The sequence below is a fragment of the Psychrobacter sp. I-STPA6b genome, assembly GCF_020662265.1.
Lineage (GTDB): Bacteria > Pseudomonadota > Gammaproteobacteria > Pseudomonadales > Moraxellaceae > Psychrobacter.
The window spans coordinates 57672-101637 of the sequence record NZ_VEWM01000095.1; the positions used below are offsets into that span (position 1 = coordinate 57672).

Annotated in this window: 33 protein-coding genes and 1 pseudogene; 7 read left to right on the forward strand and 27 right to left on the reverse strand. The window is 39.5% G+C overall.

Annotated elements, in window-relative coordinates; genetic code table 11:
• Positions 1 to 158 precede the first annotated feature (158 nt).
• Positions 159 to 1337, reverse strand: coding sequence for a cysteine protease StiP domain-containing protein (locus FHK88_RS12030; RefSeq protein ID WP_227430967.1), 1179 nt, complete (start codon positions 1335 to 1337; stop codon positions 159 to 161).
• 67 nt (positions 1338 to 1404) lie between these two features.
• Positions 1405 to 2241: an HAD hydrolase family protein gene (locus FHK88_RS12035; protein ID WP_227430968.1), complete on the reverse strand. Its 837-nt coding sequence runs from the start codon at positions 2239 to 2241 to the stop codon at positions 1405 to 1407.
• A 134-nt stretch (positions 2242 to 2375) separates the two neighbouring features.
• On the opposite strand from FHK88_RS12035, the gene FHK88_RS12040 reads away from it, so the two are divergent.
• Positions 2376 to 3596, forward strand: a complete 1221-nt coding sequence (locus FHK88_RS12040) for a leucine-rich repeat domain-containing protein (protein WP_227430969.1) — start codon at positions 2376 to 2378, stop codon at positions 3594 to 3596.
• Between the two features lie 180 nt (positions 3597 to 3776).
• A complete protein-coding gene (locus tag FHK88_RS12045; protein WP_227430970.1) occupies positions 3777 to 4730 on the forward strand; it encodes a leucine-rich repeat domain-containing protein in 954 nt (317 codons plus the stop codon).
• A gap of 11 nt (positions 4731 to 4741) precedes the next feature.
• Here FHK88_RS12045 and FHK88_RS12050 read toward each other — a convergent pair whose 3' ends face one another.
• The 3 genes from FHK88_RS12050 to FHK88_RS12060 form a co-directional block, all read right to left on the reverse strand.
• Positions 4742 to 6076 carry a phosphoribosyltransferase domain-containing protein gene (locus FHK88_RS12050; protein WP_227430971.1) on the reverse strand — a complete coding sequence of 445 codons (1335 nt, stop codon included), beginning with the start codon at positions 6074 to 6076 and terminating at the stop codon, positions 4742 to 4744.
• Between the two features lie 78 nt (positions 6077 to 6154).
• Positions 6155 to 7399: a trypsin-like peptidase domain-containing protein gene (locus FHK88_RS12055; RefSeq protein WP_227430972.1), complete on the reverse strand. Its 1245-nt coding sequence runs from the start codon at positions 7397 to 7399 to the stop codon at positions 6155 to 6157.
• 184 nt (positions 7400 to 7583) lie between these two features.
• Positions 7584 to 8726: an ATP-grasp domain-containing protein gene (locus tag FHK88_RS12060; protein ID WP_227430973.1), complete on the reverse strand. Its 1143-nt coding sequence runs from the start codon at positions 8724 to 8726 to the stop codon at positions 7584 to 7586.
• 159 nt (positions 8727 to 8885) lie between these two features.
• On the opposite strand from FHK88_RS12060, the gene FHK88_RS12065 reads away from it, so the two are divergent.
• Positions 8886 to 9902: a mechanosensitive ion channel family protein gene (locus FHK88_RS12065; RefSeq protein ID WP_227430974.1), complete on the forward strand. Its 1017-nt coding sequence runs from the start codon at positions 8886 to 8888 to the stop codon at positions 9900 to 9902.
• Between the two features lie 109 nt (positions 9903 to 10011).
• Here FHK88_RS12065 and FHK88_RS12070 read toward each other — a convergent pair whose 3' ends face one another.
• The 5 genes from FHK88_RS12070 to FHK88_RS12090 form a co-directional block, all read right to left on the reverse strand.
• On the reverse strand, positions 10012 to 10623 hold the full coding sequence (locus FHK88_RS12070) for a TerD family protein (protein ID WP_227430975.1): 612 nt from the start codon (positions 10621 to 10623) through the stop codon (positions 10012 to 10014).
• A 59-nt stretch (positions 10624 to 10682) separates the two neighbouring features.
• Positions 10683 to 11435 (reverse strand): TIGR00266 family protein, encoded by a 753-nt coding sequence (locus FHK88_RS12075; RefSeq protein ID WP_227430976.1) that lies wholly within the window; start codon positions 11433 to 11435, stop codon positions 10683 to 10685.
• A gap of 33 nt (positions 11436 to 11468) precedes the next feature.
• Complete coding sequence (locus FHK88_RS12080; protein ID WP_227430977.1) at positions 11469 to 12044, reverse strand: TerD family protein; 576 nt, start codon at positions 12042 to 12044, stop codon at positions 11469 to 11471.
• A 285-nt stretch (positions 12045 to 12329) separates the two neighbouring features.
• Positions 12330 to 13397: a DUF475 domain-containing protein gene (locus tag FHK88_RS12085; RefSeq protein WP_227430978.1), complete on the reverse strand. Its 1068-nt coding sequence runs from the start codon at positions 13395 to 13397 to the stop codon at positions 12330 to 12332.
• Between the two features lie 209 nt (positions 13398 to 13606).
• Positions 13607 to 14182: a TerD family protein gene (locus FHK88_RS12090; protein ID WP_227430979.1), complete on the reverse strand. Its 576-nt coding sequence runs from the start codon at positions 14180 to 14182 to the stop codon at positions 13607 to 13609.
• Positions 14183 to 14553: 371 nt separating this feature from the next.
• On the opposite strand from FHK88_RS12090, the gene FHK88_RS12095 reads away from it, so the two are divergent.
• Together FHK88_RS12095 and FHK88_RS12100 are read left to right on the forward strand one after the other, a co-directional pair.
• Positions 14554 to 15720: a carboxynorspermidine decarboxylase gene (locus FHK88_RS12095; protein WP_227430980.1), complete on the forward strand. Its 1167-nt coding sequence runs from the start codon at positions 14554 to 14556 to the stop codon at positions 15718 to 15720.
• 204 nt (positions 15721 to 15924) lie between these two features.
• Positions 15925 to 17220, forward strand: a complete 1296-nt coding sequence (locus tag FHK88_RS12100; protein ID WP_227430981.1) for a saccharopine dehydrogenase family protein — start codon at positions 15925 to 15927, stop codon at positions 17218 to 17220.
• 200 nt (positions 17221 to 17420) lie between these two features.
• Here the strand turns inward: FHK88_RS12100 and FHK88_RS12105 are convergent, their stop codons facing one another.
• The 5 genes and pseudogenes from FHK88_RS12105 to FHK88_RS12125 all read right to left on the reverse strand — a co-directional run bounded on the left by FHK88_RS12105 (position 17421) and on the right by FHK88_RS12125 (position 24549).
• Positions 17421 to 17795 (reverse strand): HopJ type III effector protein, encoded by a 375-nt coding sequence (locus FHK88_RS12105; RefSeq protein ID WP_227430982.1) that lies wholly within the window; start codon positions 17793 to 17795, stop codon positions 17421 to 17423.
• A 138-nt stretch (positions 17796 to 17933) separates the two neighbouring features.
• Positions 17934 to 18101: pseudogene (gene csrA / locus FHK88_RS12110) on the reverse strand (carbon storage regulator CsrA); the annotation flags it as partial.
• Positions 18102 to 18574: 473 nt separating this feature from the next.
• Complete coding sequence (locus tag FHK88_RS12115) at positions 18575 to 19861, reverse strand: aspartate kinase (RefSeq protein WP_227430983.1); 1287 nt, start codon at positions 19859 to 19861, stop codon at positions 18575 to 18577.
• Positions 19862 to 19998: 137 nt separating this feature from the next.
• Positions 19999 to 22677: an alanine--tRNA ligase gene (alaS, locus tag FHK88_RS12120; RefSeq protein ID WP_227430984.1), complete on the reverse strand. Its 2679-nt coding sequence runs from the start codon at positions 22675 to 22677 to the stop codon at positions 19999 to 20001.
• Between the two features lie 279 nt (positions 22678 to 22956).
• Positions 22957 to 24549: a DUF389 domain-containing protein gene (locus tag FHK88_RS12125; RefSeq protein ID WP_227430985.1), complete on the reverse strand. Its 1593-nt coding sequence runs from the start codon at positions 24547 to 24549 to the stop codon at positions 22957 to 22959.
• Positions 24550 to 24961: 412 nt separating this feature from the next.
• Between FHK88_RS12125 and FHK88_RS12130 the strand changes: the two genes are divergently transcribed.
• Positions 24962 to 25192, forward strand: coding sequence for a hypothetical protein (locus tag FHK88_RS12130; RefSeq protein ID WP_227430986.1), 231 nt, complete (start codon positions 24962 to 24964; stop codon positions 25190 to 25192).
• A gap of 692 nt (positions 25193 to 25884) precedes the next feature.
• On the opposite strand, the gene FHK88_RS12135 is transcribed toward FHK88_RS12130, so the two are convergent.
• From FHK88_RS12135 to FHK88_RS12175, 9 genes are all read right to left on the reverse strand, one after another.
• On the reverse strand, positions 25885 to 27027 hold the full coding sequence (locus FHK88_RS12135; protein WP_227430987.1) for an energy transducer TonB: 1143 nt from the start codon (positions 27025 to 27027) through the stop codon (positions 25885 to 25887).
• Between the two features lie 24 nt (positions 27028 to 27051).
• A complete protein-coding gene (locus FHK88_RS12140) occupies positions 27052 to 29376 on the reverse strand; it encodes a TonB-dependent receptor domain-containing protein (protein WP_227430988.1) in 2325 nt (774 codons plus the stop codon).
• Positions 29377 to 29440: 64 nt separating this feature from the next.
• On the reverse strand, positions 29441 to 31945 hold the full coding sequence (locus tag FHK88_RS12145) for a prolyl oligopeptidase family serine peptidase (RefSeq protein ID WP_227430989.1): 2505 nt from the start codon (positions 31943 to 31945) through the stop codon (positions 29441 to 29443).
• Between the two features lie 125 nt (positions 31946 to 32070).
• Positions 32071 to 33021, reverse strand: a complete 951-nt coding sequence (locus tag FHK88_RS12150; RefSeq protein ID WP_227430990.1) for a ChaN family lipoprotein — start codon at positions 33019 to 33021, stop codon at positions 32071 to 32073.
• A gap of 115 nt (positions 33022 to 33136) precedes the next feature.
• On the reverse strand, positions 33137 to 33679 hold the full coding sequence (locus FHK88_RS12155; protein ID WP_227430991.1) for a DUF1566 domain-containing protein: 543 nt from the start codon (positions 33677 to 33679) through the stop codon (positions 33137 to 33139).
• Positions 33680 to 33688: 9 nt separating this feature from the next.
• Entirely contained in the window at positions 33689 to 34753 is a 1065-nt protein-coding gene (locus FHK88_RS12160) for a DUF1566 domain-containing protein (protein WP_227430992.1), read from the reverse strand.
• A gap of 250 nt (positions 34754 to 35003) precedes the next feature.
• Positions 35004 to 36749, reverse strand: a complete 1746-nt coding sequence (creC, locus tag FHK88_RS12165; protein ID WP_227430993.1) for a two-component system sensor histidine kinase CreC — start codon at positions 36747 to 36749, stop codon at positions 35004 to 35006.
• Positions 36746 to 37528 carry a response regulator transcription factor gene (locus FHK88_RS12170; RefSeq protein WP_227430994.1) on the reverse strand — a complete coding sequence of 261 codons (783 nt, stop codon included), beginning with the start codon at positions 37526 to 37528 and terminating at the stop codon, positions 36746 to 36748. The genes creC and FHK88_RS12170 overlap by 4 nt, the downstream gene beginning before the upstream one ends.
• A 95-nt stretch (positions 37529 to 37623) precedes the next feature.
• A complete protein-coding gene (locus FHK88_RS12175) occupies positions 37624 to 38388 on the reverse strand; it encodes a sulfite exporter TauE/SafE family protein (RefSeq protein WP_227430995.1) in 765 nt (254 codons plus the stop codon).
• A 291-nt stretch (positions 38389 to 38679) separates the two neighbouring features.
• On the opposite strand from FHK88_RS12175, the gene FHK88_RS12180 reads away from it, so the two are divergent.
• Positions 38680 to 39351, forward strand: coding sequence for an alpha/beta hydrolase (locus FHK88_RS12180; protein WP_227430996.1), 672 nt, complete (start codon positions 38680 to 38682; stop codon positions 39349 to 39351).
• A gap of 181 nt (positions 39352 to 39532) precedes the next feature.
• Here the strand turns inward: FHK88_RS12180 and purH are convergent, their stop codons facing one another.
• From purH to FHK88_RS12195, 3 genes are all read right to left on the reverse strand, one after another.
• Positions 39533 to 41134, reverse strand: coding sequence for a bifunctional phosphoribosylaminoimidazolecarboxamide formyltransferase/IMP cyclohydrolase (gene purH / locus FHK88_RS12185; protein WP_227430997.1), 1602 nt, complete (start codon positions 41132 to 41134; stop codon positions 39533 to 39535).
• Between the two features lie 220 nt (positions 41135 to 41354).
• Complete coding sequence (gene fis / locus FHK88_RS12190) at positions 41355 to 41630, reverse strand: DNA-binding transcriptional regulator Fis (RefSeq protein ID WP_227430998.1); 276 nt, start codon at positions 41628 to 41630, stop codon at positions 41355 to 41357.
• Positions 41631 to 41904: 274 nt separating this feature from the next.
• On the reverse strand, positions 41905 to 43966 hold a 2062-nt coding region (locus tag FHK88_RS12195), incomplete at its 5' end, for a DUF3426 domain-containing protein (protein ID WP_227430999.1).

The window sequence follows — 43966 nt, forward strand, 5'->3', positions numbered from 1 at the left end:
TGAGTGTTGGGCTGACTATGAGTGTAAGTACGATGATGAATCATAGGTGGCGTCTTATGTCCTGTAAAAAAGCTCAATAGAATTGAGTGATTATTTTAAGATGTTTTAAGGTTGGATTCTGTATAAAACTTGAAGTGCTATCTTAACGTTTTTGTTCTTTAGCATTTTTTGATGATGGTAATTGCCTGATAGGGCAAAATCTCATTGCCAATCGTATCTATCTGGATGTTTTTTTGCTGACATAGGTGGCGCAGTAAGGCTGTATCAGGGTGCTTTGCTTCTGCCAGTAGCACTCGCTCTGGGTCACGGCGCAATATTGCCCGAGTTGCTTCAGCGATGGTGGGCTTGATTCGATTACGATTGCTAATTTGATACTGTTTGGCAAGGTGTTCTATCAATGCTTGCGTGGTATAGCGTGGCGCATCATAAGTGGGTAGTATTTTAGCAGAATTTTGTAGTTTTTTTCTTTGCTTATCAATTGTTTGCACAAAATCCAAACTACAATCATGAGACAGTAGCTCATGATATAGCACGCTACGATGCAAACCATATGTCAAATCTTCGGCTGGCTCGGTAAATAATGTACGAGAAATCAGACCAGAGACAGTACAGCCCAGCACCCCAGAAGGAATGAGCCAATCTTTATCACTGGCAGATAGCCAAGCCACCCCTGCTGGGTCTGCTAAAGTAACTAGCGGAATGACACCCTGATGATGACCGTCTTGATGGAAAATATTATTATAATAAGGATGACTCGTCTGTTGATATACTCTCAAACTGCGTACCAATTCGCCATAAATAGCCCCTTTTCCTGTCCAACCATCAACAAAAATGATAGGACTTTTAGGGTGGCGAGATAAAATTTGTTGCATCGCCACAGGGTCTAGCCCACGGTCACGAATGATACTAATACCATAATGCACACTGGGCAAACTGTCATAAGACTGTGTGTCCTGCAATGCCCGTTGTAATAGCACGCCAATCGGTAATCCTGCTCGTACCAAACTTACCAATATCAATGGGTTTGTGCTACTGACTTGCTCTGCAAAAATATGATGCAAAGTATGAGCTAGGTTGGCAATATCACTTGCCATACGCTCACTACCTTGTTGTAGTGCTTGATAATAAAGCCGTTTATGAGTGTCACTGGGTGCTTGCTCTAAGGTCAGCATATCTGAGTAGTGCTTTTTACCTGACTGTATTAATGCCTCTTTTTGAGGTACTGGCACATTGTTTATACTGTCTTTATCGACAATATCGAGCAAAAAAGTCACATCATCTGGCAAATAACTGCCTGATTGTGTTGATAGATGAGCAGGGGATTGAGTTGGTTTCATGGCTTTGATATCACATCATGTGGAAATGTAGGATACAGGTGATGGCTTTAATGATGCTCAGACCTATTTATAGTCCTATTTTAGCATCTATCTGCTTATGAAGTTGCCCATGATTGGGTGTACCGTACCAATCTAAAAGTTGTAAAAAAGGCAAATCTGCCAAGCTATCACCAAAGCCAAAACTGGGACGCTCAGTCTCTAAGCAGTGTTGTAATAAAAACGCTACCGCATGACGTTTGTGAACCACATGAGGCAATATTGCCAAATTGTTGGCATTGACATGAATATAAAAATTATCACTTAACTGAGGAAATAAAGACGGCAACCGCTCGGCAAATTTTGCTAAGGCTTGATGGTCTTTTTGTGTATGTTTGATTGCTAGATAGATTATCACGTCTTTATCTGGTGCAGAAGTAAATAACTGGCGATGGATGGCAAGTTTTAAGTTAAGAGATTCTATCTGATTAAGTTGTTCGACTTGTTGTATTAACTGTGCCAACATATCTTGTAAGGGGGTCAATTGTGTCAGCATGTGTTTTTGCCACTGAGGATGTAATTTTCCATCAGGCTCAACAATCACCGCACCATGTGTCAGCACTTGCCAACTATTAAAAGGCAATTTCACTCGCTTGATTTCATCGCTATCTCGTGCTGTCACTGCAATCAGCTCAGTACTGGTGTATAGCCAATGGAAAAAATGTGCTTGGCGTTTGCTCATAAAACTCAGTGGCTGACCTTGTTTATTTACTGTGGCACAGACTAGAGTTTCTGGCTCAGCCGTGGGTAGTTGCCATGCGTCTATTTTACGCTGTGTTTGAAATAGGGTGTCGTCTAAATCCATTAAGGCATAAGGTTTTACTGGTGTGTGAAGCGTATCAATGGATGGAAAAAAATAGGTGTTCATAGGAAGTTTCTGACTGGTTGATTAAAAAATAATGATTATAAAGTTTGAGAAGGCTTTTATTCCTGCTATGATAAACCAGATAGTCGTTAAGGATTACGAAATTTAATCACCATATATGGATATAGGAAGCAATGATGAGTACACAGCAAGCAAATAAAGCCACTGCACAAGGGATTGACACTATTTTTGCATGGGCAGACGAATTTGCTATCCCAGAGGATGAAATCCCACGAGACAAACAAAAGTTATTGGCGCTGACTGAGTTAGATATTGATCGCGGATCATCACATCAAAAAACGCAATTGCCAAAAGTAACATATTTGCCTGAGGATATTGGTCAGCTTATTAATTTAACCAAACTAAATATTAGTCAGAATAAACTCACGCAACTCCCAAGTACGATTGGACAGTTAACTAATCTGACTACTTTACATATCAGTTTTAATCAATTGACTGAATTACCAGAAAGCATTGGCGAGCTTTCTAACTTAACTGAGCTTCATATTGATTTTAATCAACTCCAAAAATTGCCTGAAGCAATAGGACAATTGGATGGTTTAACAGTATTTGATGCTTTCTCAAATAAATTGTCACAGATGCCAGAGAGTATTGGACGCTTAACTAATTTAGAAGAGCTGAATCTTTCGAACAATCAATTGACAGAGCTTCACGATAGTATTGGACAACTGAATCAGTTAACCACATTGAAACTTTCACAAAATCAAATAGCCCAATTACCAGATAACTTTTCACAATTAAGCCACTTAGTGCTGTTAGATATGAGTGACAATCAGTTGACCACCATTCCAAAGAGCATAGGTAGTTTGCAAGCCTTGAGTAGTCTTTTACTGAATCATAATCAGATTACTGAAATACCAGCGCATATTGGCGCACTTGTTAATTTAACTCTGCTAAAACTTAATAATAATCGCATTCATCAAGTAGCAGAAGATATTGGTCATCTTAAGCAGTTAAAAAAATTGGATATTAGTAAAAATCAGCTGACAAGTTTACCTGAAGGTTTGTGGACACTTAGTAATCTAGGTCATCTTTATATTTATGGTAATCAAGTTACGGCATTGTCAGAGAAGATGGCACAGCTTAGCAGTTTAGAGGAGTTTGATGTTAGTGGTAACAAACTGACCAATCTACCGAGTGATATTGGCGAGCTTACTAATTTAAAAGACCTATATGTCAGTTATAATCAACTCTCACAATTACCTGCAAGCCTATGTCACCTTAAAAATTTAGAAGCTCTTAATTTAGAAGGTAATCCATTAAAAGATTTATCTGAAGAAGTACAAGAGTTTATGAGCCATATACCTTTTGTTTGGGGTTGGCGTAAAGTGGGATAAGTTATTAGTTTTTACACTTATTCTCTACTGACTAGCATCATATTATTAGACCTCTGCCATAGGGTAGTAACATGACTTACTATTTGGCAGGGGTTTTTATATTTTCATGTTATTTATTTAGTTATAATATTTATTATAATTAAATATTTTTTATATAAATGATAAGTTTTGGAGTCAGTAATGAATACAACGTCAACACAATACAACAATGAAGATGAGCAATGGATAGATGCCATCTTTGCATGGGCGGATGAATTTGAAATTCCAGAGAGTGCAGTGCCAAGAGATAAAGAAAAGTTACTGGCGATGACGAAGTTGGATATTAACCGCTCTGATGGTAAACATCATCTACCTAAAATTACTTATCTACCCAATGAAATTGGGCAACTGACGAATTTAACAACGCTTTGGATTACTTATAATCAACTGACCAAACTACCTGAAAGTATTGGGCAACTGAATCATTTAACTGAACTGATACTTTGGGGTAATAAATTGACTAAACTACCTAAAAGCATTGGGGAGCTCACCAATTTAACAAATCTGAATATTGGTTGGAATAAACTGACCAAATTACCTAAAAGTATTGGGAAACTGACTAATTTAACAAAGCTTGATATTCAGTATAATCAACTGACTAAACTACCTGAAAGTATTGGGAATCTAAAAAAATTAATAAGTTTTTGTATTAGTGGTAATCAACTTAAGGAACTACCTGAGAGTATAGGGCAACTTACTAATTTGAGTTATCTATGTATTGGTGATGGTTCACTTATGGAAATATCTGATTGGATTGGACAATTACATCATCTAACAGAACTTGATATTTATGATACTAAACTTGAGAAGTTGCCTGATCATATTGGTAAATTAACTAATCTTATAAAACTTAGAGTTTCTGGAAACCCACTTATCGAGATACCTGAATGGGTTGGTCAATTGACTAATTTGGAATGGCTTTGGATTGATGATAACCAACTAACCGAACTGCCTGAAAGTATTTGTTATCTAAAAAAATTAGAATATATTAGGTTAGATGTTAATCCACTAACTCATTTATCAGAGCCTGTTAAAGACTTTTTACGGACTGTACGTTATGTTACAGGTTGGCAGGATAATGATGAGTTAGCCTAATTAACCTACGCTTACCCAGCACTCACCACCAACACATTATCAAGCTCTTGCCATAGCGTATCGACACTATCGGCAGGGGTTTCGATACATAAGATAATCAAATCCCATTCATCAGCATTAATATTATAAACAAAGTTGGTCATGCCTAAGCCATAGTTATCAGCAAAACGTAGCATGTGCTTAATCGCCCCACCCAATGCGATTGGAGAACGGGTTAAGGCACTAAATTTCACTATGTTTTGCGTGTTTTTTGTCTGCTTTGTTACATGACTTTCTAGCCATTCTGCTAATAAAAACGGCAACCATACAAATTCATTACTACCCAATACCAATATTCGCTTGGGTAGGGGGTTTTGTTGCCAATCATTAGCTTGCCAGTTTTCAATCCCAAAATGGCGAGCATAGGCTTGCTGAAACTGAGCCAAATAATTAGCAAATCCTTGTGTGCTATCCAGCGTGGGAAAGCGTCCCCAATTACCCGTATCCAAGATAGGTTGGCTACCTGCCTCAGTGGTATCTAGACTTGGCATAATAATCGGTTCAGGGTTGGGGCTGTCCGTCCATTGCCACGAGCCTGCCAATAAATGATGACGATGAAAGGCTATTGTTTGTTCCATTCGTTCTATTTGTTGTAATGGTATATCCGTAGATTGAGTTAATTTTTGGCTGATACTGTCATTTATATTTGTTTGTTTCAGTGACCAGTCAACCAATGTGGTCAGATGCACTTGTTCAAGCTGATGTAGTCCTGCCTGCTGTAAGGCATTGACCACATTGATACAGGTATTACCTGTTGACGCCTCATCATCAACCATAATCAGAGTTTTACTTGCCAATAGCTGAACTTGAATATCAGGGTCGTTGCTTTGATAGATAAGGTGTTGGCTGGCATGGCTATGGTCTTCACTAAAAGTGGTGAGTAAGGTGGCGTTTGTTTGACTATCAGTATGGCTATGAGTATTAGTCTCTTGAGCATGACGGGTGGAGTTAAGTAGTAAGGCGTTCGGGTAGCGATGTTGTAGCACTTGATGTACGCCTGCCGATAGCCCAACCGCGGTTTCTGCCATACCCACCACTACAATTGGTTCAGGTAGGTTATCAGGGATAAGATTGGCAAGGTCACTAAATACTTGACGCATAATACTAGGGGCAACTGGGATATGTCGTCCCAATACTTTGGAGACAAACAAAAACGCCCGTTTGGGGTTGATACGTTGAGCAAAGTCAAGTAGGTCATCTAGTTCATATAGGTGACTGGTTTCTTTGGTTTGTTGATAGGTTAGGGAAAGCATGCCACGAGGTAGGGTGATGGTTTTGGTGGAGGTATGAATGGTGGTATTTGCCATATTTACTAAATTTCCTTTGGTTTTTTTGGCTCTAATGCACTGTTTATAATGGCTGGGCTATGGGTTAAATTATGAATATCACGCCTGACACCCCACCAACCATAACGCCCCACGACTTTGACGGCTAAGCTGAGGGGTGGTTAGCGGTGTTGGTGATACAGCAATTTGTGCGTTGTTATGGGTTTGGTTAAGGTGTGGGTTCGTTAGGCTAATGCCTGCACTGGTTAGTAGTGCGGATAATAGCTGAAACTTCACTGCATAATTGACATTTTGAGCGTGTTCATGGGCAAAGCTGGAGGTTGCCATGGCGATAACTTCCCCTGTGGGCAGTAGCAAGGGGCTACCGCTAGAGCCGGGCTGAATAGGGGCGGTAAACTGCATATAACGAATGTCATCACCAAAGCCTGTGAGTGCAGAAATACAGCCTTGTGTCACTTGTAGCTGACTGCTAAGCCCTGATAGTGGAAAGCCTAATGTGGTGATGGTTTCACCCAAAAAGTCAGTACAGCCAGTCGCTAAAGGCAGATAGCAAGGCAGAGGCTCACTAACTTTAATAATGGCACTATCACTGCCAATGTCGCTTAACACCACTTGCACTTCTCGGTCAGGCTGTCCTTGTTGGCGAATCCCAATCATCTGAGCCGATTCGATGACATGATGGCACGTTAATAGGTGGTAAGGGTCAATGGCAAAGGCTGTACCTGTCCAAGTCTCACCTGCTTGTACTTGGCGTGGTGGACGTTGTCGGGATTCGGAGCTGATTTGTTGGTTTTGGGCTTGGATTTGCTCATGAGTTTGTGGTGGGCGGGTATCAATGGCGATTTGTACCCGTTGCGATAGGCTATCTAGTCCTTGCGTTGAGGTTTCGCCCAACGCTCGGCATTTATATTGTCCATTACGCCGATAAATCTCTAGCACAATCACCGCTTTAACATGGCGTTCTTGGGTGGTAAATTCATAGTGTATCTGCTCGTTATCAATACTCAGTTGTACACCATCAAGCTCAACAGCAGGTAAGTTAAGAGTAGGGCTATGGTAAGTATAGGCAATCAGTTGCAAAAAATGCACACCTTGCTTGTCAAATAGGCTGTCTAAGTCCAGTCGCCACTGTTTAGGGTTATTGGTATTGTCAAGGCTTGCCCAATCTTTGGTTTCGTGTAGGTAGGCTGGGCTACAGATGGCATGACGTTTGTCATCAAGTGGTAGCCAAAGCATGCCAAGTTGTTGGTTAAATGCTTGATTGGGGTTGATTGCTTTAAAGTTGACCGTACATTTTGCTTGTGAAATGACGGTATTTGCCCCTAAAACTAAGGTTGTGGTCATGGTGGATTGCCTGTGTGCATTTATAATGAGAGTTTGTTTAAAAATATCTTTAATACCGTAACTTAGCTATCATAGCTTAAGGGCTATTGCATATTCATCTTCATAGGAAAAATTTAGCTAATTTTTACATAAAAGTAAAAAACAGCTATATCCCTTGTAGATATTAGCCCAACGGGGTGAATGTTCAACAGAGCTTAATACTGCTCATTAATGGACGCACTTTACAGGGTGTTATTTGCTGAGCAATGTCTTGTAAATTGGGTTTATCTGTCCAGCCAAGCCAATAAGCAAAAGCTACCTGAGTTAAATCAACCCCACTATGAGCTGTATAGCCAATGCCCCCTGAAGGTCGGCTATTAATCTCTAGTACGCGTTGTTGTCCTGTATCATCAGCTTTGGTCTGTACACTAACGATGCCATCACAACCGAATGCCTTAATAAGTGGTATTACTACTGTCATCACACTTTTTTCATAGCCAACATACTGCACACTGCCGACTTTATGACGCGTGATTGCTCCTAGCACTTCTCCATGCTCACAAACCACATCAATTGAATATTCTTGTCCTGACAAATATGGCATAAGTAGCATCGAAATGGGGCGTTGGTACACCATTTCACTATGGGCATAAGCCTCTAAAAATTGTTGTGTGTGGATTTTTCGATTATCTGTAAAATATAAATGCTCAAAGCTGTCATAAGCTAATGATTTATCACCTGTATCTAACCGCCAAAACCCCTGCGCAAAAATACCACTGATGGGCTTAACACACAAACGTTGATGTCCATATTCTGCTAATAACTGCTTTAACTCATCATAAGAATCAAATCGCCAACCTGTGGCAACAGGAATATCATGATGTTGGCAGTGTTGCATAAAAGCAAACTTATCATCAATTTTCTCAAGCATAGCCACATCAGATGCACCTGTGAGCAAACGAATCCCTGCTTGTTGAAACAAAGGACGATGCAACTCATAATCATAGCCATTGCGCCCAGTTAATAATACCTTTACTTGTTGCTCTTTGGCATGTTCTAATACAAATTGCCAACGAGATAGTAAGCAATGAGTGTTTGTTGCCTGCCTTTGAGATGTGGAAAGCTCAGCTTGTCGGTTTGGTTTCCCCTGATTTCTTAGGTGTTTATCATCTGGCTCAACATAATGTTTATCTGCACACATAACAATTTCTGGTCTATCGGAACGATGTGATGCAATGATGGTTAAATGTTTATTGCAGTAATGATTTTTTAAATGTTGTAAACTAAGAAGCATATCTCTTTGGCTAGATTGTGCCTCAGCAAGCCATACTGCATCTGTGTTGTACATAACAATACTCACTATAATAAAACTAAATTCGGCTTTTGCATGACCTTAAAGCCACTATTTTATATTAAAGTTGTATTTTATATTAAGGTAACGCTATTTAGAATAAAAAAACTTTCTGATGATAGATAAGTTTTAATAGAAACAATAGAGAAGCATATTATGGGAAAAGAAATTAGCTATCTAAAAAGTATTTTAGCACATTGGGAAAAATCAGTTATAGACTATATACCTAATATATTTCTAAGTATTATAGTCATGCTATTGTTTTTTATCATAGCAAAAATTGCTAAAAAATATATTTTTAAAATATATTCAACAGCCACTGCAAAAACCAATAATAATTATATTGAAATTGCTTATATATTTTCCATTGTTATATATGGTTTTTTTATCATCTCAGGGGTATTTATTGCCCTGCAAATATTGGGATTAGAAAAGGTATTAACCAAACTGCTGGCAGGGGCAGGGGTGCTTGGTATCATTGCAGGTTTTGCTTTTAAAGATGTGGCATCTAATTTGTTTGCAGGATTACTACTAAAAGTACAGCAACCTTTTGGTAAAGATGACTGGGTAGAGATTGATAATACTTATGGGAAAGTCATTGAGTTGGGCTGGATTACTACTACAATAAAGACAGTGCCGGGTCAGCAAGTGTTTGTACCCAATCAGCTTATTTATAATAATACGTTTACCAGTTATACCGCTTTTCATAAACGGCGGGTTATCTTTGAAAGTGGTGTCTCGTATGGTGATGATTTAGAGCTGGTTAAGCGAGCGGCATTAGAAGAGGCAAGATTGGTAGAAAGTGTATTGCCTGATGAACCCATTGATTTTTATTTTACTGAAATTGGTTCAAGTACTTATAATTTTCAATTACGTTTTTGGATTCATTTTGAAAATAATGTCGATTATAAACAAGCCAGCAGTGATATTATCATGCGTATCAAAAAACGCTTTGAAAAAGAAGATATTTGTATTGCTTATACAGTGACGACATTGGACTTTGGAGTTAAAGGTGGGGTTAATGTTTTTGATAAGCCTTTGCAAATAGAGTTGGATAGTGACAACAGTATTGATGTAACTGCAAAAGATGTGGTGACACCTATGCAAATAAATGAAAAGATGGTTGATAGTGTAGATATACCACAAAAGCCTGTGACAGTTAAGAAAGAATAGATAATAAAATATCAGAAAAATGCCCCAGTCAAAGGTTGATTGGGGCATTTTTTTAAACTAAAAAGTTGATTTTAACTTAAAGTTAAACTATTAATAGAACGAATGTTCTTTAAGCATGAGGTATAATGGCAGGCATTAAGTCTTGGAAAGTACGACCTGAGGCAATCTCACCAATAGCATGCATTTTCCATTCACCATTATGGCGATAAACTTTTGCCATAATCATAGCGGTATGGCTACCTTGTGAAGATAGGTTATAGCGAGCTACTTCACTGTTATTGTTGGCATTAACAATCCGGCAAAATGCATTTTCAACGCTTTCAAAGGTTTGTCCAGTAAAGCTATTTACGGTAAATACTAACGATTGTACGCTAGCAGGTACTCGTGATAAGTCTACATTGATGACTTCATCATCACCATCACCTGCTCCTGTACGGTTATCCCCTGTATGAGTGATACTGCCATCTTTAGATTGTAGTTGCCCAAACCAAATGGCATCGATAGGCTGTTTGTTACTATCAAACATGATGCAAGAAGCATCTAAGTCGATGCTATCTTCACCACCTGAACCACCACCAAATAGACCACTTAAAAAACCACCTTTTTTACTTGAGGCAGACTGGGCAACATCCCAACCTAGCCCCATTTTGATTTTTGTAAGTGTTCCACCAGCCTCTTTATTTAAAGAGATTTTTTGTCCTTTTTGTAGATTAACAGCCATAAAAGATTCCTTAGTTAAGATTTGAGGTGATTGTATAAATGTTAATATTAAGATGAGATTTACATAATTTGGTCTAGGAAACCACCATTACCACCACGTCCCCCTGAGTTGCTACCAAGGATACTTTGTATCCAGCCTTGATAGCTGTCACGGTTGCGTGAACAAATAATGACTTTACCTGAGCCTGAGAAATTTAACACCATCCCTTCACCACTGGTGACGGAGTTGATGATATTGCTCATAAAGCCATTTTTTTTGCTGGTTGACACAGATAGCTTATAGTCTAAACGAGAGTCCCAACAGACCACATGACCATTATCAATGATGACGTCTTTTCTGGGTGTGACTTCTATTTCAAACAGTGAGCCAAATCCTGATACCACTAATTGCCCTGAGCCAGAGGTTTGCATGACTACAAAGCCACCCGTATCACCAAATACAGCACCACCTAAGTTGCGTTGAATATTGGCACGAACATCTACATTGTGGGTAGCCGCAACAAATGCACCATCATTTAGAGTGTAGTGCTTTTCTCCTATATCAATGATTTGCATGTCACCATCTAGGGTAGGGGCGAGCAAACAGTCACCTTCACCATGTACAGCTTCAATTTCTTGTTGAAATAAGGACTCATCATTGGCAAAGCGACGCATTAAGGCTTGCATGATACCACCTTGTAGTTTACCTTTTAGCTCAAGGTTAGACTCCATCATGACCATTGCATTGGCTTCACAATAGATTCTGTCACCTTTTTTAAGGTTACAATGCAAGAATGGCTCGATGGTTCCGATTAAGCTAAACGTCGCTGCCATGATAGAGCTCCTTAATGATAGTTGATGAGTAGATTATACATTGACACCATAAGAGGCAGCTAAAGGTCCAAGACCACCATTAAACCCTTGCCCAACAGCACGGAACTTCCAGTCACCATTATGACGGTATAACTCACCAAAAATCATTGCTGTCTCAGTGCTACTATCTTCTGATAAGTCATAACGAGCAATTTCTGAGTTACCATTGTCATTCACAACTCGAATAAATGCGTCACTGACTTGCCCAAAGTTTTGGTTACGCGCTTGCCCTTCATAAATAATGGCACAAATTGCAATTTTGCTGACATCAGCAGGTACTTGCCCTAGATTGACTTTGATTTGCTCATCATCGCCTTCACCTTCACCAGTACGATTATCCCCTGTATGCTCAACTGAGCCATCAGTAGATTTTAGATTGTTAAAAAAGATAAAATCTTGGTCATTACGTACTTTGCCTGCTTCATTGAGCAAAAAGGCAATGGCATCTAAGTCAAAGTCTTGTCCGTCAGTGGCACGAGGATCCCATCCTAGACCGACTGTGATATTGGTTAAGCCTGGTGCTTCTTTTGATAAGTTTACGTTTCCGCCTTTGGTTAAGCTAATTGCCATGATTCATATCCTTGTGGTTGTTGTAGAGCTGTTGTAAAAGCTGTTTTACAACACGGTTTTTTAAAATAGTTACCTTATATGCGTCAATAACATATTACCTTATGATATGGGTATTTATGCTTAGTAATCAAGGTGTCTGTAATAGAATGAAGCCTGTTAAAACCAAAACTCAACAACTGGTTAACATGGGTCAAATGATAATAAAAATAGCTAACAAAAAACGCCTAATAACTGTATTAGGCGTTTTTTATCTTACTGTTAATATTGAAGTTTAGTGAGGCTGGGCTATTCTGTTTGTTCTAATTTACGGTGTTTTAGTGAAGCTAGCACTGCCCATACAATAAAGGCAACACCAATTAAGCCTGTAATCAGCTCATGGATATGGAACTTCATAGATAGCAACATAATGATAGCCAATGCACCGATGGCATAGTGTGCGCCATGCTCTAGATAAATAAACTCATCAAGTGTGCCTTTTTCAACTAAGAAAATGGTCATCGAGCGTACAAACATAGCACCGATTGCTAGACCCAACATAATGATAATCACATCATTAGTAATGGCGAAAGCACCAATCACACCATCAAAACTAAATGATGCGTCTAATACTTCTAAGTATAAGAATCCAGCTATACCACCTTTCATAACAGCTTTACCAACATCAGCAGAAGCAACACTCTCTTCTTCAATACCTTCTTCTGCTTCGTCTATATCACCTTCAAGTAGTCCAGATACGACCTGCACACCCAGATATACTAGGATTCCCCAAACACCTGCCATTAATACGACTGATTCTTTTTCAGCATCGACCCAAGTTAAGGATATCATTAATACAACTAGAGCAACGAAAACGCTCATGGCATCTACTTGCCCAAATTTTACTAAGCGGCTTTCTAACCATTCGAACCAATGTACATCATTGTCATCAAATAAGAAGTTTAAGAATACCAATAGTAAGAACATACCACCAAAGGCAGATATTTCAGCATGGTGTGCTAGTAGCTTTTGTGAGTATTCATCAGGATTATATAAAGCAAGGTTTACGACTTCCATCATGCCCATGTTGGCAGTGACAGCAACGATAACAATTGGGAATATCAGGCGCATACCAAAGACAGCAACCAAAATACCAACTGTTAAGAAAATCATTTTCCAAAACTTATCCCAATGCTTTAATACAGAAGCATTAACAACAGCATTATCAAAAGATAAAGAGATTTCCATGACGGCTAAGATAGCAGTAATAGATAAGGCTGTAATCAGCCCACTCATACCACCATGCGAAAACCCCCACCATGCAGCGACTGCAAGTGCGATGGTGGTAAAAACAATGTCAAAATAAAAGTGTTTCATGAGCTATCCTGTGTTTTTGCAACGAAGGCAAAGACTGACTGATATAAAAAACAAATATACAAAAAAAGTGGCTAGTAAACCACTTTTTTTGTATGAAAAAGGATATATTGATAGGTGTTATAAAATATCAATACAATAGCAGTAATGATTAAAAAGCCAGTGTTGACAGACATTTATGCTATATTTGGCTGTCAGAGGTGTCATGCTAGTTAAATATTTACACCGTATTGATGGCACATGGCCTGTAGTCCACCAGAGTAGCCTTGTCCAACTGCACGGAACTTCCACTCACCATTGTGACGATAGACTTCACCAAAAACCATGGCTGTTTCAATAGAGTAGTCTTCAGCTAAGTCAAAGCGCACAACTTCTGTACCAGTTTCTTCATTGACGACACGGATAAAGGCATTGGCAACTTGTCCAAAGTTTTGGTTTCTTTGCTGGGCATCATGAATGGTGACAGTTACAACAATTTTATCAATATCAGCAGGTACTTGGGTTAAGTTGACTTTGATAACCTCATCATCGCCATCACCTTCACCAGTGCGATTATCGCCAGTATGTTCAACAGCCCCATTATCAGACTTGAGCTGATTGTAGAAAATAAAATCATGGTCGCCACGTACTTTACCAGTATTATTCAATAAAAATACACTGGCGTCTAAATCAAATTCAGCACCAGAAGTTGCACGTTCGTCCCATCCTAAACCAACCAGCAGTTTATTTAAGTTTGGGTCTGTTTTTGTTAGTGATAGATTGCCACCTTTGCTTAGCGATAACGCCATATAAATACTCCTGTATGTTTAAATTTCCACAGCTTGCAGTTATTGTGATTTAGCACATCAATTGATGTGTTAGTGATTCTAGACCCTATACTAAGGTGTTCAGGGTTTGATTTCAAACTATAGAGTGTAATGATTGTGCAATGCTTTTGTGACATTTTTTTAGGCATTATAACGCATTGGTAAATGACGATGAACATGCGTGGATAGAAAAAAATGATCTAATAGTATGGTTTTAAGGTTGCATCTGTATTGCTAGCCTTTATAATTCAACAGTTTTAATTTGGATATCAAAAAAGACATCAATTTAAGTTATTGAAATGGATGTTAAGGTATTAATTAGAACATCAACCACACAGACAAAAGAGCTTGCTATGACTGACCATAATGCCACCGCTTTTCAAAGTGATATTCCTACTCCTTATTATCAAATTGATTTAGTTGCACTCAAGCAGAATCTAATGACAGTACAGAGACTGTGTGAGTTATCTGGCGCTAAAGCATTGCTGGCACTCAAGTGCTTTGCAACATGGGGTGTATTTGACTTTATGCGTCCTTATTTGCATGGAACGACTTCATCATCATTAAACGAAGTTCGTCTTGGTAAAGAGACATTTGGCAAGGAGACGCATGCTTATAGTGTCGCATACTCTGCCGATGAGATTGACGCGGTGTTAAGTTATGCCGATAAAATTATATTTAACTCATTTAATCAGTTATCTGCATTCAAGGATAAAGCCTACCAAGCCAATATTCCTGTAGGTTTACGATTAAATCCACAAACCAGTAACTCTTCATTTTTAATTGCTGACCCAGCACGTCCATTTAGCCGTCTTGGCGAACATGATGTGGCTAAGGTTCAGGCGGTGCTGGGAGATATCTCTGGTGTGATGATTCATAATAACTGTGAAAATGATAGCTTTGAGGCGTTTAGTGCCAGTCTGGATGATATTGAGGCTAAGTTTGGTGAAGTTTTTCATCAGCTATCATGGGTCAGTCTTGGTGGTGGTATTCACTTTATTGCCCCTGATTATCCTTTAGAAAAGCTTGCGCATCGCTTAAAACAGTTTAGTGATACTTATGGTGTGCAAGTGTATTTAGAGCCCGGTGAAGCATGTATTCATGGTGCTGCCAGATTGGTGACAACCGTATTAGATACATTGCATAATGGCAAACCATTGGCAGTGGTGGATGCGTCTATCGAGGCACATATGCTGGATTTATTGATTTATCGAGAGACTGCTCCTGTGGTTAGTATTAATCATCAGTCTTGCCAGCTATCGCAAAAGCAAACATCAGATAGCACCATTATTTATGGTAAGTCTTGTTTGGCAGGGGATATTTTTGGTGAATATGAGCTACCAGCACCTTTGCAGATAGGGGATACCGTGGCATTTGGTAATGCAGCCGGCTATACCATGGTTAAGAAAAATTGGTTTAATGGTGTTGCTATGCCTGCCATTGTGATTTGTGATGAAGCGGGCAAGCAACATTTGCAAAAAAGCTTTAGTTATGAGGACTTTAAAGCAAGTTTATCATAGGCTTATTTGGTTTGTTTTTAGTATCATTTATACGCTTGTAATGAATGACACTTGCCCTCATATAGATAGCAACTATACTTTAATACAGTAAGTTTCGGAGTGCGTGGGTTTTCCTTTGGTCTTCCTTTTTAATTCACGCACATCATTCACCAGTGCCACAAGCTTTGAGCTTGTCTATTTGGCACGCTAAGGAGGATTCATATTTTGAATAAAGGCTCATCAGAAACAGTTCAATCACCTCAATCTACTGGCACAAAACGCAATGTTTTAATTATTGGTGCTGGTGGTGTCGCCCAAGTCGTCGCGCATAAGTGTGCAATGAATAATGATGTCTTAGGTGAGATTCATATCGCATCACGGACACTGTCTAAGTGTGAAGCCATCGCTGCCAGTGTGGTAGAAAAAGACAGTTTTAAGCAACCTGCGACTTTGCATACGCATCAAGTTGACGGTATGGATAGTGAGGCTGTTGCTGCATTGATACGTGAGACGGGCGTTCAGATTGTCATTAATGTTGGTTCAGCATTTGTTAATATGACCGTGTTGGAAGCATGTATTGAGACGGGCGCAGCCTATATTGATACCGCAATCCATGAAGACCCTCGCAAAATCTGTGAAACGCCACCATGGTATGGTAACTATGAGTGGAAGCGTAAACAGCGCTGTGCAGATAATCAAGTGACGGCCATTTTGGGGGCAGGATTTGACCCTGGTGTGGTGAATGCATATGCCAGAATTGGCTATGACATGATGGATAAAGGTAGTGTGACGGATATTGATATCATTGATATTAATGCAGGCAGTCATGGTAAATACTTTGCGACCAACTTTGACCCTGAGATTAACTTCCGTGAATTCACAGGTACGGTATACTCATGGCAAAATAGTCAATGGCAATCAAACAAAATGTTTGAAGTCAAACGTACTGATGATTTGCCAGTCGTTGGTGAGCAAAATAGCTATCTAAGTGGGCATGATGAGATTCATTCATTATCAGCTAACTTAGATGTACCAAACATTCGTTTTTGGATGGGCTTTGGTGAGCATTATATGAATGTGTTTACTGTACTACAGAGCCTTGGGCTATTATCAGAGCAACCAGTCACTACCGCAGAAGGACAAGAAGTTGTACCATTAAAAGTGGTAAAAGCTGTGTTACCAGACCCTAGCTCATTAGCACCAAACTATACTGGTAAGACTTGTATCGGTGATAAAGTGAAGGGTAAGCAAAATGGGGAAGAGGCAGAAGTCTTTATCTATAATGTCTCAGACCATAAAGAAGCCTATAACGAAGTCGGTAGTCAAGGTATCTCTTATACCGCTGGCGTGCCACCTGTTGCTGCCGCCATGTTAGTTGCTACCGGTGAGTGGGATGTAGCACATATGGCAAATGTCGAAGAGCTAGACCCAAAACCTTTTATCAATCTGTTAAACAAAATTGGTCTGCCAACTCGCATTCAAGATGCACAGGGTGACAGAGCGTTGCAGTTTGATATTTAATGCCTAGTATCAGCTCACTACAATAGCCTATCATTGTTAAACTACTATAGCTTGCTACTATACTGTTGTACGGGATTATACTGGCAACTTGTTTTTACTGATAGGCGAATTTGTTGAAATGCTATAACAAGCTTGTAGTATGAGATAGAGACAAAAAAGCCAGATATATCATATATCTGGCTTTTTTATGTTTATGTGGATTAAATATTTTTGACATCAACGTCTGGGCGTAGAGTTAATGGGTTTTTTTCCATTAAAAATGCTTGCCAGCCCCAATGCAAAAAGTTACGGATATTTTGGTGATTTGTACCATTGGGTGTAGCACGGACATTATCATAATGCTCACCAAATAGCTTTAAAGTATCTAACTGGCTGAGGTTATGAAGTTTGGCAAATCCAAAGATTTTTGCACTGCCTTCATTTTCTCCTACAGCATTATGCAGTGTACCATTGGTAAATGATACAGGTGAGTAACGATAAAAGTCATCAATAAACTCAATGACATCATTAAAGCCAATGGCTTTTTTCTGTAAGCCATTGAGTAAAGCAGAAACATCTGATTGTCTAAGACTCATATTATCCTCAAATTCAGGGTGATATCACAACTAAAGTGATGGATAGATAAACCTTGATAGTTAACGATTGAAATAATCTTCATCATCAAAAGATGGTGCAAACCCACCTTGTTCAAGATGTTGCATTTGCGATTGAACGGCGCGTTCATGTTGAATGCGCTGATAAATCTCTTCGCGATGCACTGCGATATCTTTGGGTGCATTGACACCAATACGTACTTGATTTCCTTTGACCCCTAATACAGTGACACTGACTTCGTCACCAATCATTAAGGTTTCACCAACACGGCGAGTTAAAATTAACATGCGTCACACTCCTTATGTCGCAAAATAGGTTGTTGTGCCCTTTGCGATAATTGATAAAAATAAAAGTTTTCCATAATGTTGCCCTAAAAACGAGTCATTTGCCCTAATGACTCTTTGTTAATGGACATTATATTATAAGTATTAACCCCAGTACTGTCACGGATTTTAACAAAACTTATCTGCTGTGTAAGGCAGTACAAGATATATAAATATCTTTATTAAGAGTTTTGTTAGTATTTTTTTATCATAATAAGGTCTCAGTAAGCAAATGTTTACTGATGATATTGGGTATAAATAATTTTTTATAGAGGTTTTTATCGAGTAGGTTTGGAGTATTGTATATACAATGAGATAGTAAATAGACAGAAGGCAAGTATTAAACAGTAATACTTACCTTCTTTTTGAATAGAGATTAGGGACTAATCCGTAGATTGCATATTAGAAATGGATAGTACGATATAGCCCGTAGCTGTTTACAATCCAGCAACGCGACTTTCACCATCTTCTCTATCTAGTCCAAAGGCAGTGTGTAGTGACTTCACTGCTTTTTCCAGATGTTGCTCTTTGATAAGGACAGAAATTTTGATTTCACTGGTAGAAATCATTTGGATATTGATATTATTTTCTGCCAAGACTTGGAACATTGTGCTAGCAACGCCAGCATGAGAGCGCATACCAACCCCAACTAAAGAGACTTTGACAACATCACGGTCTCCATGCACTTCTTTAGCACTGATTTCATCTTTAACATCATTATTTAAGATGCTAAGTGCTTTGTCAAAGTCGATACGGTTGACAGTAAAGCTAAAGTCAGTTGTGCCATTGGTTGATAAGTTTTGCAAAATCATATCAATTTCAATGTTTGCATCACTAATAGGGGTGAGAATGGCAGAGGCAATACCAGGATGGTCTGGGACACCCCGTACTACGATTTTTGCTTCATCACGGTTAAATGCGATGCCTGAAATTACGGGCTGTTCCATGTCGTCTCCTTCATCTACAGTAATTAGTGTTCCAACGTTTTGTCTAAATTCATCATCAAAGCTACCATCTTGGCCTTCGTCAAAGCTAGAGAGGACACGTAAAGGTACTTGATATTTACCAGCAAACTCAACTGAGCGAATTTGTAATACTTTTGAGCCAAGGCTTGCCATTTCGAGCATTTCTTCAAAGGTAATTTTGCTGAGTTTGCGAGCTTTGGCTGTAACGCGAGGGTCTGTGGTATATACACCATCAACGTCAGTATATATTTGACACTCATCAGCACCCAGTGCGGCTGCCATAGCCACACCTGTGGTATCAGAGCCACCACGCCCTAAGGTGGTAATATCCCCGTGACTGTTGATGCCTTGAAAGCCTGCGACAACAACAACATTACCTGCATCGAGTTGTTCACGTACTTGTTCAACATCGATTTTTTCAATACGGGCTTTGCTATGGGTATCATCGGTGTGAATGATGACCTGTCTACCTGTAAAAGAGCGTGCACCAATGCCTAGCTCTTTGATAGCCATTGCCAGTAATGAGATAGAGACCTGCTCACCAGTTGATACCATTTGGTCATATTCACGTAGATCTGGCTGTTTACTGATTTGTTGTGCCAAATCAATAAGACGATTGGTTTCACCGCTCATGGCTGAGACTACGACCACGACTTGATGACCATGATCATGCCAGCGCTTAACACGCTTGGCAACATTTTTGATGCGGTCGATGCTACCCATCGAAGTGCCGCCATATTTTTGTACAATGAGAGCCATAGTCTTAATCCTTATTGTATTTCGTTGGTTATTGACTCAAAACTATTTAAAATAGTACAGTTGTGATGAGTCGTCAACTGAGTTTGCTATTCATCATAGGTGATGTTTTTCTTTTCCATTATTTTCTTACTAATCTATTATGAGTTAGTAAGCTGAGCTTCAAGCCAGTTTGGCAAAGTTTGCAACACATTAGGCAACTTATCAGAAGCAGGTGCGCCACCTTGAGCATATTCTGGCTTACCACCACCTTTTCCACCAAGCTCTTGTGCTAAATAGCGAATGATATCACCTGCTTTAACTTGTTTGCTTAGTGATTTACTGACAGAGGCGGCAAGTGCTAATTGCTCAGATTTCTCCCCGACCAAAACAATGATGGTATCAGGCAGTTTTGACTTTAAATCATCAATCAGTGGTCGGATACCTTTGCCATCGATACCACTGACACTGGCAATAACTGCTTGATGCCCAGCGATTGTTTGCACTTCATTAACAAGGCTTGATGCTTGTGAGCTGGCAAGTTTTTGGTTGAGTCGTTCTAGCTCTTTTTCTAGCTCACGTTGTTTATCACTCAGACTTTGGACCCGTTCAGCAATCTCAGGACGCTTGGCCTTTAGTTGTCCTGCAAGCTGAGATAGTTGCTCATCTCCCTGCTGGACATACTTGAGTGCACCCATGCCAGTCAGTGCTTCGATACGACGGATACCGGCAGCAATGCCAGATTCTGTAGTAATTTTGAAGAAGCCAATATCACCAGTACGGTGAACATGTAAGCCACCACATAGCTCAATAGAAAATGGGATATCAACGCCATCTTTATATTGGTGTGTCCCCATGCTAAGGACACGCACAGTGTCACCATATTTTTCGCCAAATAGTGCCATTGCGCCTTTTTTCATGGCTTCGTCAATGTTCATATGCTCAATACGAGCAGGCTCATTGGCTTGAATTTGTTCATTGACGATACGCTCAATACGGTTGAGTTGCTCACGACTGACAGGACTGTCATGTGAAAAGTCAAAACGTAGCACATCACTGGTGACCAATGAGCCTTTTTGCTGCACGCCTTCACCTAACACTTGTCGTAAAGCTGCGTGTAATAGGTGAGTGGCAGAGTGGTTTCTGGCACTGGCAGCACGGATGGATGAAAAAACTTGTGCTTCCGCAATTTGCTGTTGCTCAATTTGTCCAACATTGACGATACCATGATGAATGATGGTCTGCCCAGATTTTTTGGTGTCTTGCACACTAAACACACCAGTTTGAGTGCGTATCTCACCAATTTCACCTGCTTGACCACCGCCTTCAGCATAAAATGGTGTACGGTCTAATACTAATACACCTTCTTCGCCTTCATTAAGCTGTGAGACGGAGTTGCCCTCATGATAGACACCAATAACGGTGGTCTCATCATCCTGCATTTGTTCATAGCCAAGAAACTCTGTAGGGCTTTCTGTACTGATGACACTGGAGTAATCAACGTCAAATTTGCCTGCATCACGCGCGCGTTGACGTTGTGCTTCCATATGCACTTCAAAGCCTTCTTCATCAATACGAATACCGTGTTCACGGGCAATGTCTGCTGTTAAGTCAGCAGGGAATCCGTAAGTGTCATAAAGTTTGAAGGCGGCTTCACCAGATAAGACATCCCCTTCGTTTAGAGCATCTAGCTCAGTTGATAATAAGCGTAAGCCTTGAGCCAGTGTTTTGGCAAATTGTGTTTCTTCTTTTTCGATGGTTTCTTCGATTTTGCTTTGTAGCTCAACCAGTTGTGGGTAAGCATCGCCCATTTCTTTGACCAAAGGGGTAACCATCTGGTGGAAAAAGGAGGTTTCTGCACCCAGCTTATTACCATGGCGGACAGCACGGCGGATAATACGGCGTAGTACATAGCCACGACCTTCGTTGCTTGGAGTGACACCATCAGCAATCAAAAAGCTTACCGCGCGAATGTGGTCAGCGATGACTTTTAATGATGCTTGTCCTTGATTTTCAATACCTAAAATCTTGGCAGCAGCCTCAATTAAATAAACAAAGGTATCTATTTCATAGTTGCTATGCACACCTTGGATAATAGCACTGATGCGCTCTAGCCCCATTCCTGTATCCACACTGGGGGCTGGTAATGGCTCCATTGTGCCATCTTTTTGGCGGTTAAACTGCATAAAGACGCAGTTCCACACTTCGATATAGCGGTCACCATCTTCTTCTGGCGTTCCGGGTAGGCCACCTTCAACTTCTTCACCATGGTCAAAAAATACTTCAGAGCATGGGCCACAAGGTCCTGTATCACCCATTGCCCAGAAGTTATCTGAGGCATATGGGGCGCCTTTGTTATCTCCAATACGAATGATGCGCTCAGCAGGTAAGCCAATGTCTTTATGCCAGTGGTCATAGGCTTCATCATCTGTCTCATAGACTGTCACATATAGGCGGTTTGGGTCTAGTCCAAGCCAGTCTTTTGAAGTCAAAAACTCCCACGCATAAGCGATGGCATCTTTTTTAAAGTAGTCTCCAAAAGAGAAGTTACCGAGCATTTCAAAAAATGTATGATGGCGAGCGGTATAGCCGACATTATCCAAATCGTTATGTTTACCACCAGCACGCACACATTTTTGTGCAGTAACAGCACGAGTATAATCGCGCTTATCAATGCCCAAAAAACAGTCTTTAAACTGATTCATACCCGCATTGGTAAATAACAATGTAGGGTCGTTATGTGGGATAAGGCTGGCAGATGGCACATGGGTGTGCTGCTTGCTTTGGAAAAACTCAATAAATGCTTGGCGAATTTCGGCGCTGCGATACGGCTGGGTCACATTAGTTCCTTACTGTACAGTAGTATGTATATGAGAGATAGCACACATATTTGACGTGTCTATATTGATAACCGCAAAACTGCAATTTTAGCACAAATTTGAATCAGGTTTCATCTTGTGTAGACAGATGCCAGATACGATAGGGTCAAATAGGCTCTGTTGAACATTCATCTTCATAGAAAAAATTTAGCCAATTTTTACATGGACGTAAAAAGTAGCGGTATCCCTTATAGATATTAGCCTAACAGGGTGAAAGTTCAACAGATATTAATATCATGGTTATTTCTCGCTGGATAAAATGGCAGCATCAGTTTGATCAATTTTATCAGTTTGCTCAGGGTCTGCTTCAATAACAACGACAGGTAAATAGCGAATTTGTAAATGAACGGGTCGTATATTGGGATAGTTTTTTGCAATACGTTCAGTGATTTTTTGTTCAAGTATTTCTACATCTCTTGCTGTAGGTTGTGTTTCACCACGAATGACCGCTCGAATGGTCTGATATTCATTACGATTAACAAACTGAGTAGCAGTCAGTACATCACCTTGGTCAATAAAATAATCACTAATCATAGATTTGACATCATTTTCAAAACGTTGTGTGCGTGCAATCACATTTAAGTTAACAGACAAATAGATACCAAGACCAAACAATAATAATAGTGTGACAGCATTACGCCGGAAAAAAGTGAAAGCAGTGCCTTTTTTATAATCATCTTTTACCAAACGACGAAATCCAGAAAACCATAGCACTAAGGCATTGGTAAACTGAATGGCAATGATGTTGGTTAATGCTAATAACAATGCACCAAATCCTAAGCTACCTTCACCATTAGCAAATAAAATACCACTGGCAGCTAGTGGTGGTACTAAAGCGGTTGCAACAGCAACACCAACCACAGCAACAGATAAATGAGGTGAGATAATGGCATAAGCACCTGCTGTACCCCCTGCAAGTGCAATCATTAAATCCATCGAGGTTGGCTGTGTGCGAGATAAAATTTCATTGGTTAGCGGCTGTCCTTGATGTAGCAGACCAATAATAAAACCAATGGTAATCACCATAATGCCACCAGCCAAAACAGTGAGCAGTGATTTTTTTAAAAAAGGTATACGATAATCAATAATTGCTAGCGCCACACCACTGATAGGACCAAGCATCATAGCAACTAACATTGCGCCAATCACAACCGCAGCAGAATTAATCACCAGACCATAACTGGCAATTACTGCCGATAATGCATTCATAATAAAATACATTTGGCTGGGTAGTGCATTGGCCTCGATGCTAATTCGAATTTTTTGATAATCAATTTCTTTATGGTTCTCTTGCTCAGCAATAAACTGTCTATAGGCCTCTAGTTGGGCTTCTTTTTCTGCCTTTAACGATTCACTGTCTTTTGGTGTTGTTTGCTCTAGATTATTTTCAGAAGCATCATGAGATAAAGTTTCTTTATTCTCAATATCCAGTTTATTAATCTCTTTTATTTCTTCTTTGGCTGATGGCTTGTTAGCGTTTTTCTCTTTGTTAGTGCTGTGTGTTATAGCAGGGACGCTATCACTGTTTGCATTTTTTGTACTATCTAAGGATGATTCTGTCTGAGTAGGTGTCTGAGAAGTTATCTCTGTTGGCTGTGTTTCGATATCACTACTGTGACTCTCATCTGTTGCTTGAGTCTCAGTTTCAGCTGGTTTGACGCTGATTTCAACCACATCTTCAGCTAACTGATGAGTTTCAACTATATCTGGAGTAGATTGCGTATTAGATGGTGAGTTTAGATTACTACTGTCTTGTCCGTCCTCTATATTATCTTCAATGATTTCAGTTTGACTATCTTGAGAGCTAGAGGAGGGTTTATCAGAATGAGCCATAAAAACACCATGTAATATAGATAGAGAGTCGCCAATAAAAGTTAGTTTGGCATAATTTACTGATATTTTGATAAAAAATCTATCCACTTTTTTTGTTTGAATGGTGTGGGGGTGTTATCCAGTTGCCACAGTAGAAAAACAGTAGAGAAGAGGGTAAGGGAGGTTATATTGTATATGGATAGAATAATAGTATTTATGAAGGTGTGATGGCGTGTGAGTCTCAAGTTATGTTATTGGGGTTATGATAGATTATCTAACAACAAAAAACTTGCCTGAGCTTATAGAATTCTAACATGACTGTGTCTGTTTGTCAGTGAAATTGTATATCCTAAGTGTGCGTAATTAATACTTAAAAAAATTAGGGAATTAGTTGTAAAATAACTATATCCACAAAATATTTAAGGAATTAATTATGTCAAAAAAATCAATGAACTGGCCGTTATTTAGCATGATATATTCTATGACCAGTACCGTTGTTATGGGGCTGTTCATGATTGTTGTATTAGCAACCATGCCAAACAGTAGCATCGAGCTGATTATTGCTATTGCCGTAGGTGCAGTGATTTCAATTCCTATTGCTTTTGTTGTCACTAAGAAAATACGCAAGTTGGGTGAAAGTAGTAATAACTCTACTCCAACATAGATGCTGGAAAGTTAAGTTATTCGGTGCAACACAAAAAGGATGAGTAGACTGAAGTGTCTAATATCTAGATATCTTTATATATAAAATCTAGGGTCTGTTGAACATTCATCTTCATAGGAAAAGTTGAGATACTGATTTTAATAAATAGTGTCTTAGTCAAGGCAATGAATGCAGGTAATATCAAGATATTAACCAGTTCATTAACGCTTCATCATGCAAATAAAGCTCCTTTTTACATGAAAGTAAAAAGGAGCTTTATTTCTTGTAGCATAGTAACCTAACGGGGTGTAAGTTCAATAGGTGCTAGTCATCTAAAAGTAAGAAAGGCAAATGGATATACTTTCCATTTGCCTTTTTGATTTTAATATTAACACTTGTTCTCTGACTATGGAGACTATTTCAGACCATTAATATTTTTAATATGACAAGTGCTATTTTGTTAATGAGATGGTTAGAATTTAACCATAAGTGGTATGTATCTCGATTTATTATGTATTATTTTATAGATTAACGGAAAAAACCCACAATTTTAATAAGGTTTTATATATTGTATGTTTGTTCCCTTAACCGTGAGATCATATAGGCTGAAACTATTGAGCATTTTGAACCCTTGTGATAGAAGAGGTGTCCAATAAGTTTGCTTGGATGAATGTATATTTAGGCGCTAGTTATTGAATAAATTTAAAATCAAATCATTGATATTTCTCATAATCAAAATTAACAGGTATGGTAAAGGAACGACTACTACTCCCTTTTAATATTTCAGAGGGTGGTTTTGGTAGTGGTGAGGCGCGGTTAACCACTGCTTGAGCCTCTCTATCCAGTACGGTTTTGCCACTACCATTGACAATGGAGACATTCAGTACCTGACCTGAGGCATTGACGGTAACACGTAAGGTGGTTTGTCCACTCCATTTTTTGGATAAGGCTTGTGGTGGGTAAATCAGTTTACGCTCAATAGCCAGTCGAACCAGTGCTTGCCAATCTTGCTCCATTGCTTGGGTGTTGGGTGAACCACCTTGAGCTTGTTTGTTACTACTGTCTGTCCCTTTACTTGGAGTGGTATTGGTGTTTTCTTTAGAAATGTTTTTTTCTGTAGTCGCTTGTGTTGGTTGAGAGAGAGTTTGCTTTTCTGTTTGTTGGTTATTTATGGTAGGTGCATCAGCATTATTCTGCTGATTATCTTGAGCATTGTTAGTGTGATTACGGTTACTATAATTACTATTATTATGCTCTATAAGATGGTTTTCTTGAGTCATTTTACTTGAAGGTGTTGATGTGGATTCAGTGGTATTTTTTTCTTTGGAGTTATGAGTCGGCTTGGCAGTGGATAATGTTGATAATGTCGCACTATTATCCTCAATACTAATTATATTCGTTGGTTGAGGCTGATTTTTAGTTGTGACTTGCTCTACTATCGGGTTGTTAGTCACTGAGATTTTGGAGTCAGACTTTTGTTTGGGTGTTGGGGTGGCTTGTGTTGGTTTCGTAGTTGGGACTGGCATTGTAGGTTGTCGTTGAGTCTGCTGACTCTGTGTGATTGTGTTTGATGTTGTTGGTGTAGGTGTTGTTTTTGGCTCGGTTTCTGTTATCAGTTGGCTGTCTTGACTGGTATTCTCTAATGCGTCACTTTTATCCATATTATCAGCAATCTCAATAAATTCGACAGTTAATGGACGTGCTGAGGGTAGGGTTATTTGTGGTACGTCAACATGCAAAAGTCCCCACAATACAAAACCGTGCAATAAAATGACCAATAGGGCAACCAGCCAAGTCCATTTGTTTGGTTGCTCTATATTGTGAATTACTGGTGAGAAGTTCTGCATAGTTGTCATAATAATAAAGCTGATATATGGTGATTAAAATTTAAATTCTGCTCCAACTTTGATGGTGCGACCACGTGCATAGTTGGTATAGCTGTAACTTTCACCATCATCATTTAGTTGAGAATAATCTGAGTTTTGTGAGTTCAGAGGGTGAATGTATAGCTTGTTAAATAGGTTCTCTACGCCTAAGCGGAATAAGATGTTTTTATTCATCTGGTAGCTGGCGTGTAAGTCAGTGACAATGGGGGCTTTGGGCATTTCTTGTAGGTGGTAGTTTGAGGTTTCTATATCTGTGCCATCAGGGCGTAGGCGAAGATTTTTGCCATAGTATTTTAGGCTGGTACCCAGTTGTAATTTATTATCTAGTAGGTTGGTGCCTAAGTCTAAAGTCCAATATGTTTCTGGTAGGCGGTCAAGCGCACCACCAGAGAAGCCAAAGTCAGCAAATCCTGAGTTGATATTGACAGGTTGGTTTGAGGTTGAATTTGTATAAGACAATGCGCCAAAAAATTTATCATGGGTATAGTTAGCTTGTACTTCATAGCCTTTGCTGACCACTGGCTCTAGTGAGTTTACTGAGATTTGGGCATGAAAGCTGGGTGATATTTCAGAGATGTCTTCATTGAGATTGTCAGTTAGGTGACCATCTTGTTTTAAAAAGAATGATTGAGAATGGATATAGTCTTTGATTTTACTATTAAAATAAACGGCTTTAAATCCTAAGCTGTCATGTTGGTCAAATATGCCATGTTTAAAGGTGTTAAAGCCTATTTCTTTGATATCTGCTTGTTCTGGTTTTAAGTAGGGGTTCATTGAGCCACCGCCCTCGTTATTAAAAAACACTTCTTGAATGTTTGGCATACGGCTGGTGCGTGAATAGCTAACAAAGGGGCTAAACCAGTCGTTAATATTGGCAGACAGTTGGATTTTGCCATTGGTTAAGACGTGGTTATTTTTAAGCTCGCTGGCACCTTGTGGAAAGCAAGGAACGGTAATGCCACTAACCGAATCACACGCAGGTTTATGCCCTGAAAATTTGGTATCCACTCGGCTAAGACTTAAATCCATCTCGTAGATGTCTTTTTTAAAGTTATTATTTAGATAGTAACTTAAAATCTTTTGTTCACCGCTAGGAGAGAAGGTGGTGTAATTATAGTTATCTTCATTAACAGCAGTTGCTTGTCGGCTGTAGTCATTGGTTAAGTAAGATATGCCGTAAGTACTGGTAATGTCCATTGCTGGCAGATAAAAATAGCTGGTGTTATTTATATCAAAGTAGTTAGAGCGGTTTTGACTTTTGGCATCTTCTAATAAAAAGTATTTGGCTGTACGGTTTAGTGCTTGGGTATTTTTGGTGGTGGTCGCTTTTACCCCCAAGTCTAGCCAGTCTGATTCTGGGGTGTAGTGATAGTCAATGCCATAGGTTGTATTTTGTAGCTCTCGCCCACCAATATTGGTTTTATAATCACGTGTGGATAAGGTAATATCATGATTGGGTGCTGGCTCAAGCTCTAATTTTGCAAGGTATGAGCGAGGTTTTTGTACTTTTGAGATAACGTAAGTGTTACTACTTGCCAACTTGCCGTCACCACGTCTGTAATCTGTACTTTTATTTGCACCGCTAATGGCAAGCATTGCTCCAATATCACCCATTGATTTTGTTTGATAACGTGAGGCAACGGCAACCATCGCATCATGCCCTAATTTATTTGTACCATAGCTGTATTTGGCAAGAATACCTTTTGAGTTGTCACCTAAAATGATGTCATCAACACCAATGGTACGAAAATTTGCACTACCCATCAGTGCGTTGACCCCATGACTACCACCTTGTCCGCCTCGATTAATATCTGCACCAACTAAAAAGTTAGGGTCAATGGCAGTACCAAAGGTGCTGGTTGAGGCTGGTGAATCATGAAAACCGCCATCACCTTCACTGGTTGCAGTCACTCCAAATAGGGTTTGTGGTACACCGTCAATCATGGTGTTCACTCGCCCAAATCCTGTCATACCACGCACGTTGACGCTAAGCGTACCTTGTGGGGTATCCATATAGGTAAAGCTACCCGGTAAAGCCCGTACCACACTGTCTAACCCTGTTACAGAGCGGTCGATTTTTTCTTTATCCGCAGTAGATACCGCCCCTGCGGTGGTAAAAGTTTTTTTGACTTGATTGGCTGTATCTTTGGCTGAAATACGTACAGCATCTAACACCAAATCATCACTGCCCACACTTGATGAGGAAGAGGGAAGATTTGTTTCTGATGTGGTTGGCTCATTGGTGATAGTCTCTGCATATACTGATGAGCTGATAAGCAAAGCAAAGAATAAATAGGTTCTATAGGTTTTGGCTGTCATGATGGTAAGTTTCCTTAATATGAACTCATAATAAAAAGATGTCTTACAATTTGCTTTTAGAAAATTAGGGATTGTGGGTGCTAGTCTGGCTATTATGATGGTTATAGCGACTGTCTGTATTGTCCAGTTGATTGAGCATAAAACCATAAGATAAGGCATTATTTTTGATACGGCTTGCCCGCCCAAATGCACCACTATGCCCACCTTGTAGATGAGTTTTAAGTAAAATAGGGTTGTTTGATTGGTTGTATTCTCGTAGTTTCTGCACAAACTTTAAGGCGTCTAAATGGCTGGTACGTATGTCATTGACGTTAGCAATCACCAAAAAACTTGGATAGGATTTTTGGCTGATAATGTCATAAGGGTTGTATGATTTGATGTTGTCATAATCTGGCTTATTTTTGGGATTGCCCCATTCTTCCAGCTCACTTTTGGCAGGCGAGCTTTGTGTAACAGAAGACAACACATCAACAAACGGAACTTGTAAGATACAACTTCTATATAAACTTGGCTCACTGATACAAGCATTGGCAACTAATAATCCACCAGCACTTTCGCCCATTGCAAAGGTTTTGTGTTTATCGCCATAGCCTAGATTTTGTAAGGCTTTGGTGACCGCAATAAAGTCATCAAAACTGTTTTGTTTATTCAGAAATTTGCCTTGAGTATGCCAGTTTTCACCAAGCTCCCCTCCGCCTCGAACATGAGCAATGGCATAAACAAACCCTCTATCTAGTAAGCTGGTGTAACTGCTTCCATACATGGGGTCAAGGCTATGACCGTATGCACCATATCCATAAACTAATAATGGGTTTTTATTGGCTTGAAATAATGAGGTTTTATAGACCAGTGTGACAGGGATTTTGGTGCCATCTTTACCCGTTATTTCTAAGCGTTCACTGCGATAGTTAGAGTGATTAGAATTAGAATTGGAATCTGCTGGGCGGTTTGTTTTATTAATGGCTGTATGCAAGCGTTTGCCTGTTTTTAAATCATAAGACAATACGGTTTTTGGGGTGGTCATTGAGGTATAGCCCACACGTAAAATATCTTTATTTAATAAAAATGCTGACTCATTGAAATCCCCATCATCAAAGCCCCTATCGTCAAAGCCACTGTGCTCAAGCCAGAGCATATAAGCCTTATCTGGAAAATCTAGATAACGTAGCGTTGGTTTGGCTTGCCTTAAGTCAGCATAGACAAGGTGGCTTGCCCCTTGTTTGCGAGTTTTATAAATTACCCAGTTATCTTGAAACATAAAACTTTCAAACAGCTCATCTTGCTTGGGTATAAATAGTGGTTGCCAGCTTGTATCTTTATGAGCTTCATCAGTACGATAAAAGCCAAATTGGTCATGGCTGTTAGGATTATTTTGTGTATTATTTTGGCTGTCGCTTTGGTTAAGAGCATGATTACTGCGAATATAAAAATGCCCTTGATAATGGTCAAGGTAGTATTCTTGATTGGGTGCTAAGGCTTTAAATAAAACTGGCTTAGGTAACAAGTCAGCTTGCTGAGTATTTGCAAACTGAGATTTTGCTAAATACCAAACTTGCGAGCTGGTTTGACTATTGGCAGTGATAAAAATATAGTCACCAGAGCTTGACTCACTTAACCATACATAAAAACCCCGATTTTTACTTTCAAAAATAAGTGGGTCATTATCCTGTTCGTCACCAATGGTGTGTAATAGCACTTTAAATGATTGCCCATGATGTTGCTGGCGGATATATAAAATTTGCTGTGCGTTAAGCCAAATATAATCCCCATTGGTTTGGGTGATGGTGTCAGCAATTTGCCCAGTTTGGCTATTTTTTATAATAATGTCATAGCTTTCCATACCAGTGGTATCTTCAGCAATGGCGATATATGGCTGATATTGGGTATTGGTCGAAGTATTTTGGGGTAAGGGTGATAGAGTAGGGGCGTTAACTTGGTACTGCCTAACCCCCAATGTTTGCATACGTTGCTGACTTGACCAAATAAGTTGCCATTGGTTTGCTGGCGTGGCATCTAAACTATCTGTGTTGTCTTTCGTATTGTCTTTTGAGTTGTCTGATGTTGGTTGTCGGTCAGCTTTATAATAAAAGTCTGGGTAACGACTGTTTTGGGCAAACTGCTCTTTAAAATAATATCCTTGTTGATGCCAATAGCGTGGCTGGCGGTGGCTGTCCATTCGGTTTTGGCTTTCTTGCTCAATATCTGCAATGGTTTGCCATGTTGTATTTTCTTTTAGAGGATTTTGCTGGCTTAATAGCTGTGTCAGATAATCATTTTCTTGGGTAATAAGTAGTGATGCTTGTTCTTTATTGTCAGCTTGTGTTAGCCAATGGTAATTATCAATGCGTTTATCATCATGCAATGTGGTGCTGTGTGGGCGTTTTTCTGCTTGTGGTGGCAAAATCGCTGTGGTTTTTTCTTGGGGTGGTGTCGCTGGAGTGATTGCGGATATTTGCGATATTGGGCTACATGCAACCATAGAAAGAAAAGAGATGGATAAGCCAGCAGATACAAGGGCAGTAGTTAGCTTTTTTTGGGCAAAATTAAGACGAATCGAAGCGTTAAACATAGTGAGCCTATCTCAAAATGACTGGGGGTCTGGGAAGTTGAACATTCAACCCATTAAGTCGTGTTAAGTTGGTATTGCTAAGAAGTAATGAAGAGCTATCTTCAAAGATGTACTAACTAAATCAATTAATCAGCATCAATGACCCAAGCATAATCAGCATCGTCAGTGCTCAAATCATCTGTCTTTGATACCATCATGACGATAACACCTTGTTTTGGATTGCTCTGGTTGTATTGCAGGTCAGATAAATGAATGGGTACTCCGACGGATTTTTGCGCATGAAAGTTACCAGTTAACAGCAGGCTAGGTGATGGTGCTGAAAGGATTTTTTCAGCCATACGTCTGTCGCGAAATTGCTGGATTTCTACCATTCTATTGACAATAACCATGTCTTCATCACTGGCATTATCTAAATGATGGTTGTCTAAAATACTGTTTCTAATGGTTGCCTTGATGGCTGGAGTGGTCGAGTCATAACCCTTTATTGGTTCGGCACCTTGCATTAGGGTGGATACTTCAGGTTTGGTTAAGTTGGTGGCAACCAAGCTGTAATGATGGTGAATGGGGTGCTGTACAATCTTGCCATACAAGTCCCAATCCCATGAGGATTGCCAGTTTAGCGCTTTGCTGAGTTGCTCTAAATTTTGGGGAGGATTTTGAGTAGCTTTGTTAACCAATGGCTGTTGGTCAACGGTTAACATCTCTAATAATAAGCTACCTTGTGGACGTTGCTGATTTAGGCTGTCAAGTAGCCAATATGCCAGTTGATGTTGGGCTTTATTATCATGATATTCGCCCAAGATGACGTAATCTTGGCTGGCAAGCTTTTCTAAAAACTGTTGGGGGGTTAAGGATTGCTGAGTTGCTAAATCAATAATTTGGCTGTTAGTAAGTAAGGTTTCAGCTTCTGTTTTATGAGTTATGGTTTCTGGTTGATGGGTGTTGTTAAGAGGTATTGTGACAGAGTGATTAGCTAGAGTAGGAATAGATGTATTGGCAAAGAGCATATTTGAGCCAGTCATTACAATGCCCAAAATTGCCAATTTATAAAAGCTCATACTCTTTAATTCAAACATCAATAGATACCTCTTGTTGTATGTTGCTTTGATAGGTTGTTTAGAAATCATGGCTGTTAGTCACAGCCATGAATGGTTATTGTTTACTCATAAATATTATGTACGTTTGTTAGATTTAGGGTGCTGTACGTACTAGACGAACCAATGTACCAGAGGCTTTTTTACCTTGTCCTCGACTGCTACCAGTGTAAAAGTAGACATACATTGCATTTGCATCATCTCGGATATCAGGTGTTGATGACCAGTAGTTATTTTCGTCACTATCTTTCCAAGGAAATACCTGAGTATTGACTGCTGGCCAAATACATTGGTATTCAACAATACTTTGTAATTCTTTAAGATTAGGGACACGATAGCCATTACCTGCTTTTTGAGCTTCAGTTAAAGCACCTTTCCAGTCGACAAACTTTTGCGTACCTGTACAAGTTTTGGTAACACTGTCCCAAGTTTGACCAACTGCACAGCGTTGCCAAATTAAGTTGGTTTGTGTATCTTTAACTTCTGTACCATTTGCCAAAATTTCAAAGCGCTCTGTTGGTGTTGTTGCTGCCACAACATCAGGTGCTAGACATTCCTGTTCTGACGCTGCAATTGCATAGGTTGATAACGAAGCCATTAATACTGCTGATGCTATTTTTTGAATGCTTAATTTTTTCATGTTTTTCCCCTATTTATTCACACCTGTACGAACTGCACGAACGGCTAATCCTGTTTTCTTGTCATTGTAAGTTGTGGTACTGGCACTATAATAGTCTATTGCCCATACATAATTTTCTGGTTCCTCATTATCTGGAGTGCTTGACCACCAATACTGTTTATTGTCTTGTTTAACATCATCAAAGATGTCACTAATGGAGGGGATTTTGTTATAGTTAGCTATGCTATATAGCTCATTAAGGGTCGGCAGTCGCCAGTCACTATAGCCACAGTATTTTTGTTTGTTCAGCTCAGCGATATAATTTTGGGTATCACATAAAGCGCTGTTTGCACCACCATCACAAGTGCCTTTATTTTGATAGCCTTCTTTACCACCATTGGTTTTTTCATCAGTGTTATACCAACTGTAGGTGTTATCCATACTATGCAGACCACTAGAGGTTTTTTTCTCCCAAACCAGACCGGTCACATTGTCTTTGATACAGGTTTCACCATTGACCATAAGCTCTTCATAGCTCATGGCTTGTCCTGCTAGTACTAAGCCATCTTGTGGTAGCTCTTTCCACTCACCTGTTAATGAGTCACAAGGCAAGCCATTTTTTAGGTCATTACCACAAGTGGTCATCCCTGTTGCAGTCAGTTTGGAGGTCGGTTTACTTATGGGCTTATCATTTATAGTGAAAGTTTGGCTATAGACTTTTTTGTCTTTATTATTAAGTATTAGTATCGTGTCACCAGCTTGTTTTGGTGTGCATTCATAGACAATGGTTGTATTATTTTTGCTAATGACTGTGCCTGATTCACACGCATCAACTGCAACATCTAGATTTTCTAAGTTTTCACCTGTGATAGTTAGGCGCAACGTATCATTATCAGTGCCTGTATATTCTTGAGCAATGTTACTGACAGCGACATTAAGACAGGACTTACCATCAGCGCTGACAAGCTGTGTATCATTGCAAGTTAAAGGTTTGTCTTGAGTGGTAGATGGTGTGTGGGTGGATGAGCCCCCTCCACAAGCAGAAAGAAGAAGTAAGCCAGTTGCTACGGAGCAAAGTTTGAGAGGTGTCTTCATAAGCTATGAATCCCTAGTTGAATATTTGTGTGTTGAATACAGATATCTGATTGAAGGGATATATTATAAGTATTTTTTTATATGTGTAAATAAAAATCATTCTTATTATTGGAATTATTACTATTTGCAAATTTGGTTTTTTATGTTATTAGAGTTTTTCTATAATTTCACTATAAGGCAACCCAATCTAAACAAATAGTACAGATAGGTAGGGTTGTACAGCAATGGAAGGCGTAAATATGGCAACTATCTAGTTTGGATTGATAGGTAGTTCAATCACAACCATCACACCATTATGAGGAGTTGTCATATCTTTATCATTCGGATTGTTATCAGTATTATTTTGATAAAGATGCGTATGAGTGACATTATGAATACTAATCTGTCCACCATGACGCTCAATCACTTGTTTGACCAGAGTCAGCCCCAAGCCCGTGCCTTTTTTACCAGTAGGGGCAGAGGTGCTATGGCTAATATGCTGATGTGATAGGCTAAAATAACGCTCAAACACTTTAGATAGTGCATACTCTGGGATAAGTTCTCCATTGTTAAACACAGTTAGGGTAAGGTGATTTGCTTGATTTTGTAGGGTAATGATGATTTGTGAGTGAGCAAAATAAAGCGCATTATCCAAGATGTTTTGTAATGCTTGTGTTAGCCAGAAATTATCAGCCAGTAGCATGACCTGAGTATCAGTTTGGTCGTCTAAAATGATGGCGACTTGGTAGTTTAGGCGTTGACTTTCATTGTGAGTTAATAGCTGTGTTACCAAAGCGCTGATGTTAAGTAGCTCAAGATTAAGCTTAAAGGTGGGCTGTTCGATTTTTGCCAGTAGCAATAATCGGTCAATCAATGATTGCAGTTTGATGCTTTGCTCTGAGATAGTTTGACTAAGCATCAAGCGGTCATCTTCCTCAAGCTGAGTATCTTCTAATAGCTCACCACAGGCTCGAATGGCAGTGATGGGACTTTTTAGCTCATGGGTTAAAGTGTGAACATAATCAGTCACATAGGCTCGGTTTTCTAGCCGATGTTTCATCTCCTCAATGGTATCTGTTAATTCATTTAGCTCACGCCCCAAGTAAAAATAAGGCTTTTTTTCATCTTGTGCCAAAGACTGAGTGTAGCGTGTTACCAAACGCATGCTTTGTTGTAACCACCATGCGACCAGACCAGCCAGTATCAATGCCAATAGACTGATAATCAGGCAGGTGGTGAGCATGTGCTGGCGCGTGATATTAATATACGGGAGTATGGTAGACATTGGTTTACCAACACTTACCACACCGATGGTCTGTCCCTGTTCGTCTTTGATGGGCTGGGCAACATACATCACAGAAGTTGATGAATCATCGGGATTTAAGCGAGTTGTTCTTGCACCATATTGACCATTGAGAGTGAGATAGACGTCATTCCAGTGTTGATAATCTTCCCCTTCAGCATTATCTGGTTGAGTGGAAGAATCATAGATAACTTTACCCTGATTATCAGTGATATAGACGCGAAAATGGCTGTGGGTTTTGTGTTGATACCATTTACCAAGTTGTTCAGTCGCATCTATGTTATCTATGCTATTTGTACTACTGGTTGGTTTTAAGTTGGCATCAGCTTGTGCCTGAAAGGCTTTGTCTAATCTTGCCTGAAAATCTGCTTGATAAATTTCCTTGGAGCGCATGGGCTGTTCAAGGTTTACGGCTAATAGCTTTGCTGTATCAACCAAGGTATCTTCAATCACCTGCTGAGTGACAGGGCGGACATAATCAAATAGCTGAATAAAAACGACAGCACCTGAAAGGCAAATAATAAGAGCAACTGCCAGCCAAATACGAAAAAATAGACTCAAGTTTAATGAGTGGCGGGCAGACTTTTTGCTATGTGTGCCATCAGAGGATGTGCCAATAGGGTGTAGCTTGGCATACCAATTGCTTGAGCCATTGTCTGGTGATGTGTTTTGTTGTGGTTGAGGGGTATTTTGCTGTGTTTTATCATGATTCATGCAGGCAGAATTCCATAGCCAATCCCACGATGAGTATGAATGACCTCAATATTTGGATTGAGTTCAGCAAGCTGTTTGCGAATAGACTTGATATGACTATCAATAGTACGAGCCAATCTATGGTCGGGATAATCACTAATCGCAGATAATAACTGCTCACGGCTAAATACACGTGCTGGTGCAGAGAGTAAAGCAAGAAGCAACTTGCGCTCAGTATTACTTAGCCCCAGTTTTTGCTCATTCCAAAATAAAGTATAGCTGTTTGGCTCATAACGCCATTCACCAGAGGGTAAAGAGAAATGTTGCGGTGACAGTTGCTCTTGTGCAGTTTCAGAGTTAGTTTCGTTATGATGGGATTGGGTAAGCTGTTCACGTCGCCAAATGGCTTTAAGCCTTGCGACCAGCTCACGAGGGCTAAAGGGCTTTGGACAGTAGTCATCAGCGCCAACTTCTAGCCCTAAAATACGGTCAACTTCATCACTACGAGCAGTCAAAAATACGATGGGCAAATGGCTAAGCTCACCAATGCTATCACTATGGCGGATTTGCTGACATAGGCTCAGTCCATCACCATCAGGTAAACCAACATCTAAAATAATGGCAGATAATGGCACTGTCGATGAGTGATTGTCTTGGTGATGGTTGGTTAAAAACGTCAATACCGCACTGGCATTATCTAACCAGCTAACTTGCCAGCCCTCACGTTTAAAGGTGATTTTGAGAGAAGCAGCAATGGCTGGGTCATCTTCAACAAGTAAAATATGTGCTATAGGATTCATATTCCATCACTTTTGGCTAAAATATCAGTTTATCCTAGCATAATTTTACAAGTTTACAGGGAATGGCTGTGATAACTTGATGAAAAAATCATGAATTACCAGTGGTTAATAATCATCACCAACCCACTAATGACCATCAGCATAATCAAGGCAAAGCGAAACTGGCGCATATTCATTCGTGATAGAAACTGTTTACCGATGATATTGCCTATGGTTGCACCAACACCTAATATCAGTCCATATATCCACAGTGTCGGTGATAAAATTCCAAAAAAAGTATAGCTACCAAGTTGGGCAATACCGACAAAAAATGCGTTGGCAGTTTTGGTAGCGATTAAGTCTTCTTTTTGTAGCCCTGAGTTCATATAAAATGGATTCATAATAGGGCCTAGTCCGCCAACCAATGTACTGACAAACGCCACTATAAACCCTAAAGGAATAAAGCCTTTGAGTGGCATATCAAAAGTTTTATCAACTTTACCAAAGCGGTATTGAAAAACCGTTGAGACTAAAAATATCCCGACCATCAATTGTATCCAGTTAGCATTGAGTCGGCTAAATAACAACCCTGCTAATAGCGCACCAAGTAACGCACTGGGAACATAATAACCAACCAGACGCCAATGGATATTTTGCCAAAATAGATATAAACGTACTGGACGACCAATGAATGTCCCTAAATTAATCACTGGTGGTGCAGCCGTTGCACCAAGGCACCAAGAGACAATCGGAATAAGTAGCAGTGCGCCACCACCTCCTGAGATGGTTGAAATCACAAAAGCCAGTAGCCCTGCAAAAAATAGCATGATGGCTATCCAAAAGGATATCTCTGTACCGAAGTATAAGAGTATTTCTGCCATAAGCTAACCCCTGATATTGGTTATATGGGAGGAAGATGCGGAGCTACAAATAAGATAGACTATGGATAATAGCGTATTTATATGACAGCCATAATGATAAGTGTGCTGATAGTCTCATATAAAATCATGATGATGAATGAAGTATCATGAGCATTTGTGGTGACTATGATATAGTGTGTAGTTATTAGAGCCTGTATTTATAGTCACAGTATGACTAAATATTGTGAGTATAGAGCAATACAGGTTTTTAGTTTCTTATACAGCTGGTTTATAAAAATTTTGGAGATAATCATGACACAATATTTAGACTGTGTAATTGTTGAGCATAACCCTAATAATAAAACCATTGACCGTTCTGTCATTTGGTTGCATGGACTTGGGGCAAGTGGTCATGACTTTGAACCCATTGTACCAGAGCTGGGGCTAGACAAAGACAAAGCCATTCGGTTTGTGTTTCCACACGCACCACAAATTCCTGTCACCATTAATGGTGGCTTTGTCATGCCGGCATGGTATGACATCAAAGAAATGAGTCTAGAGCGTAAAGTAGATGTGGCACAAATTGAGCAGTCCGCACAGCGTGTGAGAGACTTAATTGCCAGAGAAATAGAGCGTGGTGTACGTCCAGAGCATATTGTGATTGCAGGGTTTTCTCAGGGTGGGGCAGTGGCATATCATACGGCATTAGGTTACGCACAGCCATTGGCAGGATTACTGGCATTATCCACCTACTTTGCCACAGAGTCTCAAGTAGCCTTTACTGAAGAAAATCAATCCTTACCCATTAAAATTGACCATGGTACACAAGACCCTGTTGTGCCTGTGATATTGGGTGAACGAGCGGCACATAGCTTGGAAGAGCGTGGATATCAAGTGGACTTTTCGACTTATCCAATGGCACACCAAGTATGTCTGCCACAGATACAGCATATTGGTGCATGGCTCAATAAAGTGTTGGGCTAATTGGCTTAATAACGCTTAAAATTAAGGTTTAACGAAACCAAAAATGCCCGCATTCATTGATTGAATACGGGCATTTTTATTTATGAAAATGCTGATGGTCAAACTGTTTATAACAAAACTGTTTATAACGAATGACATTAACAATCAGCGTAATTTTTACTGCTCTATAACAGATAGAAGATTAATGGCGGAAGTGGCGCATACCTGTAAAGACCATAGCAATACCATGTTCATTGGCAGCAGCGATGGTTTCTTCATCACGAATTGAGCCACCGGGTTGAATAATAGCACTAATGCCAACTTTGGCAGCGTTATCAATACCATCACGGAATGGGAAGAACGCATCTGATGCCATGACAGCACCTTGTGTTACCAATCCAGCATGTTCAGCTTTGATGGCTGCAATACGAGCAGAATTAACACGGCTCATCTGTCCTGCGCCAATACCAATGGTGCGTTGGTCTTTACCATAGACGATGGCATTTGACTTAACATATTTGGCAACTGTCCATGTAAATAATAAATCTGCCAACTGCTCTTGAGAAGGTGCTATCTCAGTAACGACTGTTAAATCATCAGCGCTAATCAGAGCAAGGTCTTGGTTTTGCACTAATAAACCACCAGTGACACGTTTATAATCAAATTGAGGCTGGCGCTCAGTAGGGATAGGCAACTCACCACAGGTTAAAACTCTGACATTTTTCTTGCGCGCAGTGATGTCAAGTACCCCTTCTTCTAGGCTAGGGGCAATGATAACCTCAGCAAACTGATTATCAACGATAGCTGCTGCTGTAGCACAGCTTAGTGGACGATTAAAAGCAATGATGCCACCAAACGAGGATTCAGGGTCCGTGCTAAAGGCCGTCTTATACGCATCTACTTGATTGGCATTGATAGCGACGCCACATGGGTTCGCATGCTTAACAATCACACAAGCAGGCAGGTCAAACGATTTCACACATTCCAAAGCTGCATCTGTATCGGCGATATTATTATAAGACAGCTCTTTGCCTTGATGCTGTTTGGCAGTAGCGATACAGCTTTGTAGCTGATTAATGGGATGGTTTTCAACATAAAAGGCTGCTTGCTGATGTGGATTTTCTCCATAGCGTAAATCTTGAGACTTCGCCATTTGTAAATTAAATGTACGTGGGAAGATAGATGGCTGACTTTCTGTTGATGTTTCAGCATTTTGTGTTGGTAGACGGCTACCTAAGAAAGAAGCAATCATGCCATCATATTGTGCTGTATGCTCAAAAGCTTTCACTGCTAAATCAAATCGAGTTTCAGTACTTAGACTGCCAGTATCTTTTAGCTCGGCTAAGATACCTTCATAATCGTTTGGTGATGTCACAATACCCACACGTGCATGATTTTTGGCAGCAGAGCGAACCATTGTTGGACCACCAATATCAATATTTTCAATAGCATCTGCTAAAGTTACATCGGCTTTTGCAATGGTTTGCGCAAAGGGATATAAATTGACAACCACAAGGTCGATAGGGCGAATGTCATGTTCAGCCATGACTGCATCATCTTGATTAGCGCGTCCTAGAATACCCCCATGTATTTTGGGATGTAGAGTTTTGACGCGTCCATCCATCATTTCGGGAAACTGAGTATAATCAGCGACTTCGGTGACCTCAACACCTTGTTCTTGTAACAGGCGGTAAGTACCGCCAGTCGATAACAGGTCAAAACCTGCAACAATCAGACCTTTCGCAAAAGGTACAATATCAGTTTTATCAGAGACGGATAACAGAGCAAACGGCTTAGCAGACATAATTGAGTTTCCATTAAGATAATCATGAATGGGAAGTCAGTGAATTTACTGACTTTGAAAGCATAAATTATAACATGCTGTTTACAGATAGTCTGAAATTAAGAAGGCTAAAGATAATATACTTGATATATACAGGTATTATTTTTAGCCATAAATAACAAAGATTCTTGCTAAATTAATAAAGAAGATTATTAATAAAGAAGTTTTAGTCCACGACAACTTACATCAAGTCATACATCTGCATTTTTTTGCGTAATGTTCCTCGATTTAGTCCCAATATTTGGGCTGTTTTTGTCTGATTGCCATGAGTGTTTTCAAGTACAACAGATAATAGCGGTCTTTCAACCTCTTGTAGCACCAAATCATATAGGTTGTGAGGTTGCGTACCATCAAGCTCAGTAAAATACTGACGAACAGCATGTTCCACATGTAGACGTAGAGGCTTATGATGCTGTGTTGTGTTATGTAAAGAAGTATCAAATGGTAGCTGTGACATGAATAAATCCTTGATATGAATATATCAAATGAATGATATATAAAGAGTAAAGCATATTGAAAAACTAGGCAAAATTTTAGCGGTTATTATAATTCTAAGATGGTATTGTAAATCTCCTATAAATTGGTTGTATATATTAGTGAGTCACTGTTAAAACTAACATGATGACTCATTCTGAATGGTGTATGTAATTTTGTTAAGATTGCTTGTCGTATTAGCACCTTTATTAATGACCTATGATATGCATCAATGTATTAACTGTCATATCATAAAACTAATAAATAGGTGTCATATCAATTTCAGTAATGTCCTTATTAGGGATATCAACAGTAAACATAAATAATTTTACTTGTTGACGACTTAGTAGGCGCTGTGGAACAGTCAGATAATCTTCTGGAGCAGCAATAAACTCTCCAATCAATGTACCATTATCATATAACTTAACATGTAAGTTAGGATAAAGTTGGTCATCATTACTGGTATTTGCCAATGTGGCAAGAATATCCGTACCACCGGGTAATATCTTACTAGAGCGTTGCGTTTGATTAATAATATCTAGACTTTGTGGATCAGCCGCAGGCAGTGCGCAAGAAACCGCATGGCAAAATTGAGATAGTTGAGCCTGTCTGACAGGATCTTTTATTAAGGTATCTAAGTTAAAAATGACATATTGTGCTAGTAACAGCAGAACCAGAGAGCCACAACCAAGCGTCCAAAATAGGTTGGCATAAAAGTTGCGACCTGTAGATATTGAGACACTATTTCCGTGTGTTGTATTAGTGATATCTTTCGCTTTTTTAAATAGACTTAGTGACGCAATACCACTGATTTTCTGTAGAGAGTTTGTATTTGTATTATCAGCTGGCTGTTGTATCATCTCAGATGAGTTGTCCACATTTGAGCTAACAGGTGCAGGTGTAGATGGCTCTGATATCGTTTCAGGCTGGCTATTATTATCTTGTTTTTCTGACTGAGTGGTTACAGGTGCTGATAAACCTACCTGATTTGTATTGCTATGACTTTCTTTTTCTTCTTTCAATAAGTCATGAAGCCATTCTTCAGCATTGTCTTCAGTTTCAGCTTCAGTAATGTCAGTTCTAGATGATTGAGTTAAAGGTATGGCTGTTGGGACAACGAAGTCATCAACACCATCAGCTTTGAAGTCAATATCGAATGTTGGCAATTCACTATCTATATCTGATGTAGACATATCATCATGAATTAGCTCATTATTTTCTATTGCCTCGTCTTCACTGGTAGATGTTAACTCTGTTGGTGAATCTGTTGTTTTTCCTTGTAACCATGCTTCAGCATCTTCGATATCTTCAATATCTAGAGAAGATTCTTCTAGTTGATTGGGTATGTCAGTGGTGTCAGTATCTTGTAGCCATGTTTCCGCTTCTTCAAGATCTTCAATATTTAAAGAAGAGCTTTCATTAAGTAGAGGTTCTGCTAGAGTCTCTGGTGTTTCAGTTGGTGTATCTTGAAGCCATGCCTCAGCTTCCTCAAGATCTTCAATATTTAAAGAAGAAGGTTCATCAATTAAAGAAGTATCTTTTTCTATTTGTACAGGTGTTTCTACTGTGCTGTCTTCTTCTATTTCTAAGCTAAAAGGCTCTTCTATATTTTCTACAAGAGCAGTTTCTTCATTTGAAACTTCATCTTTAGTAGGAGCAGGGGCATAGACACTTTCTGTAGAGTCGGTTTCCTCTAAGCTAAAAGGCTCTTCTACATTTTCTACAGGAGCAGTCTCGCCACTTGAAACCTCATCTTCCATAGAAACAGGAGCATCAACAGTCTCTGTAGAAGTTTTTTCTGATTCATCATCAGCAAGCAGTTCATTTAACCAAGCTTCATCCTGATCTGGATTTGTCGGTATTTCTTCTACTTGTGTAGTCTTGTCGTCTTCATCTAATTCTAAGGTAAACTCTTCAGATGATTCGCTAGTCTCTTCTACATTTTCTACAGAAGCAGTTTCTACACTTGAAATTTCATCTTCCATAGAAACAGGAGCATCAACAGTCTCTGTAGAAGTTGTTTCTGATTCATCATCAGCAAGCAGTTCATTTAACCAAGCTTCATCCTGATCTGGATTTACAGGGGTTTCTTCTACTTGTGTAGTCTTGTCGTCTTCATCTAATTCTAAGGTAAACTCTTCAGATGATTCGCTAGTCTCTTCTACATTTTCTACAGAAGCAGTTTCTACACTTGAAATTTCATCTTCCATAGAAACAGGAGCATCAACAGTCTCTGTAGAAGTTGTTTCTGATTCATCATCAGCAAGCAGTTCATTTAACCAAGCTTCATCCTGATCTGGATTTACAGGGGTTTCTTCT

Coding starts and splice junctions, on each gene's coding strand:
- FHK88_RS12150 (WP_227430990.1), bottom strand. CDS start 33,021: ATGTTTGAATTAAAGAGTATGAGCTTTTATAAATTGGCAATTTTGGGC.
- FHK88_RS12070 (WP_227430975.1), bottom strand. CDS start 10,623: ATGGCTGTTAATCTACAAAAAGGACAAAAAATCTCTTTAAATAAAGAG.
- FHK88_RS12105 (WP_227430982.1), bottom strand. CDS start 17,795: ATGAGTCTTAGACAATCAGATGTTTCTGCTTTACTCAATGGCTTACAG.
- FHK88_RS12155 (WP_227430991.1), bottom strand. CDS start 33,679: ATGAAAAAATTAAGCATTCAAAAAATAGCATCAGCAGTATTAATGGCT.
- FHK88_RS12090 (WP_227430979.1), bottom strand. CDS start 14,182: ATGGCGTTATCGCTAAGCAAAGGTGGCAATCTATCACTAACAAAAACA.
- FHK88_RS12035 (WP_227430968.1), bottom strand. CDS start 2,241: ATGAACACCTATTTTTTTCCATCCATTGATACGCTTCACACACCAGTA.
- FHK88_RS12135 (WP_227430987.1), bottom strand. CDS start 27,027: ATGACAACTATGCAGAACTTCTCACCAGTAATTCACAATATAGAGCAA.
- FHK88_RS12140 (WP_227430988.1), bottom strand. CDS start 29,376: ATGACAGCCAAAACCTATAGAACCTATTTATTCTTTGCTTTGCTTATC.
- FHK88_RS12095 (WP_227430980.1), top strand. CDS start 14,554: ATGACTGACCATAATGCCACCGCTTTTCAAAGTGATATTCCTACTCCT.
- purH (WP_227430997.1), bottom strand. CDS start 41,134: ATGTCTGCTAAGCCGTTTGCTCTGTTATCCGTCTCTGATAAAACTGAT.
- fis (WP_227430998.1), bottom strand. CDS start 41,630: ATGTCACAGCTACCATTTGATACTTCTTTACATAACACAACACAGCAT.
- FHK88_RS12175 (WP_227430995.1), bottom strand. CDS start 38,388: ATGGCAGAAATACTCTTATACTTCGGTACAGAGATATCCTTTTGGATA.
- FHK88_RS12055 (WP_227430972.1), bottom strand. CDS start 7,399: ATGACCACAACCTTAGTTTTAGGGGCAAATACCGTCATTTCACAAGCA.
- FHK88_RS12040 (WP_227430969.1), top strand. CDS start 2,376: ATGAGTACACAGCAAGCAAATAAAGCCACTGCACAAGGGATTGACACT.
- FHK88_RS12030 (WP_227430967.1), bottom strand. CDS start 1,337: ATGAAACCAACTCAATCCCCTGCTCATCTATCAACACAATCAGGCAGT.
- FHK88_RS12075 (WP_227430976.1), bottom strand. CDS start 11,435: ATGGCAGCGACGTTTAGCTTAATCGGAACCATCGAGCCATTCTTGCAT.
- FHK88_RS12065 (WP_227430974.1), top strand. CDS start 8,886: ATGGGAAAAGAAATTAGCTATCTAAAAAGTATTTTAGCACATTGGGAA.
- creC (WP_227430993.1), bottom strand. CDS start 36,749: ATGAATCATGATAAAACACAGCAAAATACCCCTCAACCACAACAAAAC.
- FHK88_RS12130 (WP_227430986.1), top strand. CDS start 24,962: ATGTCAAAAAAATCAATGAACTGGCCGTTATTTAGCATGATATATTCT.
- FHK88_RS12125 (WP_227430985.1), bottom strand. CDS start 24,549: ATGGCTCATTCTGATAAACCCTCCTCTAGCTCTCAAGATAGTCAAACT.
- FHK88_RS12170 (WP_227430994.1), bottom strand. CDS start 37,528: ATGAATCCTATAGCACATATTTTACTTGTTGAAGATGACCCAGCCATT.
- FHK88_RS12080 (WP_227430977.1), bottom strand. CDS start 12,044: ATGGCAATTAGCTTAACCAAAGGCGGAAACGTAAACTTATCAAAAGAA.
- FHK88_RS12115 (WP_227430983.1), bottom strand. CDS start 19,861: ATGGCTCTCATTGTACAAAAATATGGCGGCACTTCGATGGGTAGCATC.
- FHK88_RS12160 (WP_227430992.1), bottom strand. CDS start 34,753: ATGAAGACACCTCTCAAACTTTGCTCCGTAGCAACTGGCTTACTTCTT.
- FHK88_RS12180 (WP_227430996.1), top strand. CDS start 38,680: ATGACACAATATTTAGACTGTGTAATTGTTGAGCATAACCCTAATAAT.
- FHK88_RS12145 (WP_227430989.1), bottom strand. CDS start 31,945: ATGTTTAACGCTTCGATTCGTCTTAATTTTGCCCAAAAAAAGCTAACT.
- FHK88_RS12060 (WP_227430973.1), bottom strand. CDS start 8,726: ATGTACAACACAGATGCAGTATGGCTTGCTGAGGCACAATCTAGCCAA.
- FHK88_RS12085 (WP_227430978.1), bottom strand. CDS start 13,397: ATGAAACACTTTTATTTTGACATTGTTTTTACCACCATCGCACTTGCA.
- FHK88_RS12050 (WP_227430971.1), bottom strand. CDS start 6,076: ATGGCAAATACCACCATTCATACCTCCACCAAAACCATCACCCTACCT.
- FHK88_RS12045 (WP_227430970.1), top strand. CDS start 3,777: ATGAATACAACGTCAACACAATACAACAATGAAGATGAGCAATGGATA.